The sequence below is a fragment of the Actinomycetota bacterium genome (assembly GCA_030684515.1).
Taxonomy (GTDB): Bacteria; Actinomycetota; Actinomycetes; order S36-B12; family S36-B12; genus UBA11398.
This window is the reverse complement of record JAUXVJ010000009.1, coordinates 626,712-684,382: the sequence shown is the minus strand read 5'-3', so window position 1 is coordinate 684,382 and position 57,671 is coordinate 626,712. Positions and strand designations below refer to the sequence as shown.

Here is a 57,671-nt window from a genome sequence, read left to right as displayed (position 1 = left end):
AAGGCTCCAAGAGCGTCCGAGCCAACAAGTCCGCTCACGGTGGCATCAAAAGTCGGATTGGCGGCGCCAGATGTCTTGCTCTTGTTGTTTGCGGTCACCGTTACCGCCTTCGGATTGACGGTGAAGCTCTGATCCACATTGGTCGCCGCCGAGTAGGTCGTGCCACCAGTGGTGCCACCAGCCTGCGAAGCACGAATCGTGCAAGAGCCCGCAGCAACAATCGTCACCGTGGAACCCGACACTGTGCACACGCCCGTGGTCAACGACGTAAACGACACCGCAAGGCCCGAGGTCGCAGTTGCCGACACGGTCACCGCCGCATCACCGAAAATCTTCGCCCCAGGACCAGTGAAGGAAATCGTCTGAGCCGAAGCCCCAGACGATGCTGTGGTGAAACTCAGGATCGATCCATAGAGGATCCCCTCAGTGTCCGTCCCTGCGTTGGTGACCCCGAGCACGCGGAAGTAGTACGTGGTTGAGTTGGACAAACCAGTCAGCGCTGTCAAGACACTGTTGCTGGAGCCCGTGACTCCCGTGGCCGAAAGGCTTGTCAGTGTCGTTCCTGATGCCAGCGTGCTGGAAGTCCCGTACTCGAACTGCCACTTGGTCGAGGTTGTCCCAACCGTAAGGGAACCATTCAACGTTGCACCTGTGGAAGTGACCGACGAAGCCGCGTTCGTTGTCGCGGTCACTGCCGAGCCTGAAGTCGCGACATTGGAAGTGGTGAACGAGCCGCCGAGCGCCGCAAGAGTTGCCACGTCCTCATTGGCCCCCTGAGCATTGAGGTCCGCCACGATATCCGCGACGGATTCGCCTGCTGCGATCTCAGAGTCGTAAAACTGCTGGGCGGTCATCCGGCCGCAGTAGCTGGCATTTGCTCCGCCGGGGAAGAAGGCCTTACCAGCCGTAGTCCAATTCAGAGCCATGTTGTTGGCGCCATTGAAGGCGTCGCCAGCCGTGTCCCCGCCCGGGATGATGTCACCCCATTTCTTGGCATTTGACGGGTACGAGTAGGAGGGATCAAAGACCGCCGAATGGAATCCGGAATCGGACGAGGCCACCACGTGACTTTGATGGCCGCTATTCCTGATGGCAGCGCTTTGCGAGACAGTAATTAAGCGATAGGGATTGGTTGTGCTGTGCGTCCGGTGGCAGATCGTGACCTTGCCAGTGGCAGCCTGGGCTGCCGGAGGCGCCACCACAGGCATCAGCGCTGCAAGTATGACTGCGCCGAGCAGTCCAGCTCCAAAGCGCGGCCCGATCGAGGTCTTCTTCACGTGTTGGTCTCGCTTCCACAGGAACGCATGTTCACCCCGGTGAATATATGCCACCCAAGTGCCGTTGTCGTCACCACATGCTCTGCTGCCCGCGCGCCTCACGACCGATCGCAGATCCAGGCTGATGAGGGTGACGTCATCGCTTGGCCCAGAAACGGCATGAAGCCCGGAACAGGTCAAATGGCAAGAGTAGATGCGCAGGCCATCTTCCTCGGCCCTGCGCATGTGCAGGTACTTCTGTCAGTCCGAATTAGCGACGAACCGTCACGGCATTGCTGCCGATGGCGATGTAGCCCCCACCAACCTGCGAGGCCGGCACGTAGGTGCGGTAGCGATTGACACCATTGCGCAAGTTCACGCCGAATGTCGCCGACGAGTCGGACCCGAGAGTCGTGGTCTTCAAGGTCACCCAATTGCCACCCCTGGTCTGGCGCTGCACAAGCGCGATCTTGCCTGCGTAACTGATGAGAGACGATGCACGCGTCTGGAACCTTGCAAATTTCGGAGTAGAACTTTGAAGACCCAACACCACCTGCGGTCGAACCTGCACTGAGACTTCCGCGCTCATCACCGGGGCCCCATTGCTCTGCACCTGGGCTCGGTAGGAGGTTTGGATCTGTGGTGATGCGACGATACTGAAATCGCCATCTGCCGTAGTGACAGTTGACGAGACCTTTGTGAAGGCGTTACTTCCATAGGCCTGCGCATAGATGTCCACGACTACGCCTGCAGAGTTGGAACTTCCCTGTCCATTCAAGGTCACTTCAGCCGGGTACGTCACCCTGGTTGGCGTGACAGTCATCCCGAGGCCTGAACCCACGACCAAGCTGTCGGAGTAGGTGTAGCTGCCGGCGCTCGTGAAAGTGCACGTATGGGTCTTCGTTGGCTGGATCACCAGTGGAGTGGCCGTGCATTTGTATCCGGTGGTCGGCTTGATCTCGACTTGATGCGCAATGGCATCCGCATTGGTGAAACGAATCGAATCGCCAACCTTCAGCGTTTGACTCATAGGAACGTAACCAGCGTTCGTGATCGTGGTGGTGAACGATGCTGCGCTGGCAGGGATCGCTGCGAGTGAGCCGAAGCCTGTCGCCAATAGAGCACAACTCATGGCGAGGACTGAAGTCTGCTTGCTGACGGTTGAAGGCTTGCTCATTAGAGAGTCATTTCTCGGGAGTCGTGCGATTCAGGCGAACGCCCAAATCACGTGCAAAAATGGATCTTCTGCAGCAGCCGCTACGTTCCTCGCATTAGTTCCAGAAGCCCATAGCTGACTGTTCGTACTCAGGTCGCAATGCAGTCGCATTCAGGAGCTGGGCCCCTGCCGCACCATTGATGCCCTTCACATTCGCAGGGCAATCCCCTTGAAATCACAGGCAATTCCCATGACATCCCAATTGACTGCACGCATTCAGAAGGCTCGAGCACTCAAGTGAAGGGCGGTATCACTGTGGCAACGATTGAAGTAGAACAGCACGCGAAGCTTCGGAAGCCCAAGAGCGTGATGTTGTTCGAACTCTCATGGACTCACGAATGCGCCCTGTTTGTTTTTGCCGGGGTAACCGCATTGATGGCATACCTTGCGGCCGCACTTGGCGCAATGACGCAGGCCACCGACCGAAGCCCGAGTGCGTTCGCCTGCTACTGGGCAGCCGGCATCTTCGCCTTCAGCTCGGCGATACTGGTGATGGTTGCGCTCATAGTCGCAAGCCGCAGCGCTCAAGCCGAACGAGTCGACGCCTTGAACGCCGCAAGCCTGAATACTCAGTGAAGCAAGAGACTGCTGCAAGGCAAGGAACTACTGCGTCCCCAAGGGACGAGTGCGATTGGATGCGGCAACTGCGACAGAGACAAAAGCCAGCAGCACGCCAAGTACCAGCCCCAGAGTGACTTCTGCGCCGGCAACGGGAGCGAAGATGTCCAGTGCCATCGAGCCGATCAGCTGCCCCGTGATGCTCAGCAGCGCAAACAGCAGCACGCCGACCAGTGGCACCGTCAGAGCACTGATCGTGATGAAGGCAATGCCGATGAAGCCACCCAGATATGCCCACCAAGGCGCCCCGAAGAAACTAGAAATCCCAGAATCCAAGGCCAGCCATCCGAATCCAAGCGCGGCGCCCAGCACGACCCAGCCGAAGACGAAGTTCAAGAAGGTCGCAGCCAAGGGCACGCCAACCGAAAATGACACCCGACCGTTGTATGCCGCTTGAACAGAGAAGGTCAGTCCGGCGATGAAGGCCATCACCACCGGAAGAATCGGGATCGAGCCATCCCCCAGCCGCTGACCGACCGCCAACCACACTGCCACGACAGCAATGAGTGCTGAGATGACTCGTCGCACAGTGATCGGCTGCACCCCTGCTGGGCCCATTCCCAGGCGGTCAACCACCAGCGAAGTCGAACTCTGACCAGCCACCACGGCGATGGTGAACACCGCAACGCCGATGAGAGGCACGGCCCCGGCCTGCACCGCTACGAAGAAGCCACCCAGGATGCCGCCCAGGATCTGCCACCAACGCAAGGTCCCGGAGCGAATCAACGACGGCACACGCAGCACACCAGCGCGCACCCGCGAAGAGAACAGCAATACCAAGCACATGATCAACAGGCCAGAGGTGAAGCTCCACGCAGCAGCGCCGAGGCTGTTGCCCATGTCCTGCGACAGTTCGCCATTCATCCGCGCCTGCAAAGAGGTCAGCGCCCCCACGATCACCGAAACAACAGCGGGGATCAAGATGGGAAAGCGCGGATGAATGAGCTGCATCAGTGGAAGAAGTGCCGAGTTCCAGTGAGATACAGGGTCACGCCAGCCGCAGCGCAGGCTGCAATGACTTCTTCATCGCGAATTGATCCGCCCGGCTGCACGATCGCCGAGACCCCAGCGGCGATCAACAGCTCAGGGCCATCAGCGAATGGGAAGAAGGCATCAGACGCAGCAACCGAGCCAGCAGCTCGATCCCCCGCGCGTGAAATAGCCAGGACGCAGGAATCGACCCGATTCACCTGACCCATGCCCACGCCAACGGCGGCTCCATCAGAGGCCAGCAGAATTGCATTGGACTTCACCGAGCGAACTGAACGCCAAGCGAACAGCAGATCGGCCAGCACAGCATCAGACGCCGGCGAGCCTGCAGCCAGAGTCCAAGTAGTTGGATCATCGCCAGGTGCATCAATGGCATCAGCCACCTGGAAAAGCGCCCCACCAGATATCGGCCGCAGTTCCAAAGAAGAGCCCGCAACCGGGGCCGGCACTGAAAGCACCCGAAGGTTCTTCTTCGCAGCAAAGAACTCAAGAGCCGAAGGCGTAAATGAAGGTGCCACGACCACCTCTGTGAAGACATCCCCCATTGCCTCGGCCATCTCCAGAGTCACCTCACCATTGGCCGCCACCACGCCGCCATATGCAGAGACTGGATCGGTCGCAAAGGCACGGGCATAGGCATCAGCAACAGAAGACCCAATCGCGATGCCGCAAGGATTTGCGTGCTTGATGATCGCAACGCACGGTGATGAATGATCAAAGGCCGCACGACGAGCCGCGTCAGCGTCGACGTAGTTGTTGTAGCTCATCTCCTTGCCCTGGTACTGCACCCCAGAGGCAAGGCCGGGAGCACCCGAAGCCGAGACGTAGACGGCGGCGGACTGATGCGGGTTCTCGCCGTAGCGCAGCACCGAGCCCAAGGTCCACGATGCCCCAGCCCAGACCGGGAAACCGGACTCTGAAGGCGTGACAACTGAACCGAGCCACGAGGCAACGGCAATGTCATAGGAGGCCGTGTGTGAGAAAGCTTCGCGAGCCAAAGCGGCACGCTCAGCCAAGGAAAAGCCCCCAGACGAAACGGCAGCAAGCACAGGCCCATACGAAGAAGGCGAAGTCACGATCGAAACGTTCGCGTAGTTCTTGGCCGATGCGCGAACCATCGTCGGACCGCCAATGTCGATCTGCTCAACACACTCATCAACTGAGGCACCCGAGGCAACTGTCTCAGTGAACGGATACAGATTCACGATCACCAGTTCAAACGGAGCGATGCCCAGCTCTGCCAACTGCGATACATGCGACTCCTTGCGAAGATCGGCCAGCAGACCGCCGTGCACATGTGGATGCAGAGTCTTGACGCGACCATCAAGGCACTCGGGGAAACCAGTGATCGAATCGACCGGTGTCACCGGCACGCCTGCTGCAGCGATGACCCCAGCGGTGGAACCCGTCGACACGATCTCGACTCCGGCCGCGTGCAAGCCACGCGCCAACTCCTCCAGACCGGTCTTGTCATAGACCGACACCAGCGCACGACGCACAGGGATGCCCCCGACGATCGTCGGCGAGGATGGAGAGGGTGAGGCAGCACTCATGATCAAGCTCCGTTCGGTTTGTTGTGCAAGTTGCCAGTGGCCAGAAATCGAAGGAGCACCTCAACCAGCAGCGAGCGCTCCTGAGTCTTGATGCGCTCGTGCAAGGAAGCAAGACCATCAGTAGGCAGTACCGACACCGCCCGCTGAGCGATGATCTCGCCGGTGTCCACTCCAGCATCAACGAAATGCACTGTGCAGCCGGTGACGGTGACGCCATAGGCCAGCGCGTCGCGCACCCCGTGGGCTCCGGGGAAGGAGGGCAGCAAGGCCGGGTGGGTGTTGATGATCTGCCCAGGGAATTGTGAAAGCACAGACGGACCGATCAGCCGCATGAAGCCCGCGGAAACGATCAGATCGGGTGACAAGGCGACAAGTTCAGCCTCAAGAGCGGCGTTCCACTCATCGCGTGTGGAGAAATCAGAAGGCGAAACACAAAAAGTCGGCACTCGAGAAGCACGCGCGCGAACCAAGGCGCCGCAATCGGGAACGTCGGAGCCCACAGCCGCAATGTTGGGGCCGACGAACGAGGAATCAAGAAGAGCCTGCAAGAGAGTTCCGGACCCAGATGCCAGCACCACAATCCGGGAATCCACGGCGAAACCTTAGTGGAAACGAAACAGACTCATTGCCTTCCCTTCGAGCGTGCAATAGGGCAGTGACGGGGCAACTGCCAGTTGGATAAACTCCCTCCGCCGGGCTTCGCTCTCTGCAATGGCCGCGCACAGGACTGGGGGGACTTCGATGGACGAGTACCTGATTGAGTACATCGAGGGCTCAATTTCGGCGGTCGAATCTGTCCGAGCGATGATTCCTTCCATCCAAAAAGCGGCCGATTGCATCGCGACGTGTTTGACAAGCGGTGGCACTGTGTACTTTGCAGGAAACGGCGGATCTGCGGCGGACGCGCAACATTTGGCTGCAGAACTCATGGGCCGATTCGATTTTGAGCGAGCGCCCCTCAAAGCCATCTGCCTCAATACCGACACGTCCTTGCTTACTGCGATTGCCAATGACTATGGCTACGACTCGGTCTTCAGCCGACAGATTCATGGACATGCTGCTCGCGGCGACGTTGCCGTGCTGATCTCAACCAGCGGTGAAAGCCCCAATATTGTGGCTGCTCTCAAGGCGGCGCATGAGATCGGCGTTCGAACAATTGGACTTACGGGTTCTCCTGAGTCGATGTTGGCGAAAGAATGCGATATCGCACTGGCCGTGGGCACGTTCGCAACTTCACATGTTCAAGAAGCTCACGGAGCTATTGGGCACGCAATGTGTGGATACGTTGAACAATCGCTCTTCCCTCAGAGTCAATGAGCCCAGCCCCACTTCTATATGAGTACGACTCCACAGCATTCTCCAGATGGCTCGTCCTTGATCGTGACGGCACCATCAATCAGGACAGCGGCTACACACACGCCCCTTCGGAACTGACGATCCTGCCAGGAGTGATCTCAACTCTTGCCGAGTTGAATGCTGGCGGCTGGGGATTACTCATCGCGTCAAATCAAGCCGGGCTTGCGCGGGGTCTGTTCACAGTTGCACAGATGGAAGACTTCAATCAGGCCCTAATAGACCAGTTGGCTGCGGTCGGAATCCTGATCTCGGGCATAGCCGTCTGCCCTCATCACCCCGACGGCTCTGTGCCCGAATGGTCTGGAATATGCCAATGCCGTAAGCCAGAGACGGGGTTGTTTGACACATTGGCCAAGTCATACGGGCTCGACCTCGAGCGCACTATGTTTGTGGGCAACAGTCAGATCGATCGTGAGGCTGCTGAGAGGGCGGGAATGCTGTTCATGTGGGGGCGAAATGCTCAGGACTGGGCCGAGATTCTTGAATCCTTTCGAGCCACCGCATGATCATTACGCGTACACCTCTCCGCGTGAGTTTTCTTGGCGGCGGCTCGGATTATCCGACGTACTTCAACGAGCAGCCAGGGGCGGTCCTGGGCACTGCAGTCAGTCTTTACGTATTTGTTGCGCTTATCCAGCAAAACCCACTGGTCGACAAGCAGTACAAGCTCACGTATCGACAAAGCGAAGCAGTCGACCACCCAAGCGAGCTGCAACACCCAGTTGTTCGGGCTGTTCTGCAGGACCAAGAGTGGACTGGGCCAGGTCTTCACATTGCCACGCTGGCCGATGTACCAGCAAACACTGGGCTCGGATCGAGTTCTTCATTCACTGTCGCCCTGCTTCACGCTTTAGCACTATTCCAAGGAAGAACAGTGACTGCTGAGACGCTGGCACGAGACGCTGTACGAATCGAGCGAGAAGTGCTCAATGAGGCCGGTGGCTGGCAGGATCAATTCCATGCTGCATACGGTGGCACAGCGCTATATGAATTCGAACAGTCAGGCGTAGTCCGCAGACCGTTGAGCACAACAGCTCTCACCGATGGACTAGACCGATCGATGGTCCTGGTGCCGACAGGCCAGCCGCGCAGTTCGCACGCGCATGCCACAAGCACGACCACTGCAATTCGCACTCGGCAAGGTGCAAGTGTCGCCAGCGAGATGGCCAACTTGGCTCGCGAAACCTATAACTCGCTCCGAGAATGCGATGACCCATCCTTCGCTATTCGAACCTTGGCGAAATCGATGGATTCCGCCTGGCATCTCAAGAAGGCGCTCATGGGTGAGGCAATCAATGAGGACGCCGACGAACTCATCTCTGCTGGCATACGGAACGGCGCGCTTGCTGGCCGCTTATGCGGTGCTGGAGGTTCGGGATTCGTCCTCTTCCTGACCGAGATCGATGATCGCGAGGCCTTCATCGAGCGCTCAGGACTCACTCAGGGCACGCTGATCAATGTCAGCGACGCGGGCTCCTGCCATGGCCCTATGGAGTGGATGTAGCCAACAGCTGCCGCGCTACAGATTCGTGTAGCGGCGGGTGAGGAGAGTCGGCAGACCCTTGACCAGTTCTGCCAGTCCGGCGTCCAGCCCGACCGAGAACACAAAGCCAGCGGATTCAATCTTCTCGTTCGAGACGGTGTAGTTGCGCTGGTCGGGATCCCGACCAGTGGCCGCCTCGGTGTAGGCGAAGCCAGGAACGTGTCGCTGAATAGCTTCACAGAGCTGTCGCTTGGAAAGATTGGCCTCTGTGAGACCCACGTTGAAGATCTGACCCTTCACCAAATCTGGGTTGGTGATCGCCCAATTGATCGCGCTTGACACGTCGCGCACATGCACGTAGTTGCGAATGAAATCTGCTTCAAACAGGACGACCGACCGATCAATCAATGCCCGATTGGTCAGATCGTTTACGAGCAAATCCAGACGCATGCGCGGTGACATGCCAAATACGGTCGCGAGCCGGAAACTTGTGAAGCCCGCAAGCTTGAAAAGCTCCTCTTCGACCTCGACCTTGTGCTTCGCATAGAGAGAGATCGGGTTGAGGTCTGACTCCTCAGTGCAGACCTCGCCAGCTGCAGTCGTGCCGTAAGCACTGTTCGTGGTCGGCATGATGATTTGTTGGTCATCCCGAATCAACTTGAACAAGGACAGGGGGGCGTGCAGATTGATGGATTCGGCGCCAACCTTGTCGCGCGCGCAAGCTGGCGCTCCCACGATCGCCGCAAGCGGCACGATGACGTCGGCAGCGGACACCGCTTCAGCCATGCGCTCTTGTTCGCGAATATCGAAGACGTCGACCTGCAGATTTGGATTGCGCATCGATAGCGCGAGGCTGTTCTCGTGATACATGAAGGAGTCGATCACATGGACTTCATGCCCAGCATCCAGCAGATCTGGGACCAGCACCGACCCGATATAGCCGCCGCCGCCGGTCACCAAGATTCGACTCATTTGCACTCCAATATTCGCGCTCAGTACTGACCCGTTACCCTAACGGGGCCAACGATGAAGGGTCTTGCGTGGAGTGTCGGGTTTGTGGTTCAGAGCAATTGGAACCAGTGGTTGATCTGGGCAAACAGCCCTGGGGCAACAACTTTCTGGGCGCGGATCAAGTCGGTAAGGAGCCGTTTTACCCGCTCGTGGTCGTCTTCTGTGTCGAGTGTCACACAGCGCAACTCGACTACACCGTGCCCAAGGAAACGATGTTCCTTGATCACACTTATGTGTCTGGAACCACAGCGTCACTTCGTGCCCACTTCCGAGCAACTGCCGAAAAGGTCAACGAGAAGTTCTCCTTCACGAATTCACCGCCATCGATCCTGGATATCGGGAGCAATGATGGGACTCAGCTTCAGGAATACCAAGCCCTCGGCTACCAAGTCGTAGGTGTCGAGTCGTCTCGCAACATCGCGGATATGGCAAACGCAGCTGGCGTTCCCACAGTCGCCAAATTCTTCAATGAAGAAACTGCCCGAGAGCTCGGTCAGCAGTTCGACGTGATCAATGCTTCGGGCGTCTTCTTCCATCTCGAAGAGCTTCACAGCGTGTGCGAAGGAATCCGAATCTCGCTGGCCCCCAATGGTGTCTTCGTCGTTCAATTCATCTACATCAAGCTCATGCAGGAGAACGTCGCCTTCGACCAGATCTATCACGAGCACTTGCTCTACTACTCGCTCGAATCGGTTCAGAACCTGCTGGGTCGTCACGGTCTTGAGATGTTTGACGCCGAAGTTTCCCCAATCCACGGAGGCTCCGTCATTGGCTTTGTCGGTCACGCCGGGGCCCGCGAGCAAACTCAACATTTGAGAGACCTCCGGGCCGCCGAGGACGCTGCAGGCACCAACAGCCTTGAGTGCTATCGACAGTTCGCTGAAGCCGCAGCCCAATCGAAGGCCAACACCCGCGCATGGTTCGCTGAGCGCATAGCCGAGGGCAAAGTGATCTTCGGACTGGGAGCTCCTGTCAAGGGCAACACCTTGATGAACTACTACGAGTTGGGTCCCGATGAGATCCAATGCCTGGTCGAGCGGAATCCCCTGCGCAAGGGACTCTTCAGCCCTGGAGCACATATCCCGATCAAACTCGAAGAGGAGTTGGACGGTCCGCCAGACGCCTATCTCGTGCTCGCCTGGAACTTCAAGAAGGAAATTCTCGAAAGACATGCAGCCGATGTCGCTGCGGGTGTCGAGTTCTATTTCCCCGTTGATCCGGCGGAGCACTGATGCACTACTTCGTCACGGGCGGCGGCGGATTCCTCGGCGGGCACCTTGTGCGGCGCCTCAAGGATGCCGGGCATGAAGTCACTGCTCCCTCAAGGGCCGAAGTCGATCTCCGCAATGCTGCAAGCCTGAACGCAGTCGAGGGACAGTTCGATCGCATCTTTCATCTGGCTGCTTGGACTCAAGCGGGCGATTGGTGCCTCACCCATCCCGGCGAGCAGTGGATCGTCAACCAGCAGATCAACACCAACGCAATCACCTGGTGGCACGAACGCCAACCGCAGGCAAAGTTCATCGCCATGGGTACCAGCTGCAGCTACGCCCCGGGCAGTGATCTCACCGAAGACAAGTACATGCTTGGCGAGCCCATCGACAGCCTCTACACCTACGCGCTCACCAAGCGCATGCTGCTACAGGGGCTTCGTGCAGTCAGCAGGCAATACGGCGGTGAGTTTCTCTGCCTGGTGCCCTCGACTCTCTACGGTCCCGGATATCACACCGACGGCCGACAGATGCACTTCATATTTGACCTGGTCCGAAAGATCCTCAGGGGCAAGACCTACGGCGAGACCGTCACTCTTTGGGGCAACGGCAGCCAACGACGTGAGCTCGTGCAGGTCGATGACTTCATCACCAATGGCTTCGCACTCTTGGACGCGGGTGCCACAGATGTCTACAACCTCGGCGAAGGCAACGACCACTCGATTGCTGATTTTGCGCAGATCATCTGCGACGTCGTCGGCTACGACTTCGAAAAGATCGAGTTCGACACAAGCAAGTACACAGGAGCTGCCGAGAAGAAGCTCGATATCGCTAAGGCACAAGCCAAGCTCGATACCTACGTCACCTCCGACCTGCACGCAGGAATCAGCGAACTCGTCGACTGGTTCAAGGCGAACTCGGCGTTCTGACATTCAGATGAGCAGCATGGGCAAGGCGGACCTGATATATGCCGGAGCCAGAACTCTTCGCCTAAGTTCCGATCCGCGGTGACTGCTCCTCAGTCAAGAGATATGCCTGAACAGCACATCGTTTTGCGCAAGGGCCTATCCAGCAGTAAGAACGCATCGAACATTTCGGGAGACTAAACCGCTCCGGATTTCGTCCAAATTCCTATATTCAGATGGGGTCATGGCCCGCTAATACCTGCCCGATGCTCATAAGCGTGCAGTGCGCTTGGTCGTTGAATCGCAGCCTGATCACGCTAAAGAGTTCGAGTCGATTACGAAGGTCGCGAGTCGGATAAGAATCAGCGCGGAGGTGTTGCACCGTCGGTGGCTCCAGGTCGAGATCGATTCAGGTGTTCGCCCCCAGGAGACCAGTGCCGAACATGCCGAGATCAAGTGCCTCAATAGTGAGAAGTTGAACTGCGCAGGGCAAATGAGACCTCGAAGGCGGCGTCAGCGTTTTCCGCTGCGGAGCTCTGCGGCTCTGGACGAGATGATCTGATTCATCGGCATGTTTCGTGGTCGCTTTGGGGTCGAGCTCATTTGCGTCACCTTCGATAGCACTCAGCGTGCGTTCCTGACTGCTCGTGGCTATCGCGCTCCCAATAGTCGGCCAGGGTGGTGTCAACGAGGACACCTTGATTCCAGCAAATCAAGTAGAACGTAGTTCCCGTGCCCTCTGAACACCGGGCTGCGACACTACATCACGCATCAAAGTGTTACGCCGAAGTGTCTCTGCTTCGCCCTGTCATCGGACGCAGCTGACCGCCACATAGGCTTGGCGCTGGGATCAGCTGCAGTTGATCGTCGATCGGCCGTAGAGACGTGCCGGCTCGTAAGTTCGCCCACAGCAGGAGGTTGGTGAAATGAGGGTACTGCTCGCAGGCGAGGGCCTCCTTTCGAGCGCGGGCGGCGGCCAGCATTTCTACAAGGTTGGAGCATGACTCATGCCTAAAGTAGTGATTTTCGGTGGATTTGGAATGCCAAACGTTGGCGACGAATTGATCCTTCAGTCCTTGGCAAACTACTACTCGCAAGAGTCCGAGGATTGGCAACTTACTGCGTTCGGCGGCGATACCTCCGCGATGAGTAGCTTCCTGTCTGGCTCTCATCGCATCCGAATGTGCAATTACCTTAACGAGCACTTCTGGACCTCGGTCCGATCGGAGGCGAGCGTTGTGGACTCCGGCGTTGAAAAATTACTGACTGCCCCGGAAAGTCACATGGAGCCCTATAAGCATGCCGTTCTCAACCGGGCCCTTAGAGAAGCCGACGTTTTTCACATAGCCGGTGGTGGCTATCTCCATGGAGGGATCCCGCATCTGGCTGCATCCCTTGGATACTGCTTCGAAGTGTTGCAAGCTTCGAATCCTTCCGCTGTAGTCATCGCCACTGGCCTAACTTGGTACGGAATGGAAGGGCATGATTTTGGCGCCCTTGCGCCTAAGACAACGGCTCGCCTACATGCCGCATTGGCAGGGTCGACTCTGGTTGATCTCAGAGACGATCTCGGGCTTAACAAGGTCGAGCGCCTTGGAATGGAGGCTCAGGTTACTTGCGATGACTTACTACTCTGGCGCCCGCCAGAGATGTGTAGTTCGCCGCTTGGGGAAAAGTATGCACTGCTTCAAGTAGGAGGCTCTTACTACGACATTCCGGGCCAGCGCGAGGTTGCTATCAGCTCCATCGCTCAGGCGGCCCGGCTACTTGAAAGTTCCGGGATCAGAGTCCTTCCAATCTCATTTTGTCCTGTAGACGGCGACTCACTAGCCGTGGGAGAGGTGCTCACAAAGGCAGGGATAGATGTGCCGGTGATCGAGGCGGTAGCTCTGGGAGCTGAAGTCTTATCCAGCCTCTTCGCCCACGCAATGTTGGGGATTGGAACGCGACTTCACTTTGCAGTCTTGTGTCATCTGGTAGGCACGCCAGTCTTCTCGATTAGAGTCAACGGCGCTTTCGAAAGACTGCGTTACCACTACGGCGTTGTAGGAGCCGACGGACTCGATAACGAGGGTGACTTGTCAGATCAACTCGCCGGCTTTGTGTCGAGCTGTATACACGAGCCGTTGGTGCGACAGCCCGCGCGGCAAAACCCGGAGGTGCAGCACGCTCTTGCCGTGAAGAGAGCTGGCCTTGAGCGGGCGCTACAGTATGCGTGACGCGTCACCGCATCTCGAACTATTGGCGAGTTTTCGCGAGCTGCACGAAGTCATGATGCATGTTGACACTTGGGTCTTAGCAGGAGGTGTTTGTGCCATCCAGTTCGAAGAGGCTGCGCGCCCGGGCCAGCAGTAGGGCGGAGTCCGAGCCGAGCCCAATCAGGCCGGCGATAGATGCTGCAACGCAAGAACTGCATGATCGCGAGGTCGTCGAACGCACGCTTCGCATGGTTCGTTCAGAGTACACCGTTATGCCGCGATTCGGCTTCCACCAGCCCATCGACTACGACAAGGACTCGAGGGCATTGGCCTTCGATCTTCCTGTTTGGGTGGATGGTGAGCCTCTGCCACTACCTCCCGTCGCTGAGCGGATGGGTTACTCGGCTGACGATGCGGAGTACTTGAGGTGGGGCGCGAGCGACAAGGCATTGGTTTGTGCGCAGATCGAAGAATACTTGGGGTTGCAACGCGATCTCTCGGTACTCGACTTCGGGTGCTCCTCGGGCCGGGTGCTGCGACACTTCCACCAGGAGTCAGTCGAGCTCGGATGGAAATTGTACGGGGTAGACATTCAAGCAAGAACAATACAATGGATACGGGAACATTTTCCCTCACATTTTGTGACGTACACAGGTACCACGCTTCCGATATTGCCCTTTCCGGACGCATCGCTCGATGTGGTGTACGGATTTAGCATCTTCACTCACATCAAGTACAACTGGGACATGTGGCTAATGGAATTGCGTCGGGTGTTAAAGCCTGGGGGGCTGCTTATCCAAACTTTTCACAGCGAGCATGCATGGGCGTTTTACTATGACCACCGAGATGAGGAGTGGGTCAAGGCCAGTCACTCTCAGCTCATGCTCGATTCTCCGGAAATGACCGACGACTACTTCTACTACGGAGATATCGGCGTCAGTCAGGTGTTCTGGAAAGCAGAGGTAGCGCGCGAATACTGGTCCCGATACTTTGAAGATGTGCGAACTCTGCCGCCGCCCGTCAACTCATTTCAAGATTGGCTAGTTTGTCGCAAGGCCTAGATCTGATAGTCGCTATATATCGAAACCGCAGTGGGCAACGGCGTGAGTGCCCACTGCGGTTTCGGCGCAAGAAAACCTCTTCTCGGCCATCAGTCGGTGAACCGCCCGAGCCTGTCTGATGTTCCCTATCTAGAACAGTATGGCGGCAGCGAAGACAAGTCCGGCGCGGTAGTTCCAGAAGATTTAGCCCAATCTGGTGGCGACATTGAGGCCGTGGCACGCGGTCATGTCGAATGCGAGGGGCGACCACTACACCGGCAAGGAATTCGATCTGGTAGGAGTGTCCCAGGATGACAGTGTAGGGATACCGGAGAAGTACAGGTCGTGTAGTTGCTCAGGAGAATGCAGCGCCTGAAGGTGGCAAATGAGACTATACGTCGGGCCCCGACCTAGTTCGCGCAGGCTTCGATTCCAAAATGGCATACCCGATGGTCCGTACTAAGCTGAGGGTCTCTCATGGCGGTTGGCCAGCGTAGTGTTCGGCTTATCAACCGGAGGCTTCTACGCATGAGCAGCCAACTCGCTCAGTGACTGGGACCTGGAAGACGTCTATGTCATCAACGCGTTTCTCGAGGGCTTCCGATGGCTCGGCATTTGGCTACGAACACTAAGTCGACGAGCTCGCCTAGGTCAGATCACTGCTGGGGAACGCCAGATGCGGTGACTGCATTCCCAGCAGAGAACTTCGTTTACCACGGTGCGCAAGGGTCGCCGCGGGTCAGGCAAGAGTCCTCGGGCTCCGGTGCGCGACGATCACGTGCGCCGCAATCTCACTGCTTGGGGCCAGGCAAGGTATGGCTGGACGCCAGCACCGCACACCTCAATAGCCAAAGCACAATCTATTGCAGCGTTAGTACGCTCCCAAGGACCGACTCTTCGAGATGGTTGGCCAAAAATAAATTGAGGTCGTAGGTCAGGGACTAAGCACGAGGCTACGCAAAACACTTGGATGGGAGACCACCAGCTGAAGCGTTCGACGAGGACCTACTGATACTCCAGCAAGCCGGTGTTGCATCCATCAACTGAATCAGGTCCATCTTGTGCCAGGATCTTCCGGGCGGCGCTCAAGGCAGTTCGACGGCAGGGATTTACGGTCGAGTACTATCCGCTGGTGCATATGCCGCTATGCAATCGTTCTGGTTACAACAACAAATAGCGCCAAGTAGAGCCGGGGAAACTACGCTACGCGATTATACAGTGAGCACACCTACAGTCGCCAATGACGAAAACGCGGAGTACGCAAACTCACTCCAGAAGAGATCGAACTAGACTTCACAGGTTACCTCGCACAGGAAGCCGCATGATCGACACAACTAGTGTCAGTCAACCTAGACCGCCTGGGAACAAGCGAACTAATTCCGGATACCCCATCCTGCACGGGGAGGCACGGTGAACGCACATCTTCACAAAACTAAGTCTGACTTCTCCCCGGAAATCGAATCAGGATGGCTACGCATGCGTAGTTCTTACCGAGCCTCAATGAATGCTTCTTCCGGCATGCAGGAAAGGCAATGTCTGGGCAGGTAAAACTAACTGCTTCTCCCTAAGAGACGGAACACTCGACGTTCTGACCGGCCAAATGTCTGAAAGTGCTCCCAAGCGCCTGTGAATAGCCCACTCTCGATTGCCTCCAAGACATCGGGGTAGGTCGCCATGTAGAAATCCTCGTCGAAATCTTGCTCTGAGACCGAGTACTCGGTCCACTCCATTCGATCCAGACGTTCTTGAATTCGGGACGACAACTTGACCTTGCCAAGTGCTACAACGGTGCTCGCGACTCTAAAACTACTTCGGCTTGACGATTCTCTCGCCTGCGCCGAGCCAACAAGAGTAGCCAGTTCAACTACAAAACTCGCCAGATCAAGGCTTCCATGGAATCCGTCCATAGCAGTTAGCCCCATACGTGCATTTAAAGCTGCCGCTGCCTCTTGGCTCAACACCAAGGGGACCCCAACGAGACTCGCATTGAGAATAACCTCCACCGTTTGGCTGCTCAGATCGAAGTGGAAGTTAGCAACTGGCGATGAATGCGTCTCTGGCGCGACAGCAACAACTCGAGCGGCCTCCAGAAGCATCCCGACCTGACGAATTCTTGCAGCATTAACTCGTACCAAGGATGGTGAGTAGATCGCATGAGAATTCAGTGTCAACGAATCCGTCTCGAGAAGTACGACAGTCAAATTGCCTTCTGCTGTCAAAGCATTGATCAATTCGGGATCCGTGCTTTCGAGGTTGCTCGTCACCAGGAGCAAGTCCAAACTGTCCCACAAATCAACTGTTCGTGCTAGACCCGAGTCTCCAAGGTCGACGCGAATGTCACCCTCCCGTGTCCCCAATCCTAGGACGACGGATGCTAAGACATCCGAAAGAGTCAGTGGCTTGGGTGAAGTCGTGGCATGTATCTCAGGAATTGCCCAATTCGAGGGAACAGAAGGCCAGATCCAATGATGTTGCTGCCATCTGTTGTCGTTCAAAATTTCGAAGGCTCGCGCCCCATGGCCGCCCATACCTTGCTGAGCTTCCGCGAGCGCGTTCCACACCCATTCCATCGCTCCGTTGATGAGTCGAGCTCCTTCGACACCTCGGGTCAGATTTGTCGTTTGAAGGTCATCGGCTCGCTGACACGCTTGCAACATGAACCAAACTGCGCTCTTCCAGTTCTCAACTGTGGAATTCGGTTCTTCCAACCAGTCAGTTGCGTAGGCCACGATTGACGTTGCCAGTTCCGCATCGGTGCATGTGAAATCGAGATATGTCTTTCGATAGCCAAGGCACATAAGCAGAAGGGCAGCCACGTCTTCGGAGTCCGCATCATCGAACAGGTAGCGCACACCCCCTGGTGAGCGATAGACGTACCATGCGCGAAGGTCTTCGAGTTCGACGGCAGGGCTCGCGGTAGTCCGCTCTGCGGGATAGTTTAGATACGTGCCGAGCATCTCTGGAATAGTTTCAACTGTAATGAAGGGCAAGATCCGATTCTTAAACTCGGTGTCGCCAGCACCGCTAAAACTATCATCGTACAGTCCGAAGCGCTCATGCACCGACTTGCGATAGAGAGCTCCCACGAAGCCGATGTAGCAACTATCGAGATAGTGCATCTCCTGCATCTCGAAAGTGCGTATGTACGGCATGACATCCTTCACAAATGAGCCTCGCTCATTTACCTCTGTGACTGTGACGTTGCCTTGGACCCAATCCACATTTGGGTTTTCGTCCAAATGCTTCGCCAGAATCGCGTATGCATCTGGACGGACGGTCTCATCGACACCGAGGAAGGAAACATACTCCCCGCGAGCTAGACCAATGCCTCGATTCCAAGCCCTCTGAATTGTCTCGCGGTCCGGGGTTGTGACGACCAAGGCGCTGAGATTCTTGCCCGCGCCTTCGGTCAATTCGCGCTTCAGCACCGCCGCCGAGTCGTCTGTCGAATTGCTATCGACGAACACGTATTCCGAGTTCGCGAGCACGTCAGGCGACTGACGGGCCAACTCACGAAGAAATGCCGCAACGAGTGGTGCAGCGTTGTACACAGAAACGATGACCGAGACCTTGGGGTTGCTATCGATCCGTGTGTCATGAACGGTTTGAAGTTGGGCGACTGGAGGGCTGAAGTCAATGCTTCGTCGAGCTTGAAGGTAATCAAAAATATCCTCTTGATTGCCCTCACTCAGGAGAGCGAGCACACGCGCCTCTTCGCGCATTCCACGGTTAATTAGAATCGACGTGACGTCTTGTAAGGTCTGAGCCGAGATTCCGCCGGTCAAGCGCATCACGCGGCACATATAGGTCGCGAACAGCAAGTCGTTTCCGCGGCCAAGTTCGAAGCGTGCCAGCAATCGAAATAGATTTGCACGATTAAATTCGAAAGACATCGTGTTCAATAGCCTCGAGTTCCCACCTATGAGTGACTCGATCGCCACGAATTCCGATCGCCTCGCAGAGGTGCTAATCGCATCCAGCGCTACTGCGGCTGAATGTTGACGTGACACAAAGTCATCGGTGAGCCGCGAGGATTCGTACCCCGGCAAGCATGCCTGAAAGCGCTCGAGAGACACCTGCTCCAGATTGTCAATGGCTTGATTGACCCAATGCTCAAATGATGCAAGAACGGCGAGCCAAATATCATCAATTGAGGAGCGCGCGGCCGCATCGAAGTCAAGCGGAACTGCATAGGCATCAACTAGTCCCGCTTGATGTCCGTCAGACTTCTCAATAGACGACAAATATTCCAAGAGGGCAGCCTTATGAAGGTCGTAGTTGACCGCAAGGTCCACTACGGCTTCGTATGAATTCATCATGTCTTCGGGATCAAATCTTATGAATGGAATCCCTGGGTAGTGCTCATCTAAGTAATCCACGACCCCGCATTCGATACTGACAATAGTCGGGCATCCGGCCAGCAGAGCTTCCAAGGCGACGAGATTGAACGTATCAACCCGCGAGGGAAGCATCACTACTTTGCGTTCAGTTGAATACCAGTCACGCATTTCACGTGAGGCCACTTCGTGCTTCGCAAGTGGCAAGCCTCGTCGATCGGCTAGTTTTCCAACCTCATTGTGTGAACTTACTCCATTGATGGAAACGTCCGGACCGATGACCTTGAATCCAGAGAAGAGATTTTGTGGGAGTCGCGAGCAGAACTCAACGAATATGTCGGGGCCTTTCCACTTCTCTTGGCGTCCAACGAAACACAGTTCTGGTGCACCATCCAGAGTAGGCACGACGGGTTGGCGTTCGCGCGAACCTGTCTTTTTCGCCTTTTCTTCCTCACTTGGTAAATAGATGGATACGCCCGGGTCGACCAGCACTCCACCAAGCCCAGTCGTCTTCGTCCAACTGTCGAGGTAGCGCTTGCTAATGGCGTAGCGCACATCAACACTGCGATAAAGCAGATCTTCGAACTGGCGAAGTGCGGTCAACTCGATTGAGTTGTTATCCCAGTTATCCGTTAAGCCCATGCTCAGAGTGCCGTGCATGGACAAAGCGAACTTTCCAACTTTCACGTCGAAGGAGCGCAGAATCGCTGGAAGAAGCGCTGAGAAGGGGAGATAGTCAGGGATATCGACAACGTCAAACTCCATGCCCGCCACAGACGCTGCCATGTCCATCAAGAATGCGATGTCATGCGCTTTGCCCTGAAGAATCGGCTTACCTTCGATAAGCAAGTTATCCAACGAGCCATCGACAACACTTTGCCTATTGGCACCAAAGAGGGGTACAAATCGCAGATTTCTCGGTAACGCCGAGCTACCGCGCCGTCTGGTTTCACCACCAGAGAGTGCGAAGAATTGAATGTCGGGGTTTTTGCGGACTTGGACTTCATAGAAGCGTTGGCCGCCCCCAGTGCTCGAGAACAGCGAATCTCCAGCGAGAAGTACCTTCACAACTCATCCCCCAAATGCATCTCGTCCCAACCATGGCCATTCCACCGTAGAGCCGCACGGCTAGTCACCGTCAACGACTCCAAAGCAACACCTACCTGGCGCTCATCTGAATGCGAGGCCTGACCAAAATCGTCTGCCTGCAACTCGAGTCTGATTGCATCAGTGGGCTTGGGCGTGGATTCTACTGGGAGGACGGTTCGTCCATGCCCACTCGCGGTTGGACGCGCAACGACGCTCGATAGCCCTGTGAGGGCATCGATAACTTCTAGTTTCGCGACGGCAGGAACCGCATTTCGGGTGGCCAAAGTCACAATCTCCACCGACGAAAGGCCTGAAACCATTCGAGGCAGATCAAAAATTGCGTTCGCCCGCTTGGTCCAGGCGAACTCAAATCCATCACCCGTCTCAGGTGGATGCAACACTGCTTGTGCGTCCGTGAATTCCGAAAGTACCTTTGCACCGAGGTGGATGCGAATCTCCACTCGCAAAGACGAAATCTCCACCAATTCAGCAGGCGTAAGGCCCAGCTGCAACGAGCGCCAAGCGCTGTCAGTTACAGACGCTCCGACCCGAAAAGTGAGCGTCGAGAGTCCACCGACACTCTCGCCCCGGGTGGGCAACAGCTTGGCGCCGTTTAGCTCAAGGGAAAGGGAATCGATTTCAAGCGTGCGGAGCAGAATTTGCACGACGCAGGTTGAGTAGCTGGGGATCCTGAATTCCCCTGCGGCGCTCACAAGGCTTTTCTCTCCACACAATTCTTTCTGAATCTCAGGCTCTAAGCGCCGCGCACAAGTTAACAAAGCCACCAACCTCGCGGCGCTGGAGAATTCTGAAATCTCGCTTCGATGCCGCTGCAAATTCTCGAGAACTTGCCGAGCGGACCCAAGTGATGCGACTGCGCAGTTCGCGAACTCGGACTCGGAAGAAGCAGATTCGCCGGACCCGAACTTCTGAATTGTGCGCGCCATCCAGGTGCCGCCTACGGCTACTACTGGCGTTCCCGCAACCATCGCCTCAACAAGAATCGCGGAACTTCTCCTTCGATAGGCAGTCGCTGAGTACGGTAGCAAGATGAGCGAAGAACGCTTGAGTTGGCGTAGGAAAGAACGCTCCGACAGCGGCCTCCTCTGTAGGTGAACGAGTGAAGAAGGAAAGGACTCGAGCTCCTTCACGGTGTCAACAATTTGCGGCTCTCCTCCTTCAACATTCAGATATACCTGTATCCAAAACTTCGCACTTGGCTCGGCAGCGTTGATCTGACGGACTATCTGCGGCAACAGGTGGAACCCCTTCTCGCGACGCGCATCCCCCATGTACGAGATGAGGGCGTTAGCCCCTGGAAGGTTGCGTTCTCTGATTGCGCGCTTCGACCTGCTACCAGCCCGGCTATCGACTGGTACGGGCAGAACGTCGACCGGTCGGGAGATCAATTCGGAATAGGCGGCGGCAAGCTCAGATGTATCGGCATAGAAATTCAAGTGCCCGCGGGCCAGCGCCACGGCAGTACTCGCTAATCCAGCACGCAAATGTTCCCACTTAGAACGAACTGTTTGAAATAGCGTAAAAGGGTCATAGCGAAGCATCAAGTGAATCTGGGGACCCGTTGCCGGAAAGGCTTCCGCGCATTGCATTAGGTCCTCAAGGCCCTCTTCAAGATCTCGCGGGAGTACTGACTGAATAAACAGGTGGTCTCCCGACGCGAGTTCTAGTTTTTCGATTGAAGTAGCCACGCTCTCAAGAAGTGACGCGTTTGGCTGCCGATCCAGTCGGCTAGTACGCGCCCGAATCCCTTCAATCGGAGTTTCACTGCGTGCAGCAGTATGGATAAGTCCCACGTCAAAGCCCAGCAATTTCGCCTCGCGAAGTACGAGGCCGTTGTATGTACCGCTATGCCCACGACTGCGTCTTCCATACGGATCGCAGACAACGAATCGACTCATTGGAGATCGTCCTGCCCGCGAGGAGAATGCCTCATTCGAGTGCGAAGGCGGAGGCATATGCGACCTTCATCGCTTCCATCGAGTACCTATTTTGAATCAGCGCAGCAGCTGCTTGCACTCGCGCTCGCACTCCGCGACCATCCCGTGTAGTTTGTAAGTGAACTGCTGCCGCTTCAATGTCGGGCTCGGCCCACCACATATCTCTATCCGGATAGAAGTACTCGCCGGTATTCACACGAACCAGTTCAAAATCGACGAGTAGCGAAGTCTCCGAACTACAGTAATCCATATTTCCTGAATACCCCGTTGCGATGACTGGAGTGCCAAGTGCCATCGCCTCAGCTATTGAGTACCCAAAGCCTTCCGACCTATGCAGACTCAAATAGCAACTGGAACTCGCAATGAGCCCTAGGGATTCGGACCTACTCAACTCGCCTTCCAGAAGCAACATCCTGGCATCTCCTTGCACTAGTTCTAAGAGTTCCCGCGAATGGGCACACCCTGCGCGTGCCAAGGATCGCAACTGTTCTGCATTGCGCACGTGAATTACAAGGCGAGTACTCGTATCATGACCCAAGGCAAGCAGAAATGCCTTCACCGCAGCAGCAGGGTTTTTTCTGGCCGCCGTTGAGTTAGCGTCCATCGTGAAAAGCACGACAAATGCATCTTGAGGGATCCCCCATCGGGTCCAGTCAACTTCCACTGCGCCTGTGACATCAACCAGATGGCCGACTGAACGCACAGGTTTATTTGTCACATTCGCAAAGAGATCCGCCACGTATGTTGAACCTGTCCAAATTTCATCTACCAAATCAGGGATCCGAGTCAACTTGTTTGGCAGATGCGACGTCTCCCACATAAAGAAGCCGATGGTCCTTCTTGCTGTCCACAAGTCACTTTGCCAAAGCCGCGCCCCAGGAACACTCTCAAGCGGGAGATGCAGGAGCGCGTCGTGCCCAGCTGAAACTTCGGCGCGTACCACACAAGTATCCAGGTCTCGTATCTGCGGGCGATGTGGATCGATGGTGCGCGTGCACGTGTGCAATCCCAATGAGCGAGCGATCGTGACCGACGCCGCGGCGTTGTTCCCTAGTCCTGACTTGTGCCCCACGAGTCCAGCCACAACAAGATTCTGAATTCTCCGCGTGGTCGCCGATTGATTGGATTTATCAACAGCATCGATTGCTGAGTTTTCGGCCCAAGATCTAGAGAATCCACCGAAGGAAAGCCACTCAGCGAAGTCCCTCTCAAATCGGCCGTCCACCTGCAGTGAATTCTCGGAAGACACTCGCCAATAGTCACGCCTAAATTCCTCTTGGAGGTGCGATAGAGAAGAGCCCGCGATGCTAGTCGCTTGTCTTCCATTGACTTGAGCGTGCACCCGCTCATCAACTGAAAATGTGGGTCGGTGCCCTACTCCTCGTCCAAGCTCTATGAGCGAAGCCAACCCAGCAGCAGTGGATTGCGCATCGTCGTCGGACTTCGCTTCTGCAGCAACGGCATAGAAGCGAGCCAACGTGGCGATATCGCTTGGGTTCAAAGGACGATAGTCAGCTGCACCGGAAAGAGAACCAACTGTGTCAATCTGACGACCGGACCTTGGCGTCACCTGTGTAGGCAGCGATAAAAACGGCTTCGCCACTTCGGCCGCAAGCTCCGTCAGTTCAATGGCGCCCACTAAATCTTGCGAGCACGTTTCAATCACTTCGAGAACGTCTCCCGGTCGCACCAAGTATCCGAAGGCGTCGACCATGTTCAATTCGAACGACGCATGACCTCGCAGTCCATCAAAGAGTTGCGCCCGATTCGCTTCGCGCAGAGGAACTTCCAGCCGCTCACCAGCCTGATTTGCCAAGAGTATGGACGACGCATGACAAGCCTGGTCAAGACGCCAGACTTGCCCGGAAAATCGAGCGGGCAAGGTGGACGTGAACACAACCAAGAGGTGCGTGCGCACTTCCTCTTCCGTCCTGGTTCGAGTAATGAACTCAAGAGGATGACGAGCGCAACGGATGGTTGCGTGGGCGTGGGGTGGAACGTCTTCCCAACACTCATCCGCGAACCAGAATCCGAATCCCGTCGGAACGTCAGGTCGCGTCATCATTTGTCGCGTTGAAAAGGTTTGAGTACCCCAGATAATCTCGATGTCCGGCGCTGACGGTTTGCACAAGCGACAACCGAACCAACCCGCAATAAGCCCACCATGCAACCGATCAATATTGCCGACCGAAGCGTGCAAATCCATATTTGGACGCCCCCGCAGCAATCTCAAGATTCATCCGCGAGTTGCGAATCCTTCAACGCTGCCAACATTCCATCGCCAAACCGTTCTGAGGGCTCAAGAACAGCGCCTTCCGCCCACTCATTCCATGCGTTGACGAAGAGCAAGCCCGAATTGCGGACTGCGGGCGCCGCAGCTGCACGGTACGCCCACTGTCGGAAGGTCACCGGATTGGATCCAACGAAGGCGTAACTGTCGCCCCCACGTCGTGCTGTGTTGTCCCATCCAGGAATGATCGTTGGATGGACAGGCTTGCCCGCGTTGCCGAGTCCCTCAATCGTGGAAAGACGTGCGGCGCTGTCGTACGAGATGAACTGGTCGTCACGATGATTGTCGGCCAGCGCCGGGAGTCTGGAAAAATGTTCGAGTCGGACGCCGCTGCCTGGGGGGAATGAGACCAGCCCATCGGAGGCTTCTAGCGCCACTGATTTGAGTGACCCAAAGTCCCGCGATGGCTGCACAACCAGGATGTGCAACCCAGACAAACCTTGCTCGATTGCTTGTGCGCGCAGCATACTTGCCGATTTCGCGAAGTCCGAAATGAGATCAACCCGGTAGATCAAGAGCAGTGGTTTTCCCTGCACTTGTATGTACCGCGTATCGCGCATGAATGGTGCCACAGACTCGATGAAACGCGATTCCCATCCAGACGTAAGGTCTTGAGGAATAAGAGTCTCGCCGTCGAGTCCATCCCATCGACGGGTCCATGGCTCATTTGCCCAGCACAGCGCCAATGGCAATTCGATCGATCGATCACCCAGCCAATTTTCGAGTGGCGTCTTCAGAACTTCGCGGCCGTTAAACCAGTAGTAATGGAATATGAATCCGTCCAAGGAATAGCGCTTTGCAAGTTCGGCCTGCGTTCGTAGAACTTCAGGGTCAGCCAAGTCATAGAACCCAGTGGTGTAGTTCGGGAGAATTGGCTGCCGATGACTTGGGAACAAGGGTTTGGCTTTGCGAACATTCACCCAATCCGTGAATCCCGCGCCCCAGAATTCATCATTTTCCGGAGTGCAATGAAACTGTGGAAGATAGAACGCCAAAGTCTTTGGCCGTGCGGGCGAACTTCTCCGAACGGTAGCCAGACGAGTCTTCACATCCATAGCTTCGACAATGTCCATCCCCGCGACTGAACTGAAAATCCCGATCAGACGCTCGAGCGCATGTGCCGTTGTGGCGTCATATTGGCCTCCTTCTGGTTCAAAGTCGGCCCCATCCAGACAAAGATCAGCCATCCGCTCCAGGAGCCACGGTCGACACCAGAACATCGAACCGGCGGGAAATTGCAGATCGTCAGGCTCAAACGCCATTTGCATTCGAAATGCGAGCGCTTCAACCAAGGGTCGATTGCTACCCCAATGTTCGACTCCTGCGACTTGACTTGTCGGAACCACGAGACCTACCGATCGGTCTTCGCGAAGAAGGTCCACCGTTCGCCTGATCTGCTCCGGACTTTCAAAAATTCCGTCGAGCAGCGCTAGACGCCACCCGTCCCCGTCGATTCGATGCTCACTTTTCTTTGTGTGAACTTTGGCAACGGCGTCGTAGCCAGAGAGGAGACCCTTGTTTGCCAGTTCAACAAGTGGCGCCCAATCGCGACCCTTGTTCTTACACACCTCAAGATGAGCATGCGGGTGACGGCGGAGAATATTTGGGATTACTGACTCTGCTTCGCCTTCGGTAATGGTGACGACGAGATCAAACTCCTCGGGCATCCGGGCAAGGCGATCATCAATGTCCGGCCAGAGTTCTGGGTAGTGGACGTGCGCTACGACCAAGACGGAAGGCGATCCAAGTGGCCTCTGGATGACACCATCTGCACACTTTGGCCGTCGTAGTTGCGAGACACCTACTCCCTGCTTAAGCGGGGAATATAGGGGAAAGGCGTCTGCGGGCGGCATAAACAATCCAGTTGTCCGAATTGAACTGTGGCCTCCACCGTCAGCATTGCGATTTGCAAGCTTCTTTAGTGCCCGCCGAGATTTCACTCGGGCGGTTCTCCCGCGGCTGGCAACGGCTCGCACAGGACTCGTGAGCCGCCAAGAGGTGCTTGCCAACACCTGACTCATTTGTCGGCGGTACTCCTCCACCGTTAATTCAAGATCAGTCACCCGCTGACGCAGGCGGCTGAGTTCGGCCTGCGTTTCTTCTGAACCTTCAGACTCCAGCCCAGTTTCATCCAGAGGGGGGCCATCGAGAGTGGTCATCGCACCTCCTAGCCCCCTAGTACGTGGTGATCCAGCGATCCGGCAACGTAACATGCGCGCATGACTGCTCTCACCCCAACAATGGGCAATTCTGGCACTGGGCCAGCGTGGAGCGAACAGCGCATTAGCAGCCTCCTGTCGGCTATGGGTGGATTCATCCAGGGAAAGCCCGAAGTTACCGATTTGGCCGTGACTTGCCTGCTGGCCGAAGGTCATCTGCTCCTCGAAGATGTGCCGGGAGTCGGAAAGACTTCGTTGGCTCGGGTCCTGTCTATTGCTGCAGGTGTGTCATGGCATCGAATTCAGTGCACGCCGGACGTACTCCCCTCAGATGTAACTGGCGTATCTATTTGGGACCCTGGGACAAAAGAATTCGAATTCCACCCAGGACCTGTATTCGCCTCCGTCGTGCTGGCCGATGAGATCAACCGCGCCACACCGCGCACACAGGCGGCCCTGCTCGAAGCGATGGAGGAGCACACAGTTTCTGTCGATGGCGTAACTCACGCACTGCCATCGCCCTTCTTCGTCATTGCGACACAGAATCCCATCGAAATGGCGGGAACCTATCCGTTACCCGAGGCCCAGCTGGACCGCTTTCTGATGCGCACGTCCATTGGTTACCCCGATCACTCCGCCGAAGTAGCCGTGTTGAGTAGGCACCACGCTGGTGATCGCGTCTCAGACGTCCTCCCCGTACTGAGCCACGCTGACCTTTCAGATTTGATCGCCTCAGCGGCCAGTGTTGAGGTCGACGGAGTTGTGTTGGACTACATCGTGCGGATTGTTTCTGCTACGCGAACGAAGTCCGGTGTCTTGCTTGGCGCTTCACCTCGCGGGTCTCTCGGCTTGCTGCGAGCGGCCCGTGCACGGGCGCTCGTGCGCGGGCGCTCATTTGTCGTGCCAGGTGATATCCAGGAGCTCGCCGAGCCGGTGCTCGCCCATCGCCTGGTCCTAGAAGCTGACGCCTTGGCTAACAAAGCCACCCAAGCAGGCGTGATCGCTCAGATCATCGAACAGGTACCCGCACCGCAGGGAAACTAGAGACGTGTGGGTCGAACTTGCTTCCGCGCTGATCGGTATTGCGGCTCTACTCGGCGTAGGCCTTTGGTTTGCGCGAGTTCCTGAATCGGCCATCTGGCACGATGTCGAAGTCCCTTCTCGCGTAACCCGCGGCCAATCGGCACGACTGCGCATCGAAGTCGCCGTGTATGGCCCAAGCACCTGGGTGAATGCCGTTGGAGAACGCCGCCAAAAGGTCAAACCGATACTCGAGTGGCCAATCGAAACTGCTAGGCGTGGAAAATTCCTTGTTGGACCATCACGCTTGGAATTTGCTGATCTGTTTGGTTTGCGTGTTCGTACGCTCGCGACGAGAGCCCTCACTCAGGTTGTCGTCGTCCCCCGCATCGTGGCGGTTCCGCAACTTGTACAGGTGACCCCCATCAGTTCTGGCGTTCTAGACGAACGCCCCGGATCGGAACAGTTTCATTCCCTACGTGAATATGTTCCGGGTGATCCAATGCGCTTGATCCACTGGAGGTCATCGGCTCGAGCGGGCAAACTGATGGTTCGTCGGCTAGTCGACACAACTGTGCCGACGCTGCTCGTTGTCCTCGATCTCGACAAGCGTTCGTATAACAAGACCGCATCGCAATTCAGTAGTTTCGATGCAGACGCGTTCGAGGCGGCAGTAGATCTGGCTGCATCCTGCGTTCTGGCACACTGCACTTCGGCGCAACGGGTGCTGTTAACCACGACACGCTCTGGTGAGCACGTCATCGAAGTCTCGCCCCGCGACCGCGATGCGGCACTTGATTGGCTTGCCATGATCGAACCCTCGGATACGACACTGCCAATGAGGATCCAAGAGCTGGCGAGTGCTCGTGGCCTTGGCCATATCGCACTGATCACCGGCGGCACGAGCGTGCTTGACAGCGCCAGCAGGGCCTGGGGTCAAGTTGCCGAAGTCACAACACTGCGGTCTTGACGCCTACCTGCTCTGAAATCTGTGCGTAACGCATTCGACTATCCTTGCCAGAGTGACGACGGATCAGGCGCGTGGAGCTGTCGGCGAGGTTCCGGCAGGAAGTCTGACTGCTGGCATCGCCGATATCAAAGCGGGCGTCAGCCGGTACCAAGTCTGGGGAACGTTGACTTGGCACAGCATTCGGTCTTCCTATCGACGCACCTATCTGGGGCCCTGGTGGATCACGCTCCAGACAGTCGTGTTTGTCGCCGGTCTTTCGATGCTTTTTGGGATCCTGCTTGATCAGGACATCCATACCTTCGTGCCCTACGTTGCTATCGGCTTTATCGTCTTCACATGGATGACAGGCATGATCCAAGGCGGAGCCAACGCCATCGTGAAAAACGCATCGGGCATCACTTCCACGCCTGGGCCGATGTCAACGTACGTATTAGAAGGTTTCGCCTCAACGACGATTCAGTTTGGTCATGATGCGATTGTCATTGTGGCAGTCCTCGTCTTGTTTCAAGTTCCGGTCGGCTGGTCAATTGTCCTTGTTCCTGTTGCGTTGGCTTTAATCTGCATCAATGGCATCGCCGTGGGGCTATGGCTCGGTCCAGTAGTGGCGCGCTACCGAGATGTTGGACAGATCGTGACCTCGATAGTTCGAGTGATGTTCTTCTTTACCCCAATCTTCTGGGTCGCCGATGATTTGACGTCCAAACAGCAAGCGGCGATCGCCGGATGGAATCCATTGGCCTATCTGCTGGAGTTCATGAGGGCACCATTGCTGGGCGAATGGCCCGGGCAGATTGCCGTGATCGGTACATTCGTGATCACGTTCGTGAACGTGATCGTTGGCGTGTGGCATTTCAGTCGTGTCCACAATCGGATTGCGTACTGGGTGTAGCGCGATGACCTACTCCATTGATCTGCAAGAGGTATGGGTTGAATACCAGCTTCGTCATGCCCATCACTACAACTTGAAGCGCACAGTCTCGAACTTGCTGACTCGTCGCGTTGAGCGTCCCGAGATCATCAGTGCTCTTCGCGGCGTCAATCTTCAAGTTGAGCCAGGTCAGCATTTGGGCATCGTCGGACCCAATGGGTCTGGCAAGTCAACGATGCTTTCCGTCATCACCGGGACCTTGACTCCAACTCAAGGCGAGGCCCGAGTGCAGGGGCGCGTGCTCGCGCTGCTTGGTGGGCCCAGCCAAGGTCTGGACCCTGAGCAATCGGGTGAAGAGAACGCCATTGCCATTGGTGTTCGCCTAGGTGAGTCGCCTTCGCGCATGGCTGAACTGCTGCCGTCGATCATTGACTTCTCCGGTCTCGGCGATCGAGCACGTCATCCCGTCTATACCTATTCAAGCGGCATGCAGGTGCGGTTGCGCTTCAGCGCTATCACGGCGTTGAAGGCCGACATCCTGGTAGTTGACGAGGGCATCGGGATGGCCGACGCGGAGTTCAATGAGCGAGCTACCGGGCGCCTTCAGGAGTTCTACGGATCAGCCGGAACGTTGATCCTCGCCTCGCACAGCCCCGACATCATCGCGCAGCACTGCGAAACCGCAGTGACACTCATTGCAGGTCAGATCACCGCCAGCCAAGCCTTGAAGAAGTAGCCGTGCGCCTGGTCGATGGGCGAAGTTGGGCCGTGCTGCCCACACTGGTCATCAACTGGGCGGTCTTCGCGCAGATCGTCAGTTTCCAGGGTCTCGTGCTCTGGGTTGCGGCGACTTCCCTGCTGTGCTGGTTCATGGTTTCTGCTGTGATGGCGATTCCGCGCCGTGTGCTGGCCTGGGTCATCGCCTTGGGCTTGCCTCCAATTCTTGCCGCAGCAGCGGAATTCTTTGGCGGCACAAACTCAGGGTCTATCGCTAGGGCCTCATTCGTCGCCTGCGGCTTGACCACCGCTGCGGCGCTGATTGCATCGACTCGATACGCGCGACTCGTGCTTGTGCCGATGACCCTTCTGCTGGTCTGTGCTCTTGCTCTGGGGGCGGCCGGCAACGCGATTGCGTGGGTTGGCGCATGGGTGGTCGCAGCCGGCTTCACCTTGGTGATCCTGGGTCCTTACGGCGAGCATGAGTTGATCACCAAGGAGCGGCTTCGCTTTCTCGTGCTCGTGCTGAGCTTTGCTGGTTTGGCTGCCGTCGCAGCGGCCGCTGTTGCTGACCTCGTCATCCGTCAACCGTGGGTCGTGCATCCACAAGGCCTCATCCCCAAAGATGAGCCAACACCGACTCCCAGCAGCAGCTCGTCTGCTCCCGCCCTAGCCGAAGAGTCCGGCGGGCTCGCAGATCTACTCGCTGCTCTTGGGTCGATTTCCATCAAGCTTGCGACTGCTCTTGCGGTCGTCGCTGTGATCTGGCTCGGCGTCAACGTCGTGATTCGATTCATTGTCGCGATCGGCTGGCGTCTTGGACTTCGCGAACTGGAGACTGGCACCACGCGTGAGCAGGTATTAGGAGCCTGGAGTTGGGCGCGCCTGCGGCTGGCTCAGCGCGATCAATCGCTACCTGTTCACCTCTCCCCCGACGTCGCAGTGCGCTGGGCTGCTGATGCCGGTCGTCCAGAGCTTGCAGAGCTTGCTGCCTTGGTTGCCCCCGTGGCCTTCGGGGCTTCAGCTCAACCCACTCCCGACGAGGCATACCGCGCATGGGTGCTCGCCGATGAAATCGAATTTCTAGCCCGAGGGAAGACTCTTCGCACACGATGGCGCCATGCGCGCCGATCGATCAGTAGCGTCCGGCTGGATCTGGCCCGTCAGGCGATGGATCTCAACCAGCGCGCCGCTGGCGTGCCTTCGTAGATCTGAATCAGGTTGTTTGGTCCAAGATCAGTCCACGCGTACCACCAGCTTCGTTGAATGCCTCCTGCACTTGCACTGTCGGTCATTGACTGCATTGCAGCCTGTTGATTCTTTGCGCTCAGACTCGCACCGTCTCTGAGATTCATCTCAGTGATCCACAGCGGCAGGTTCTTGATACCGGCTTTCTCTGCGGCTTGCCTTACTTGGGTAGCGATCGCGCTCACCCCGGCCGGGAGATTCTTGCGCGTTGGATACCAGTGGATGCTGATGGCTGTTGGGGTTGCGGTTGCTTCCTGCGGCTTCAATGCGTCGAGCATCGGCGCGATCTTGTTGAGAGTCTTGGTCGGGCTTGTTGCGAATGCTCCGATCACAATCTGTGCTTCGGGGTCAGCTTTGGCGATTTCTCTGCTGGCAATGCCTGTCAGCTCAGACCATTCCTCGTTGCTTCCACTCCAGTAGGTCAGGGAGTTCGGCTCGTTCCAGATCTCATAGCCGTGGATTCTTCCTTGGTAGCGCTGCGCGACTTTTTGTACGAACTCCGCCCAGTCGGCCCAGCGCTTGGGAGGGCTCGCTGAGCCCTTTCCGAGCCAAGGTGCGTCCGTTGCTTTCTGCTGCTTTGCCGCCCACATCGGTGTGCCACCGAGGGTCATCAGGATGTTCTTGACCCCTTTGGCCTCGGCCTTTTCGACGAAGGCATCAAGCCTGGTGAAATCCCATTGGTCATTTGCCGGCTCGATGTTGAGCCAAGCGGTTCGCGCATCCCAGATTCTCACTGAGGCGACGGGCACGGTTGGCCATTCACCTGGGTGGACGCGCTTTGTTCCGTCGCGTTCAATTCTCAGGCCGCCGATGGCCCAAGGGATGTTGAGATTTACACCGTTGTCTTTGACGGGAGTTGGTGCTGCGCTGGCAGCTTGGGGCAGTAGCAGCGCTATCCCAAGTGCTGCAAGCGCAACAGTTCCGGCTCGCATGTGATCGTCTGTCGCTGTCTAGACGACGATTTCCTTGTTGAACTGGCGATACATGTGGGCTGTGAACAGGGCCGTGAACGGCAGGGTGATCAGCGTCAGCACACCGAAGAACAAGGTGCCCGACAGGCTCACGATGACGTTCAGAACGGTCATGATGGCTGCCGGGCCGATGTTCATGCGAATGACCTCGAAGCTAGATCTGATTGCCTCGCCTACCTTGACTCCCTTGTCCAGCACGAAGAATGGGCCCAGTTGGAGAAAGAAGATGACGAAGAAGGCCGGAAGGATGCACAGCATCAAGCCAAGGACCGTCAGAGCGATGTAGGCCAGTACGAACAGGATGTACTTGCCCAGATACTGGGTGGTCAGCATGTCGGCGAAATTTGGCTCGTGCCCTTGGGTGGTGCGCAGGGCCGCACGATCCACGCCGATAGCGGCGAAAGCCGAGAGCAGCAGAAATGCAAAGGCCAAGATCACCAGGAGATACGAGCCAGCGCCCGCGTTGCTGAAGACTTGCTGACTCACCTGAGCCACGAACTGGGTCACCATCACCACAGCTGCCAGCGCCAGGAAAGGCACGGGATTGCGACGGAAGGTGTCAAAGGCCCACGACAGTCCTCTTCGAACGTCTGCCTTATCCATTGATCTGCTCACTCTCCTGGTCTGAAGTCGCTGATGCTTCCACATCTGTCGGGTTCTCCACGCCAGTGGCCTCTTGGGGTAGTTCGACTTCGACGATTTCCTCAACTGGATCTGCTGTCGGTGCTGTCGGTGCTGTCGGTGCTGTTGTGGGCTCTGCCGTTTGCTCGGCGTTGTAGTACTTGTCCTTGGGCACTTCCACTTCTGGTGGCGGCACCGTGCGCAGGGCAAGGGCGGTCGGCACTGCTCCGAGTGCGGTCAGTCCGAAGGCCAGCAGTCCGACGAATACTGGGTCTGGTCCGACACTGAGCAGTCGCACATCGCCCAGTGATCCGGTGCTGAGCGCGGTGAGCGCGCCAATGGTGATTCCTGTTGCGGCGCAGGCTGCGGTTGCGCTGGCCAGGCGCATGAGCGCTGGCAGTGGTCCCCCGCGCGCACAGGTGATGCCCACGCCGACTCCGATGAGCACGGCGATGATCGGCAGGCCCCAGGCAAGTGGTCCGAGCTTCTCGGGCAGGGCCGCAAGAAGCGGAAACGCGGGGAGTTCGGTCGGTGGCGGGGTGGGCATGAATGGGCTCAAGCCGATGCCAGGCCCGATGGCGATGCCCGGCCCCAGGAGATAGGAGGTTGACCACAGGACGAGCACGGGCAGATAGCCGATGCAGGCGATGACGATGAGCAGTCCGCCGAAGACTCCGGCATCAAGGAACTCCAGGATCTCTCTTGCCTGCCAGAAGTGCCAGATGAGCGAGATCAGAGCGAGCACTGCTCCCGCGCCGAGCAGGCCAAGTGCTCCGGCTGTTCCCGCTCTCGCGACCGTCTTGATGTCTTTCGGGATCTGTTTGAGCAGGGCCTTGCCTTGATCCGTCGTCCGCATGAGTGCTGTTGCGAACGTTCCTGCGGCGATGATGGCGCCGGTGAGTGCTGCCTGGCCGATCGGGGCTTGCAGTCCTTGGGTTGCGGTGAGAGCCGCGACGGTTGCCATGACTGCGGCATAGGTCAACGCTGCGACAGCCATGAGGATGCCCAATTCAAGCTTTGTGGAGTTCTTGGTAGCTCTGCCGAGCATCAGTGCGGCGCGGTAGAGGGCGAAGATCACCACGATCACCAAGCCCCAGGGCAGGATCGAGTACTTCACCGGGCCGTTGTTCAGTGGCACATTCTGAATGCCAAGCCAGGCTCCGCCGATGAGATTGGCCAGTTCACGTGGTCCATTGGCACCGTGGTCAGTGGTGAGCCATGCCGCCCAGATGGGGATGCCGATGAGCACCATGCTGATGGCGGCTCCAACGAGCGTGCCGATGGGCGCGATCAGCCAACGCGGATGGAGCCGGGAGGTCAGCGCTTTCAGGTCGTTCATCACTGGCGCGCTCACAAGTCCACCATTTCAGACTTTTGGGCGCAGATCGGGGACCTGCTGGCAGTGTTCGGCGACTCATATTTCCCATCGGGGCTCACGGCAGGCCAGGTCGGGTACTTCCCGATATGCTGCATAGAGTTGTCGTGTTTGTGTTTATTATGGCAGTACTCAACAAGTAGTATTACGATTCAGGAAGTTGTTGTGTTGTAGTTTTGTGAGCCCTACTTCAGCAACTTACAAAACGGCCGCATCAAGGAGGCGCGCATGAAACCCGGGCGACCTTCTCGGCAGGCGATCTATCGCCAACTTGAGGAAGCAATTGCAGATCTGCGTACCCGCCTGGGCGGCCTGCCTACGCCGGCAGAAGCCGAACTCATCTGGGATGAACTCTGGCATCAGGAAGCCCACCACTCGACAGCTCTGGAAGGCAACACGCTGATCCTCAACGAGGTCCGCACACTCCTTGACGAGGGCCGCCCGGTGGGTGAGAAAGAGTTGAAGGAGTACATGGAAGTCTTGGGTTACGCCGCCGCTGCCAAGTGGGTCTACGGACAGGCACTGGACCCTGGCGACTGGGTCACTGGCGACCTTCTCAACATCCAAGAGGTCCGCACCGTCCACTACGAGACCATGACACCTGTATGGGGTGTAGCGCCGCACCCGCATGCGACAGCAAATGAAAAGCCAGGTAACTGGCGCGAGCATGACATTGCGTCCTTTCCTGAAGGCATGACACCCCCGTCGTTCACAGAGATTGGCCACCGGATGAGCGACTGGGTAGCAGACGTCAATACTCTGCGCGATGCCAGCCAGGTGCCGTTTCCTGAACGCCTGGCCAAGCTCCACAACGACTTCGAGAAAATCCACCCCTACTTGGACGGAAACGGACGCACGGGCCGACTCGTGCTCAACTTGCTCCTCGTCCGTCTCGGCTATCCGCCGGCAATCGTGTTCAAGAACCAGCGCACCAAGTACCTGACGGCGATGCGCAAGGCAGACAAGGGCGACTACGGACCCTTAGGTGAACTGATTGCACGGGCCGTCACAAACAACCTCTACAAGTTCGTCGTCCCGGCATTAGCTGGTCCTGCACGGCTGGTGCCATTGGCAAGTCTGGTCGATGAAAAGGCAGGGCTCACAGCAACTGCACTGCGAGCTGCGGCAGAGCGGGGTCGCCTACGCGCGCAGAAATCCAGCAACGGAACGTGGCAGAGCTCAAAGACGTGGGTCGCGGACTACCAGAAGAGCAAGCACAAGCGGGTTCGGCACTACGGGTGAACGGAGGTCAGGAATGCGGGTAGACGTGCTCGAAGAGCTCATCGATTTGCCTGGCCGGCACAGCTTCAGAGTAGAGAAAGCCTTGGGCGCTCGGACAGCCCACTGATCTGAGGAAGTTGGCCTGGTCTTCGTGCTCAACACCTTCAGCGGTGACAGCGACACCGAATTCACGAGCCAGGGCCACGATGCCTGCCACGAGCCGTCGATCGACATCGTTGGTAATGACATTGGCGATGAAGCCCTTATCAAGCTTGACCACGTCAACTGGGTAGTTGCGCAGGTAGGCCAAGGACGCGAAGCCAGTGCCGAAATCGTCAATCGCAATTTGAATGCCTCGTTCGCGAATGCCCAGCACATTGGCTCGCACTGTTGGTGTTTCGCGTAGCAATGCAGTCTCAGTGATCTCAAGGCAGAGCAGATCCGGACACACCGCACTTGAAATCAGAGCCGCATCAATGGTCTCCAACAACGCTGTGCTCGACAACTGTATTGCAGAGACATTGATCCGAACTGTCAATGGACTTTCGGGATTAGTCTGTGCCCAGGTTGCCGCTTGATGCAAAGCCTGATCGATCACCCAGGCACCTATCCCGATGATGAGCCCAGTGTCCTCCGCGGTCTTGATGAACTCTTCAGCCAGCCGCATTTCATGATCAGGGTGATCCCAGCGGAGCAGGGCTTCAACGGCTACCAAAGAGCCTGTGCTCAGGTCGACTTCTGGTTGGTACCAGACCACGAGTTCATCGCGCTCCAAGGCCGTGCGCAATTGGTCTTCAGCAGTCACCCGTTCAATCACCGAGGCTTGCAGGTCAGCGTTGTAGAGCGCCATCCGATCGCGGCCCTCGGCCTTGGCTGCAAACATCGCTGTGTCGGCCTCGTCCAGCAACTCACTTGGTTCGACCTGGCCAACCGATATCGCCACGCCGACACTGACGGTGGTCTGCACGCGTGTGCCTAACACCTCTAGGGAGTCGTGAAAGGCATCGATGACGCGCATGGCTGCGCGCACCGGTTCGGTGGCATTGCTCAACTCACGAATGACGACCAGAAAGTCATCGACGCCATGCCTGGCGACCACATCACTGCCACGAACGGTCACTTGAATACGCGCGGCCGCCGCGCGAAGCAACTCATCGCTGTAGGAGCTTCCTAGGGAGTCGTAGACCTCGTTGAATCGATCCAGACCGATCATCAGCACTGCCGTGGGGCGACCCGAGCGCTGACTGGCACTGAGCGCGCGCCCCAACTCCGCTAACAAGGCATCGCGGTTCGCGAGTCCTGTCAACTGGTCGTGCATCGCTAAGTCGGTCAACTCAACCTCCGGAAACTTCACCCCGATCCCCGGCCAAGGTTACATCTTTTCACTCAAATGGGGGACGCGCTTGCAGACCAGTTCGGGACGCAGCCTCGAGATGGACACAATACATAATCCGAGCACTTGACTTACATAAAAGGTAATGTACATTACTTGTGATGGAAACTAAGGCGTCAGCCCTACTGCCGATGCTGCGCTCGCGAGTGCAGGGCGACATCCTCGCGACCCTGTTCTTGGATCCCGAGAATGCCTACAGTCTCACCGACCTGGCCCGTCGAGCCCATGCCAGCGTGCGGGCTGTGCACGCTGAGGCAAACCGACTCAGCGCGGCCCATTGGATCACCGAGGAGCGCGCAGGCAACAGCCGGATGCTGCGCGCCAACACTCACTCGATCATTGCCAGCTCGCTCACCGATCTGCTGGCCGTCACCTACGGCCCACTTCCGCTCTTGACTCAGGCGCTGTCTGGAGTAGCTGGGATTGAGCACGCTTTCATCTACGGCTCGTGGGCAGCGCGCTACGAGGGGCACCCGGGCGCGATCCCCAGGGACATCGACGTTCTCGTGGTCGGTGATGCCGACCTTGATGATCTGGACGAAGCAGTGGGCGATGCAGCGAGTCGACTCAACCGCGAGGTCAACATCCGCCGAGTTCGCCCTGACCGCTGGGCAGTCCCCGGCGATGATCCGTTTCTGAAATCGGTCCAATCCCGCCCACTGGTGGAACTGCAGCTGAGCGCGGCATCCACGTGAGCGTGGTGTGGGAGCAGGGCCGCGAAACGATTACCAAGATGCTCGCCAACACACGACTCGAGCAGGTGCCTGCGAGCCGTGAACACGCGGATCTGCTGATCGCCCAAGCTCGCCAGCACCTACTGAGTGCAAGTGTGATTGCTGAGACAGATCCCGAGGGTGCGTACGCGATGGTGTACGACGCAGCACGCAAGTCGCTGGGAGCTGTCCTGGAAAACCAGGGACTACGCACCACCAGTCTTCCCGGCCACCACCAAGCGATATACGAAGCCGTCTACGCACAGTTGGAACCTCCCATGGGTAGGCAACTGCTTCCCTTCAACAGGATGAGGCGGACGCGCAGTTCAGCGGAGTATCCGAGGCCCGATGACCCTGCTCTGACGACTCTGGACGTACTCGAGGACTGTGCGAGGTCTCAGGAGATCGTTGACATCTGTGCACAGGTGTTGGATCACATGCCCGTCTTCGCGCTTAGCTGAACATGCGAAAACCCCCGGTTCCCCGGGGGTTTTCACATGTCTTGCGTTCTTGCTTTCCTAGCCCTTGGTCATGATTTCGCGCATCAGACGAGCAGTCGCGCTTGGCATTACTAACGCTATGCGTTACTATTGGATCGTGATCCTGTCCTTCGCTGACAGTGACACCGAGGCACTTGCCGGTGGAATGCGAGTGCGGCGGTTTGTAGCGATCGAGAAGGTAGCTCGGCGGAAACTGCTTCAATTGGAGATCGCTGGTCAATTGGATGATCTCCGTATTCCGCCAGGAAATCGCTTGGAGCAGTTGAAAGGCAAAAGGCGTGGACAAATGAGCATTCGGATCAATGACCAGTGGCGGGTGTGCTTCGCATGGACCAGCGCTGGGCCTGCTGCAGTTGAGATTGTTGACTATCACTAGCGCGAAGGAAGCATCGTGACAACAAAGGCCAAGAAGCCAATTCGATCCAGATCGAGCCTGGCATCGAGCGCGAAGTTGCCTGCCCTTGATCCCGTGACTCCAGGCGAATTGCTCTGGGAAGAGTTTCTCCTCCCCCTAGGTATGTCCCGTTACCGCTTGGCCAAAGAGATCAATGTTCCTGCCCAGCGCATCGGCGACATCATCAGCGGCAAGCGTGCGATCTCTGCCGACACCGATCTGCGTCTCTGCAAGTTCTTTGGGCTGTCCAACGGCTACTGGCTTCGTGCACAAGTAGCGCACGACATAGAAGCGGCTTCAGTTCAACTGGCTGAGCAGTTACGCCAGATCAAGCCGTGGGATGGAAGCGCCGCCTGAATGAGGCGGATCGGCGAGTAGTGACGGACATGTGAAAACCCCCGGTTCCCCGGGGGTTTTCACATGTCTCGCGCTCTTGCTTTCCTAGCCCTTGGTCATGATTTCGCGCATCAGGCGAGCAGTCGCGCTCGGTGTCTTGCCGACCTTGACGCCAACAGCCTCGAGTGCTTCCTGCTTGGCTGCAGCAGTGCCTGCCGAGCCCGACACAATGGCGCCAGCGTGGCCCATGGTCTTGCCCTCAGGTGCGGTGAAGCCAGCGACATAGCCGACAACTGGCTTGGTGATGTGCAGACCGATGTAAGCAGCGGCACGCTCTTCAGCGTCGCCACCGATTTCACCGATCATCACGATCGCGTCAGTGTCGGGATCGTCCTGGAAGGCCTGCAGCGCATCGATGTGCGTGGTGCCGATGATCGGATCGCCACCGATGCCAACGCAGGTGCTGAAGCCGATATCGCGCAGTTCGTACATCATCTGGTAGGTCAGGGTGCCTGACTTGGAGACCAGTCCGATGCGACCCGGTTTGGTGATGTCGGCCGGGATGATGCCCGCGTTGGCAACACCTGGAGTGATCACACCTGGGCAGTTTGGCCCGATGATGCGGGTCTTGCCCGAGTTCTGCGAGAGCTGGAAGAACTTCGCGGTGTCGTGCACCGGGATGCCTTCAGTGATCAGGATCAGCAAAGGGATCTCAGCATTGACGGCTTCTTCAACAGCGCCGATGGCGAACTTCGGCGGCACGAATGCCACGCTGACATTTGCACCCGTTGCGGCCATTGCATCACCAACGGTGTTGAAGATCGGGATGCCGTCAAGATCCTGACCGGCCTTGCCTGGGGTCACGCCGGCCACCACGTTGGAGCCGGAGGCAACCATGCGGCGGGTGTGCTTGGTGCCCTCTGAGCCAGTCATGCCCTGGACGAGGATCTTGCTTTCATTGTTCAGCCAAATAGCCATGTTCGTATGCCTCTACTTTCCGGCCTTGCGTGCTGCTGCCAATTCGGCAGCGCGACGCGCAGCATCGTCCATGGTCTCGACCATTTCGATTAGTGGGTGATTCGCTTTGGTGAGGATCGCGCGACCTTCGATCGCGTTGTTGCCATCGATGCGAGCAACGATCGGCTTGGTCAGCGTTGCGCCCTTGGACTCGAGCATCTCCAATGCCTGCAGGATGCCGTTGGCAACGGCGTCGCACGAGGTGATGCCGCCGAAGACGTTGACGAAGACTGACTCGACCTCAGGGTCGTTCAGGATGATGTCCAGGCCATTGGCCATGACCTCAGCGCTGGCGCCACCGCCGATGTCCAGGAAGTTGGCCGGAAGAATCCCACCGAACTCCTCGCCGGCGTAGGCAACAACGTCGAGCGTACTCATCACAAGACCAGCGCCGTTGCCGATGATGCCGACCTCGCCCTGCAGCTTCACGTAGTTGAGTTCGAACTCAGCTGCGCGCAACTCGATCGCGTCGGTTGCCTCGCGGTCCACCAGGTCAGCGTGACCGACGTGACGGAAGGCTGCGTTGTCGTCGATGGTGACCTTGCCGTCCAGGGCCAGCACCTTGCCACCTGGGGTGAGCACGAGTGGGTTGACCTCAACGAGCGTGGCATCTTCCTTGACGAAGACGTCCCAGAGCTTCAGCAGGATCGCAACGACCTGGTCGGCGATCTTGTCGTCGAACTTCGCGGCGGCGACGATCTCGCGAGCCTTGGCCTCGGTGCAGCCCTCGAGTGCATCCACGCGGATCATGGCGAGTGCATCGGGGTTGTTGACGGCGACCTCTTCGATCTCCACGCCGCCCTCAACGCTGGCCATGGCCAGGAAGGTGCGGTTGGTGCGATCAAGCAGGAAGGAGACGTAGTACTCCTCGGCGATATCGCTGGCCTCGGCAACAAGGACGCGATGGACGGTATGGCCCTTGATGTCCATGCCAAGGATGGCCTGAGCCTTCTCGAAGGCATCATCAGGATTCTCAGCCAGCTTCACGCCGCCTGCCTTGCCCCGGCCACCGGTCTTGACCTGGGCCTTGACTACGACCTGGGTGCCGATCTTGCGGGCGATTTCATGGGCAGCATCGGCAGTGCTGGCTACTTCACCCTGGGTCGTGGGAACGTCATGGGATTCGAACAGCTGCTTTGCTTGGTACTCGTACAGGTCCACGCAGGACTCCTTTTGCGATGCGACGCGATGGCAGTGCGGAATTCGGCGAATGTCAGCCGAGCGGGCTGAGCCTACCCACGTTTAAAGGGGCTTTGCGCCCGGATACCTGTGATCTTGGACCCACTCAGCGCGGTGGTCGCCCAAGGCCAGCCGGACTACTCGGACCATTGCGGACAAAGGACTGCGGAATGGTCGTCTACGTCAACGGCGTCCAGAGCCGGTCAACTGGGACGACGTGAATTCCGGGCTTGTACGTGTAGTGCCGCTCCCCAAGGTAGAGCGCTGCCCCGCCCAGAAACTTGTCACCGAGCTTTGCCTGGAGTTTTTCCATTGGCTTCAGTTCGCCTCCGGGTACCCGGGTCGCCGCCTTCACCTCAAACGCCAGAACTTTTCCATCGTCTCGCTCAAGAACAAGATCCACTTCATCGCCATCGCGAGTGTTCCAGTGACCAGATGTGTGCACGCCTTCGATCCATGACACCTGCTTGAGGATCTCTCCAACTACGAAAGTTTCCACCAGGTGACCCAATTCAGTCAGCGCTGTGGCCTCCATCGTCGCCAACTTGTCAGGTGAAAGGCGCAGTAGGCGCGCTGCGATGGCCGAATCAACCATGTGGACTTTCGGCAATCTGGAGGTCCGTGCGCTGAGAGTCTTGCCCCAGGCAGGCAATCGATAAATGAGAAACACTTGTTCCAAGAGCGCGGCATAGTCATTGGCCGTTGTTACTGCCATACCCACGTCTTTGGCTGCTTTTTCTACGTTGAGTATCTGACCTGTTTGCCCAGCGAGCCGTCCGATCAGGACTGACAATTGCTGTGGCCGTCGAATATTGGAGATGTCCCGCACATCTCTTGCCAGAGTGAGATCCACGTAGTTGTCTACCCAACGATTTCTGGCAGCAGTGGACGACGCGGCCAACGCCAGTGGAAATCCACCCGCGCTTATTCGGGCGATGTACGACTCACGAGATTCAGACGACTCTCGCGTCTCGGCGATCGTCGCGTCTGGATCATCGACGAATTTCTCCAGCCATTCCTCATGTACTCCCGCGATTTCTCCTTGCGAGAGGGGAAGCACCCGGAGTCGAGAAAGTCTGCCCGTCAAGGCCTGCGCGTCAGGCAGGAGCGACTCATACTGAGCCGAACCTGTCAGCAGGAAGCGTCCGGCTTCATGGCTACGGTTCAACTCTGCCTTTATGGCATCCAGCACGATTGGTGCCTTCTGATACTCATCGATACAGACCAGCCCGCCACCTGCAATGAGAAGCGCGGGATCTGCACGGGCCACGTCCAAAGTTGCAGGATCATCCAGGTCAATCAATCTGCCTGCTCGCTCACGTGCAATTTGGCGCAAGAGGGTGGATTTTCCTACTGATCTGGGCCCTTCCAGGAGCACTACTGGATCGTCGTGCAGGTAGTCCAGCGCCTTGGCCATTATTCGGCGTTCATAGTGCGCTGCCTGCCTTTTGGCCATGGGGGAGGGTAGCACGAACCGGACTTTTGGAGGGGTGCGAACCGGACTTTTGGAGGGGTACGAACCGGACTTTTGGAGGGGCGTGAACTGGATGCCCCACGCGCTTGACCTAAGGTCTGTTCATGGCTGATGCAGCAGTGCTTGCCGAGGGACTGGTCAAGGAATTCGGCTCAGTCAAAGCCCTCAACGGCATCGATCTGACTGTTGAGCGCGGGCAGGTGGTGGGCCTGCTTGGACCAAACGGAGCCGGCAAGACCACAGTCGTGCGAATCCTGTCGACCCTGCTGATCCCAACCTCTGGTCGTGCTCAGATCGCTGGCTATGACGTGGTCAAGCAGCCCGAGCAGGTGCGCAAAGCGATCGGCCTGACTGGCCAGGCAGCCGCCGTCAACGAGTACCTGACCGGCCGAGAGAACTTGCTGATGTTCGGTGCGTTGTATCACCTGCCAAAGAAGTACGTGAAAGAGCGCACAGACCAACTGCTGGAGTCATTTGAACTCACAGAGGCAGCCAACCGACCCGCGAAAACCTACTCCGGCGGCATGCGAAGACGCCTGGATCTGGCGTCCAGCCTGATCGCCCAGCCCTCCATCTTGTTCCTGGACGAGCCGACCACTGGCCTCGATCCGCGCTCACGACTTGGCATGTGGGATGTCATCAACGAGCTCGTCGCCAATGGCACGACCGTGCTGCTCACCACCCAATACCTGGAAGAAGCCGATCAGCTTGCCCAGCAGATCGTGGTCATCGACCACGGTCTGGTCATCGCCAAGGGCAGCGCGGAAGAGCTGAAGGACCAGATCGGCGGCGATCGCATTGAGATCTCCATCGTTGATCCGGCGCGCGTCAATGATGCGTTGGCCGCAATTCGCGCGGTTGCCAGCGGCGAAGCACAAGTCGACGAGCTCAAGATCTCAGCACCCGTCACAGGTGGATCAACAGTTCTGGTTGAAGCCGTGCGCGCCCTTGACGCGCAGGGTGTTGAAGTCAGCGATCTCTTGCTGCGCCGCCCGACTCTGGATGACGTGTTCTTGTCCCTCACCGGCCATGTTGCCGAAGAAGAGAAGCCAGCCGAGAAACCCAAACGCGGGAGGTCACGTTCATGACAGCAGTTGTGCCGACTTCTGCTTTGCCCACGCGCAAGCGCCCACTGCTCGGCTGGAACATCACCGACGGTGCGGCCGTCTCGCGCTATGACCTCGTGCAGACCTTGCGCGTGCCAGAGCTCATGTTCTTCTCCATCGTGCAGCCGATCATGTTCGTGCTGCTGTTCGCCTACGTCTTTGGCGGGGCGATCCCGATCCCGGGCGCCGGCGAGGCTTCTGAGAACTCCGCGGAGATCTATCGCAACTACCTGATGCCTGGCATCTTCGGCCAGACCGTGGCTTTCGCTGCCGCAGCAAGCACTGTGGGCATGGCCGAGGCGATGTCGACCGGCTTGATCGATCGCTTCCGCTCACTGCCGATGGCCAACGGAGCGGTATTGATCGGACGCACCTTTGCCGATGCAGCGCGCCAGATTCTGGTACTCGCCGTGCTGAGCCTTACCGGCCTGTTGGTCGGCTGGCGCATCAACGGTGGATTCTGGAATGCCGTCTGGGCCTACTGCTTGCTGCTGCTGTTCGCCTACACCGTCTCGTGGATCGGTGCGAGCATCGGCTTGGTGATGCCAAACGTCGAGACGGCAAGCACTGCCGGACTGGTGTGGCTGTTCCCCGTCACCTTCATCTCCAACGCCTTTGTGCCACTCACCTCCCTGCCCACCTTCCTGCAGACAGTTGCGGCGTGGAACCCGGTGTCCACAGTGGTGCTGTCCGCCCGCGAACTGTTCGGAAATCCCACTGGAATCCAGCCGGATTACTGGCCGCTGCAACATCCAGAGCTCTACACGATCATCTCCTGCGTGGTGCTCATCGCGATCTTCGCGACCATCTCGATTCGCAAGTACTCCAAGACGACTTCTCGCTAAGTCGGGGGTCGGCGTCTACGCTGCCCTTGTGGATCGTTCAGAAACCCGGTCGCCACGCGACGCTTCGGCGATGCTGTTCTCTCCGAGCGACCTTGATGGAGTGGTGCTCACTCCAGTGGAACGCCGCACCTTCCGCCAGCAGACAGCCAAGCATGAAGCGCCCTGGATTGCTGCATCGGTCGCGATTCTCGCATTGGGGCTAGCCACGCTGAACTCCGTTCTGGGTACTGGCGCAGGGGAAGGTACGAGCTTCCAAGAAAACGTCCCGATCTTTGTCGCGGCGCTGCTGATGGCGATCGCCGCACCCTTGCTCGGACAGTCGTGGATGCCAGCCGCATGGGTGCCGTGGATCAGCGCCGGCTTAGCAACGGTGTTGGTTGGGGCGCTGCTGATGCAGCAGTACGCACACTTCTCGGACACCGGACTGCTGTATTCGCTTTTCGCAATCGCGGCATACGGGCCGATTGCCATGGATTTCCGGGCGGCCACAGCCGCTGCGGTACCAATGCTGATTGGCTGCGTCTGGGTGTCGTTGAGTCTTGATTCAACTGCAAGTATCGACTGGATTGTTGCCACGATTGCCGCGCTGCTCATCAGCGCGGTGCTGCTCGCACTCCGAATCCGCGGGGTCGACGCGCTGGCCAAGGCCCTGGCCATGCACGCTGCACTTGCCACTGAGGATCCACTCACGGGAATGCTCAATCGACGCGGACTGGATGCCCGAATCAGCCAGGCGTTTGGCTTAGCAGTTCGGGGCCAGGTGATGATCACGGCCATGTTCGTGGATATCGATGGCCTGAAGCAGGTGAACGATCGATACGGTCACCACCTTGGCGATGAAGTCATCAAGGCCACTGCCGCGGCGATCCAAAGTTCGGTACGTACGGGTGACTTCACCTGCCGTTGGGGCGGCGATGAGTTCCTCATCCTGGGCATCGGCAGCCGCTGGAATGTAGACGTCCTCACACAGCGGATCCGTGAGCATCTGGCCGAAATCACGATCCCCGCCAGCACGTGGCCAGGAACTGTGACTTTCGGCTGGGCAACGATTGATCCCGCAGTCGACAGTTTCGATGAGTTGGTGCGGCAAGCCGATGCTGACATGTACCTGCGCCGGGCCAGCCGCAAGGTCTAGCTGCTGACTTCTGCGCCTGGTTGCTCGGCGAGTGCTCGGCGATTCGATCGTCGCTGCGCGACAACCGAACCCAACAGACCCAGCACTCCAAGAGTGACGAAGGCAAGTGGGATCGCGAATCGCAGATCAAGATCGACATCGGTGTAGCGATAGATCAGCACTGAAATCGCCGTGCCAATGGTGATGAGCCCGAAGATGAGCGAGACGAAATCCGTCGGATGCTTACGCACGGGAGACCTCCATGGTTCCGATCGACATGGTTGCGACGACGTGGACAGTTGGCGCCGGTTGCACAGTCATAGCCGGGAATGTGGTGACCAGCTGGTTGTCCCTGCCCTGGATCACGGGAAAGCCGACAGCCTTGAGTTCACCCAGCCCGACGCTGGCATCCAGTTCAACGTTCATGTCGGCAGGCAGGATCACGCGAAGATCTCCGACGCCCAAATATGCATTGATGGGTACGACCGCTGTCGCATCAGCAGGTGCTCGCAGTTGCGTGAGATCCAAAGTCGCCTCACCCAAAGTCAGGCGATAGGGCACCGACACTTGCGCGATGGTGACCGGGCGCCAGGTTCGCTCACCCACACCATCACCAAGGGTCAGGTTGGTCGGCACCACCGAAGCGAGCAGCGTGACGACAGCAAGCGGAATCGCTATGGCAAGCAGCCACAAGGCTCGTCCGAAGAAGGTGCCAATAAGCAGACCCAGACCAAGCACCCCAAGCCCAACCGCCATGATCGCCACCGGCTGGATCGTGACCACGTCGGCAATCGAGAGCGCTGACAGCACTCCGACCACGATGATCGCCAGACTCAACGTCGCCGTACCTAGATACGAGCGTGGTCGCGGTGGTCGCGGCGCAGTCGGGGCGGGCAAAGGCGCCACGTATGTGGGGTAGTCGCCAGCGCCGCCATGCGCAAATCCGGTGGTGCTGGATTGCGTTTGGTCTTGGTGAGTCGGCTGGCGATTCATCAGCCAGATCACGATGCCACCGGACGCCAGTAGCAGCAGCCAGCCACCTGAGCTCCACCAGCCGCCCCAAGGGCCGGCAATGACCAGGCTCCCCAGCACGATGACCCCGATGATCACCGCGGGGATGATCAACAGCGGCGGAATCTTGGCGCGCTCATCGTCCGTGCGTTGACGATCAATGAACTGCTCGACCGGGCTCTGCGGCTCGCCTTCAAGCGGAATGAACAGCCAGCCGATGCCGTACAGCAGGATGCCGCTGCCGCCGAAGATGGCAAGCACCACCAGCACGACGCGCACGACCACTGGGTCAATGCCGAGCCATCGACCAAAGCCGGAGGCGACGCCACCGAGCACCTTGTCCTGTCGGCTGCGGCGCAAGGGGGCGCGCAGAGGTGCCTCGACGGGCGGCGGCGCAGTTGTGGTGGGACGACCTGACGGCTCGCCTTGGTTCTGATTCGTCTGTTCTGTCATGCACCCAGATTGCTGGCTTCGATCCCCTGTGCGCATCGGGGAGACACCCTGACTCGTCCCTGATCTTTCCCAGCCGCCAAGGGTGGCAGCGATTCGCTAAGTGGAGATGACCCACCAAATAATAACGAATTGGTAACAATCGGACATATCGGTACTTTCCGTACCCAAACACCCTCCATAGTGGGCTCCTCCGTCGCCGCAGAGTGCGGTTGATGCCACCACTGGAGGAATCAGTGCTTTCAAATCGAAATGCGCGTCGCTCGACAGTCATTGCTGTCGGGGCAAGCGCATCGTTGCTCGTCGCGCTTGCTGCTAACAGCGCCACAGCTGCCCCAACACCCGCGCCAAGCAAGGCGCCAACCAACGCCTCGTGCCCAGCCACCCCAGGTGTGACGCCAACCGGCATCACCATTGGATGGATCGGCTCCAAGACCGGACCAGCCGCCACCACCTTCATCGGTGCATCCGAGGGTGCGCAGTTGCGCATCGACCAGGAGAACGCCAAGGGCGGCGTCAACGGACGCAAGCTCACGCTGAAGATCTACGACGATCAGACCAACCCCAGCAGCCAGGTCTCTCAGGCGCAAAAGGCAATCGGCGAGAACGTCTTCGGCCTGACCTCCACCACCAGCACCGTGTCGATGTACCCCACGCTGAAGGCAGCGGGCATCCCGATCACTGGTTTCTCCAACCCAGCATTCGGCACCGACATCAACGCCTTCGGTGACGCTGGCGCGACCACCGGATTCAACCCGGCACTCGCTCCCACCTTGGTGTTGGAGAAGATGAAGCAGATGGGTGCGACCAAGATCGCCATCATCAACCACGCCAGCGCAAGCGCGGCTGCCGGCCAGAACGCTCTTGCCAACCTGGTCCCTGACATTGGTGGCATGACGATGGTGCTGCGCATCGCTGACTCACCGATGGGCGCACACGATGCGACCTCAGAGGCCTTGCGCATCAAGAACTCCGGTGCTGACGCAGTCAACTACTCCGGCTTCATCGATGGCGGCATCTCACTGGCCCAGGCCCTCAAGCAGCAGGGCGTCACGCTCAAGTCATTCGCTGTTGCCGGTCTCTCTGATCCGGCCTTCCTGAAGAACGCCAACGGCGCACTCGATGGCGCACTTGGTCAGACCTACGGAACCGCGCCAGTCGGTGTGAACGTCCGCTCGGTCAAGACCTTCGCGTCCGCGATGAAGGCTGCTGGCCTGAACCCCTACTCGCCAGCAGCCCCACTGGGCTACGTCGGTGCTGACCTGTTCATCAAGGGTCTGAAGGTCGCTGGCAAGTGCCCGACGCGTGAGTCGTTCATCAGCAACCTGCGCAAGGTCAACAGCTACGACGGTGCCGGCATGCTTCCTGGCAAGGTCTCGTTCGTCCCCAAGGGCATCACGCCCAACGGCAACCCGATCCTGTGCAACTGGTTCACCGTCGCCAAGGGCGCCGAGCTGATCCCAGACGCCAAGCCAACCTGTGGTGGCAAGTACATCGACACTGCAACAGGCAAGGTTGTGCTCAGCTAGTCGTGCTACCAGAATGTCGGCGGCGGGTGTCTTCGGACAGCCGCCGCTGTTCTCTTTCGTCTGACGCCTGATATATCGGTTTTCGTACGATATTTAGTAACGAAATAGCAACAATAGGACACTTCGCCCTTTTCTTATCGGAAGCCATTCCATAGTGCACGTCTCCGTCGCCGCACAGTGCGGTGATGCCACTACTGGAGGATTCAGTGCTTTCAAATCGAAATGCGCGCCGATCGACAGTCTTCGCTGTCGGTGCAAGCGCATCGTTGCTCTTGGGCTTCACTGCCAACAGCGCAACAGCTGCCCCAACACCCGCGCCAAGCGCCGCCAAGGCGAACTCTGCCTGTGCACCAGCCACTGGCGTCACCCCAACCGGCATCAGCGTCGGCTGGGTCGGCTCCAAGACCGGACCGGCTGCCACCACCTTCATCGGTGCATCCGAAGGTGCCCAGCTGCGCTTTGACCAGGAGAACGCCAAGGGCGGCGTCAACGGACGCAAGATCTCCTTCAAGGTCTACGACGATGCCACCAACCCCAGTTCCCAGGTCTCGGTTGCTCAGAAGGCCATTGGCGAGAACGTCTTCGGCCTGACCAGCGCGACCAGCACGGTGTCGATGTACCCCACGCTGAAGAGCGCCAACGTCCCGATTGTTGGTTTCACCAACGCGGCATTTGGCACCGACCTCAATGCCTTCGGCATCACTGGTGTGACGACCGGCTCAAATCCGACACTTGCGTCCACTGGCGTACTTGAAAAGATGAAGCAGATGGGTGCAACCAAGCTCGCGATCATCAACCATGCAAGTGCTGGCGCAACCGCGTCACAGAACGCACTCGCCAGCGTTGTGCCATACGTGCCTGGCATGAGCACAGTGCTGCGCATCGCAGACTCGCCAATGGGTGCGCATGACGCAACCTCAGAGGCACTGCGCATCAAGAACTCCGGCGCTGACGCAGTCAACTACTCCGGCTTCATCGATGGCGGCATCTCGCTGGCCCAGGCTCTCAAGCAGCAGGGCGTCACGTTGAAGTCCTTCGCAGTTGCCGGCCTGACTGACCCAGCAGTGCTCAAGACCTCCGGCGGCGCCCTTGAAGGCGCACTTGGTCAGACCTACGGCCCAGTGCCGATCGGCGTGAACGTGCGCGCGGTCAAGACCTTCGCCAACGCAATGAAGGCCGCTGGCCTGAACCCCTACGCACCGGCCGGTCCGGTGGGCTACCTCAGCGCAGATTTGTTCATCAAGGGCCTGAAGGTCGCCGGCAAGTGCCCGACTCGTGAGTCGTTCATCGCCAACCTGCGCAAGGTCAACAACTACGACGGAGCCGGGCTGATCCCAGCCAAGGTCTCCTTCGTTCCAGGCGGCCTGTTCCCCAATGGCAACCCGATCACCTGCGGCTGGTACACCATCGCAAAGGGCAATGACCTGGTGCCGGATGCCAAGGCAACCTGTGGTGGCAAGTACATCGACACCACAACCGGCAAGGTTGTGTTCGGCAGCTAGTCGCAACTCCACATGACATGTGGCGGGTGCCCTCGGGTGCCCGCCACTTGCATGTGCAGGAGTTGCTGATGCGCTTGCACTGCACGGCTATTTGTCCTGTTTGAGACGAAACTACATAACAAAAGAGCAACGATCACAGACAGCTTATATCTGGATCTCCGACGGCATTCCATAGTGATGCGTCCATCACCGCAGAGTGCGGTTGACGCCACCACTGGAGGATCTAGTGCTTTCAACTCGAAATGTGCGCGGAAAGGCAGCGATTGTTGTCGGTGCCAGCGCATCCTTGCTACTGGGCTTCACCGCCACCAGCTCGATCGCAGCACCCACACCGACCCCGACCAAGGCCACGAGCAATGCCTCATGTCCGGCTACTCCCGGTGTCACGCCAACTGGCATCTCCGTTGGTTGGATCGGCTCCAAGACTGGCGCAGCTGCCACCACCTTCATTGGTGCATCCGAAGGCGCTCAACTGCGCTTTGACCAAGAGAACGCCAAGGGCGGCGTCAACGGGCGCAAGATCAAGCTGAACATCTACGACGATGCCACCAACCCCAGCACCCAGGTCTCCGTTGCCCAGAAGGCAATTGGCGAGAACGTCTTCGGTCTGACCACTGCCACCAGCACAGTGTCGATGTACCCGACGCTGAAGGAAGCCAACATGCCGATCGCTGGATTCAACAACCCAGCCTTCGGTACTGACCTCAATGCCTTCGGCATCACTGGCGTCACCACGGGCTCCAATCCGGCCATCGCATCCACCGGCATCGTGGAGAAGATGAAGCAGATGGGCGGCACGAAATTGGCGATCATCAACCATGCAAGCGCTGGCGCGACTGCGGGCCAGAACGCTCTTGCCAACGTGGTTCCCTACGTTCCGGGCATCACCACAGTCCTGAGAATCGCTGACTCGCCGTTTGGCGCTCACGATGCCACCTCAGAGGCACTGCGCATCAAGGCCTCCGGCGCTGACGCAGTCAACTACTCCGGCTTCATCGATGGCGGGATCTCGATTGCCCAGGCTCTCAAGCAGCAGGGCGTCACGTTGAAGTCCTTCGTTGTGGCCGGTTTGACCGACCCAGCAGTGCTCAAGACCTCCGGCGGCGCACTTGAAGGTGCACTCGGTGCGACCTACGGCCCAGTGCCGATCGGCGTGAATGTGCGTGCCGTCAAGACCTTCGCCAACGCAATGAAGGCCGCTGGCCAGAACCCCTACGCACCAGCTGGTCCGGTGGGCTACCTCAGCGCAGACTTGTTCATCAAGGGCCTGAAGGTCGCCGGCAAGTGCCCGACTCGTGAGTCCTTCATCGCCAACCTGCGCAAGGTCAACAACTACGACGGAGCCGGCTTGCTTCCGGCCAAGGTCTCCTTCGTTCCAGGGGGCGTCATGCCCAATGGCAACCCGATCACCTGCGGTTGGTACACCATCGCCAAGGGCACTGAAATGGTTCCTGATGCCAAGGCAACCTGTGGTGGCAAGTACATCGACACCACAACCGGCAAGGTCATCTTCGGCGGCTAGTCATAACTGAACACGACAGTGGCGGGTGCCCTCGGGTGCCCGCCACTGCTCTGTCTGGACCAATGGATCTCCGACCCTGAGATGGGCTCAGGGTCGCTCCCTGATGCGCGCCTTGATGCAATCGCGGGATGATCGGCACATGAGCACGCGGCAGCTGTCCACCCGCGCGATGCGCGCCAGTTCTGGCCGTGTTGTAGCCGGCGTTGCTCGAGGCCTGGCTGACCATCTTGGCTTGAGCGTGCAGTGGATGCGCATTGGATTCATCGTGCTCACCTTGTTCGGCGGCGTCGGACTGGCCCTGTATGCCGCATTGTGGGCAGTGCTGCCACTTGCGCCTACTGATGAAGAGCCGAACGCCAATCGCGGCACCGACCTCACGCGCCTTCTTGCACTGGGGGCCGTACTCATTGGCATCGTGCTCTTTCTCGCAGCCGCCGGAGTTGGCTTCGCGATGGGTGCCCTGCTGCCGATAGCCATCGCCATCATCGGCGCGGCCATCATCTGGCAGCAATCAGACGATGATCAACGCGCTGAATGGTCAGCGACGGCAGTCCGTGCAGCACGCACCACCGCCGGACCTTCCTCACGCGCGCGGATGCTTCGTCTCAGCGTGGGAACCGTGCTCGTGGTCCTGGGTCTTGTTGGCGTACTGATCAGTCGTACGAGTCTTAGTCAAGCCGGCCAGGCACTGGGCACAGCGGTGTTGCTCATTGCCGGCATTTCAATCGTCCTGTTTCCATGGATCCATCGGCTTTGGAGGAACCAGGACCAGCAGCGTCGAGCGCTGATTCGCTCAGAGGAGCGGGCGGACATTGCGGCTCATGTGCACGACTCGGTGCTGCAGACCCTCACCCTCATTCAGCGCAGCGCAGCGGATCCGCGCGAGGTCAATCGACTGGCCCGAGCCGAGGAGCGCGCATTGCGCGCATGGCTCTACGCACCAACGGGTGACCCCACAAGAACCTTCAAAGCGAGACTGCAACGCGATGCCTCAGAAGTAGAAGAGACCTACTCCGCAACACTCGAAGTCGTCGTCGTGGGCGACGCTCCCATCGACCCTGCACTGACAGCCCTGCTCGCCGCTGCGCGCGAGGCGATGATCAACGCAGCTCAGCACGGCGGGGGTTCAGCTTCGGTATTCGCCGAATTCTCCGACGACCATGTCGAGTTGTACGTTCGCGATCGAGGCCCAGGCTTCGATGTGTCGGCAGTCTCTGCTGACCGCCACGGGCTTCGTGAATCGATTCTGGGACGTGTTGAACGCGCGGGCGGCAGCGCGAAGGTGACCAGCGAACTAGGAGCCGGTACTGAGATCCTGCTGCGTATGCCACTGAGCCGAACTGACGTCTCATGACGGGCAATGCCTTGCGCATCGTGCTTGTCGATGATCACGCCATGGTCCGCGCGGGGGTGCGCACCGAGATCGGCGCAAACTTCGACATCGTCGGCGAAGCTGCCGATGCACCTGATGCCATTGCTGTCATCCTGCGAACCAAGCCCGATGTTGTATTGCTCGACGTGCACCTGCCGGGAGGTGGTGGTCGTGCGGTGCTGGATGCCTGCGCCGATCAAGTGCCAGCCACCCGTTTTCTCGCGCTTTCGGTAAGCGAGGCCGCCGACGATGTTGTGGATGTTGTGCGCGGGGGCGCTCGTGGCTATGTCACCAAAGCGATCAGTGGTGCCGAGCTGATATCCGCCGTGCAGCGCATTGCCGAGGGCGACGCCGTGTTCTCGCCCCGCCTCGCTGGCTTTGTCCTCGATGCTTTTGCCGGCGGGCAGGCAGAAAGCGATGAAGAACTTGACCGACTCACACCGCGTGAAGCCGAGGTGATGCGCTTGATAGCCCGCGGCTACACCTATCGCGAAGTAGCGCGTGAACTGGTGCTGTCGATCAAGACTGTGGAAACACATGTGTCGGCCGTGCTGCGCAAGTTGCAGTTGTCTGATCGACACGAACTCACACGTTGGGCTTCAGCTCGTCACTTGATCTAACTCCACTGCAGGTCCCGCCCTTCCCAATGTGCGGCGTAGCTCTCGGTACGCCGGAGATGCTGCACCACATGCGGCACGAGCACTGCAGTGTTCATTCCAGTCTTCGCTCGCACAGTCGGATAGCGAGTCCCCGACAGTTGGCGAGCCCGACATTGGTCAGCAAAGGCCGGGTTCTGTCCAAGCTCGGCTTGAGTGCGTGCGCTGGTCACTCGCACGAGATCAATCAGACGAACGGTGTCGTGCAGTTCCAGGTGCCAGATGAAACAGAGCTGGCCCGGCGGACTGCGTGAAGGTGACGCGGGCGGCCGGATCACCAAGACCGAGGCGATTCGACGGCGCTGCCCACGCAACTCGAGAGCGAGGCGTGGATCGTCGTGCTCACTGCTAGCCTCGCCCAACAATTGCGGCCACAGCGTGGCAATCACATCGGGGGTTCCATGAACATCCGCTCTGGACTTGTCCTCAGCTCCATCGCCTTGCTGCTTGTAGCGGCGTGCAGCAGTTCAACCGCCGCTTTCATGCCGAACGTCCAGGGTCAGCGACTTGATCTGGCCTACAGCGATCTGGCAGCAGCGGGCGTGGACAAGGAAGCGATCGAGATCGTCGGTGGTGGGACCTTTGGTGTCATAGATGAGTCGAACTGGACGGTGTGCCAACAGGCTCCATCAGCCGGCGAGGCACTGGCGAGCGTGCGTCTCGTCGTGGACCGTTCATGCGCAGTCACGGCACCTGCCGAGCCATCCCCACTGCCAAGTGATCCTGCGTTGCTTTCGCCAACACCGAGTACCCAAGAACCCAGTCTTGCTGAACCTGCACCTGAGACGGAGTTGAGCGACACGTTCGCCATGCCCAATGTGGTCGGGATGGTGCTTCAGGATGCTCAAGATCTCCTGCAGTCCAAGGGCAGTTACCTCATGGATCAAGTCGACGCCACCGGCTTAGGGCGCATGCAACTGCTGGATTCCAACTGGAAGGTGTGCTCCCAGCAGCCGGTGCCTGGCACCCCCGTCTCCATAGCCGATTTCGTGACGCTCAGCGCAGTGAAGCTCTCTGAATCCTGTTGAGCGCTGCGCGTCTCTAGAGCTTCTCCACCGGTGCGTAGCGCAGCAACAGCCTCTTGACTCCTGCTGAGCCGAAGTCGATGGTGGCATCGGCCTTGTCGCCAGAACCGGCGGTGCTGACCACCGTGCCCAGCCCGAACTTGCTGTGGGTGACGCGATCACCAGCGGACAAGTTGATGGCCGGCCCCGGATTGACCACTCGATCACCCAGCCGAAGGGCACTGCTGTTGCGCGAGACCGATGGCACGAATGCCTGGCGCGCTGGCTCCTCGCGACGCCAATCAAGTGCCCCCTCGGGGATTTCGTCAAAGAATCGCGAAGGCGGGTTGTATGCCGGTGCTCCCCAGGCCGAGCGCATCATCGATCGGCTGAGGTACAGCCGCTCGCGCGCGCGGGTGATGCCGACGTAGGCAAGGCGTCGTTCCTCTTCCAGCTCCTTGGGATCACTGAGCGATCGCATATGCGGGAAGACCCCATCTTCAAGGCCAGTCAGAAACACGACCGGGAACTCAAGACCCTTGGCGGTGTGCAGTGTCATCAATGTGACGACCCCGCCTTCGTTGTCGGGGATCTGATCGGCATCGGCCACCAGCGCGATCCGCTCAAGCAGATCAATGAGCGTGCCCTCAGGGCTGTCGTCACTGAACTCCTGGGCCACCGACTCAAGCTCGGCGAGGTTTTCCAGGCGGCCTTCATCCTGCGGATCACTTGATGCCGAAAGCTCAGCAACGTAACCGGACTGCTCGAGCACTGCTTGCAGCACCGTTGCCGGGTCAGCGCCGGACTCGATGAGCGTGCGCAAGTCGTTCATCATGGTGACGAAGGGCGCGATCATGGTCAGCGAACGAGTGGCCATGCCCGGTGCCTCTTGAGCGCGCTCAAGGGCCGCCCAGAAGGAGATGCGCTCACGCTGGGCAAAGGCCTCGACCATGGCTTCAGCGCGATCGCCGATACCGCGCTTGGGGACATTCAAGATGCGGCGCAGCGAGACATCGTCTTCGGGATTGGCAAGAGCTCGCAAGTACGCAATGGCATCGCGGACTTCACGACGCTCGTAGAAGCGCACACCACCAACAACCTTGTACGGCATGCCAACGCGAATGAAGACATCTTCAATTGAACGCGACTGCGCGTTGGTGCGGTAGAACACCGCAACATCACTTGGCTTGATGCCCGCGTTGTCGCTGAGGGTGTCGATCTCAGTGGAGATGAATCTGGCTTCGTCGTGCTCGTCGTCAGCGACATAGGCAACGATCTGCTCGCCTTGGCCAGAGTCAGTCCACAGATTCTTTGCTCGCCGTCGCTCATTGCGCGCGATGACCGCATTGGCGGCAGTGAGAATCGTTTGCGTGGAGCGGTAGTTCTGCTCAAGCAGGATCGTGCGCGCATTCGGGTAGTCGCGCTCAAACTCCTCGATATTGCGGATGGTCGCACCACGGAAGGCATAGATCGACTGATCGGCGTCACCGACGACACACAGCTCCCCGGCCTTCAACTGCTCGGTGTCGTGACCAACGAGTTCTTTGACAAGTTGATACTGCGCGTGGTTGGTGTCCTGATATTCGTCAACCATGATGTGGCGGAATCGGCGGCGATAGTGCTCAGCAACATCTGGGAACAACTGCAGTACTGCCACAGTGCTGCCAATGAGATCGTCGAAATCGAAGGCATTTGCCCGTCGCAGTCGCTCTTGATAACCGCGATAGGCCCCCGCCAAGGCCTCTTCAGTCGGATTTGCCGCGCGCGAGGCGAAGGTCTCCTCGTCGATCAACTCATTCTTCAGGTTGGAGACCTGGGCGAGAAAACTGCGCGGGGTGAAGCGCTTGGGATCAAGGTCGAGGTCGCGAATCACCATGCTCATCAGGCGCAGAGAATCGGCCTGATCGTAAATGGTGAAGCTGCTGGCGATGCCCAAGCGCTTGGACTCGCTGCGCAGAATCCGAACGCACGCACTGTGGAAGGTGGAGACCCACATCGCGCGAGCACTGGCGCCTACAAGTTCAGCCACTCGCTCTTTCATCTCACCAGCAGCTTTGTTGGTGAAGGTGATGGCCAGGATCTCGCCCGGGCGCGCATCGCCGCTGGCAAGCAGATGGGCGATGCGTCGGGTGAGCACTCGGGTCTTGCCTGAGCCGGCGCCGGCCACGATCAGCAATGGTGAGCCACGATGCTCAACCGCTGCCCTCTGGGCCTCGTTGAGGTCCGCGAGCAGGAGTTCAGCTGGGGTCACCGAAGCATCGTAGAGGTCTGCTCAGAGCGGCCTATTTGACGAAGCCGACCAGGCTCGTGACGAACTTGGAAGCCACCGTTGAGCTCACCTGTACGCGGCCATCTGGACCTACCGGAGCCAAGATGATCGCTGCATATTTCTTGTTCGCCATCACCGGCGCTGAGCGGGTGCCTGGTGGCGCACCATTGGATGCATAGATGGCCAGGGTGCCGTCCTGTGTTGCCTTCTTGGTCTGCACGCGCAGCAGGACTGCCTTGAGCTTCTTCATGCCGGGCAGGCCAAACTGCTTGGACATCTTGTAACTCAGCGGAGCTGCGGGATCGATTTTGCCCGAGAAGATGACCTTGGGTGACAAGGCAATGACCGTCGGCGGACTCTCACTGGTGCCGTATCCGAGGACTTCAACGCGCAACTGCACCACCGAACTCGGTGATGAGCTCATGACGACCGAACTGCCGCTGACCGGGACGATCATCACTGACTTCTTCATGGCCGACTTCGGGAACTTCAACTGGGCCGAATCAGCGCCGGCGCTTCGTCCTATGCGAACAAAGCCCTTCTTGGAGGCATCCTTGGCCGTCACGAAGACCACGGCGCTCCGCGCTTCGGCCGGCAGCCCAGC

49 protein-coding genes (2 of these 49 cut by a window edge) are annotated in these 57,671 nt (G+C 58.3%); 27 read left to right on the top strand and 22 right to left on the bottom strand.

Annotated features, from left to right (window positions below):
- Window positions 1-1,277 carry the beginning of an MBG domain-containing protein gene (locus Q8M73_05250; GenBank protein ID MDP2287954.1) on the bottom strand. 2,362 nt of this gene lie to the left of the window's left edge, so only the first 1,277 of its 3,639 coding nucleotides appear in the window; the start codon lies at window positions 1,275-1,277; its stop codon lies off the left edge, out of view.
- A 250-nt stretch (window positions 1,278-1,527) separates the two neighbouring features.
- On the bottom strand, window positions 1,528-2,433 hold the full coding sequence (locus Q8M73_05245) for a hypothetical protein (GenBank protein MDP2287953.1): 906 nt from the start codon (window positions 2,431-2,433) through the stop codon (window positions 1,528-1,530).
- Between the two features lie 276 nt (window positions 2,434-2,709).
- Here Q8M73_05245 and Q8M73_05240 point away from each other — a divergent pair, with 276 nt between their 5' ends.
- The gene (locus tag Q8M73_05240) at window positions 2,710-3,048 is read left to right on the top strand and encodes a hypothetical protein (protein ID MDP2287952.1); all 339 of its coding nucleotides are present in this window, start codon (window positions 2,710-2,712) and stop codon (window positions 3,046-3,048) included.
- A 27-nt stretch (window positions 3,049-3,075) separates the two neighbouring features.
- Here Q8M73_05240 and Q8M73_05235 read toward each other — a convergent pair whose 3' ends face one another.
- From Q8M73_05235 to purN, 3 genes are read right to left on the bottom strand one after another with little or no spacing between them, the layout of a single operon-like run.
- The gene (locus tag Q8M73_05235) at window positions 3,076-4,041 is read right to left on the bottom strand and encodes a DMT family transporter (protein ID MDP2287951.1); all 966 of its coding nucleotides are present in this window, start codon (window positions 4,039-4,041) and stop codon (window positions 3,076-3,078) included.
- A complete protein-coding gene (purH, locus tag Q8M73_05230) occupies window positions 4,041-5,633 on the bottom strand; it encodes a bifunctional phosphoribosylaminoimidazolecarboxamide formyltransferase/IMP cyclohydrolase (protein ID MDP2287950.1) in 1,593 nt (530 codons plus the stop codon). The genes Q8M73_05235 and purH overlap by 1 nt, the downstream gene beginning before the upstream one ends.
- A 2-nt stretch (window positions 5,634-5,635) precedes the next feature.
- Window positions 5,636-6,226 carry a phosphoribosylglycinamide formyltransferase gene (gene purN / locus Q8M73_05225; protein ID MDP2287949.1) on the bottom strand — a complete coding sequence of 197 codons (591 nt, stop codon included), beginning with the start codon at window positions 6,224-6,226 and terminating at the stop codon, window positions 5,636-5,638.
- A gap of 148 nt (window positions 6,227-6,374) precedes the next feature.
- Here purN and Q8M73_05220 point away from each other — a divergent pair, with 148 nt between their 5' ends.
- The 3 genes from Q8M73_05220 to Q8M73_05210 are packed head-to-tail and all read left to right on the top strand — an operon-like array spanning window position 6,375 to window position 8,493.
- Window positions 6,375-6,950, top strand: coding sequence for an SIS domain-containing protein (locus tag Q8M73_05220; GenBank protein MDP2287948.1), 576 nt, complete (start codon window positions 6,375-6,377; stop codon window positions 6,948-6,950).
- Window positions 6,947-7,495 carry an HAD family hydrolase gene (locus Q8M73_05215; GenBank protein ID MDP2287947.1) on the top strand — a complete coding sequence of 183 codons (549 nt, stop codon included), beginning with the start codon at window positions 6,947-6,949 and terminating at the stop codon, window positions 7,493-7,495. The genes Q8M73_05220 and Q8M73_05215 overlap by 4 nt, the downstream gene beginning before the upstream one ends.
- 23 nt (window positions 7,496-7,518) lie before the next feature.
- Entirely contained in the window at window positions 7,519-8,493 is a 975-nt protein-coding gene (locus Q8M73_05210) for a galactokinase (protein MDP2287946.1), read from the top strand.
- Between the two features lie 15 nt (window positions 8,494-8,508).
- Here Q8M73_05210 and Q8M73_05205 read toward each other — a convergent pair whose 3' ends face one another.
- Window positions 8,509-9,444 (bottom strand): NAD-dependent epimerase/dehydratase, encoded by a 936-nt coding sequence (locus tag Q8M73_05205; GenBank protein MDP2287945.1) that lies wholly within the window; start codon window positions 9,442-9,444, stop codon window positions 8,509-8,511.
- Between the two features lie 68 nt (window positions 9,445-9,512).
- On the opposite strand from Q8M73_05205, the gene Q8M73_05200 reads away from it, so the two are divergent.
- From Q8M73_05200 to Q8M73_05185, 4 genes are all read left to right on the top strand, one after another.
- Window positions 9,513-10,715: a class I SAM-dependent methyltransferase gene (locus Q8M73_05200; GenBank protein ID MDP2287944.1), complete on the top strand. Its 1,203-nt coding sequence runs from the start codon at window positions 9,513-9,515 to the stop codon at window positions 10,713-10,715.
- Complete coding sequence (locus Q8M73_05195; GenBank protein ID MDP2287943.1) at window positions 10,715-11,623, top strand: NAD-dependent epimerase/dehydratase family protein; 909 nt, start codon at window positions 10,715-10,717, stop codon at window positions 11,621-11,623. The genes Q8M73_05200 and Q8M73_05195 overlap by 1 nt, the downstream gene beginning before the upstream one ends.
- Before the next feature lie 983 nt (window positions 11,624-12,606).
- On the top strand, window positions 12,607-13,818 hold the full coding sequence (locus tag Q8M73_05190) for a polysaccharide pyruvyl transferase family protein (GenBank protein ID MDP2287942.1): 1,212 nt from the start codon (window positions 12,607-12,609) through the stop codon (window positions 13,816-13,818).
- Window positions 13,819-13,910: 92 nt separating this feature from the next.
- Window positions 13,911-14,858 (top strand): class I SAM-dependent methyltransferase, encoded by a 948-nt coding sequence (locus Q8M73_05185; GenBank protein MDP2287941.1) that lies wholly within the window; start codon window positions 13,911-13,913, stop codon window positions 14,856-14,858.
- A gap of 1,529 nt (window positions 14,859-16,387) precedes the next feature.
- Here the strand turns inward: Q8M73_05185 and Q8M73_05180 are convergent.
- From Q8M73_05180 to Q8M73_05165, 4 genes are all read right to left on the bottom strand, one after another.
- A complete protein-coding gene (locus Q8M73_05180) occupies window positions 16,388-20,242 on the bottom strand; it encodes a glycosyltransferase (GenBank protein ID MDP2287940.1) in 3,855 nt (1,284 codons plus the stop codon).
- Window positions 20,239-21,825 carry a hypothetical protein gene (locus tag Q8M73_05175; GenBank protein ID MDP2287939.1) on the bottom strand — a complete coding sequence of 529 codons (1,587 nt, stop codon included), beginning with the start codon at window positions 21,823-21,825 and terminating at the stop codon, window positions 20,239-20,241. Before Q8M73_05175 ends, Q8M73_05180 begins: the two co-directional genes overlap by 4 nt.
- A 388-nt stretch (window positions 21,826-22,213) precedes the next feature.
- Entirely contained in the window at window positions 22,214-24,427 is a 2,214-nt protein-coding gene (locus Q8M73_05170) for a glycosyltransferase (protein MDP2287938.1), read from the bottom strand.
- A 23-nt stretch (window positions 24,428-24,450) separates the two neighbouring features.
- Complete coding sequence (locus Q8M73_05165) at window positions 24,451-26,241, bottom strand: glycoside hydrolase family 99-like domain-containing protein (GenBank protein ID MDP2287937.1); 1,791 nt, start codon at window positions 26,239-26,241, stop codon at window positions 24,451-24,453.
- Between the two features lie 489 nt (window positions 26,242-26,730).
- On the opposite strand from Q8M73_05165, the gene Q8M73_05160 reads away from it, so the two are divergent.
- Genes Q8M73_05160 through Q8M73_05140 form a run of 5 tightly spaced genes read left to right on the top strand, consistent with a single transcriptional unit; the run spans window position 26,731 to window position 31,454 of the window.
- Window positions 26,731-27,714 carry a MoxR family ATPase gene (locus Q8M73_05160; protein ID MDP2287936.1) on the top strand — a complete coding sequence of 328 codons (984 nt, stop codon included), beginning with the start codon at window positions 26,731-26,733 and terminating at the stop codon, window positions 27,712-27,714.
- Between the two features lie 4 nt (window positions 27,715-27,718).
- The gene (locus tag Q8M73_05155; protein ID MDP2287935.1) at window positions 27,719-28,660 is read left to right on the top strand and encodes a DUF58 domain-containing protein; all 942 of its coding nucleotides are present in this window, start codon (window positions 27,719-27,721) and stop codon (window positions 28,658-28,660) included.
- Window positions 28,661-28,712: 52 nt separating this feature from the next.
- Window positions 28,713-29,549, top strand: a complete 837-nt coding sequence (locus Q8M73_05150; protein ID MDP2287934.1) for an ABC transporter permease — start codon at window positions 28,713-28,715, stop codon at window positions 29,547-29,549.
- 4 nt (window positions 29,550-29,553) lie between these two features.
- Window positions 29,554-30,264: an ATP-binding cassette domain-containing protein gene (locus Q8M73_05145; protein ID MDP2287933.1), complete on the top strand. Its 711-nt coding sequence runs from the start codon at window positions 29,554-29,556 to the stop codon at window positions 30,262-30,264.
- Between the two features lie 2 nt (window positions 30,265-30,266).
- Window positions 30,267-31,454 carry a hypothetical protein gene (locus Q8M73_05140; protein ID MDP2287932.1) on the top strand — a complete coding sequence of 396 codons (1,188 nt, stop codon included), beginning with the start codon at window positions 30,267-30,269 and terminating at the stop codon, window positions 31,452-31,454.
- Here the strand turns inward: Q8M73_05140 and Q8M73_05135 are convergent.
- From Q8M73_05135 to Q8M73_05125, 3 genes are read right to left on the bottom strand one after another with little or no spacing between them, the layout of a single operon-like run.
- Window positions 31,409-32,425, bottom strand: a complete 1,017-nt coding sequence (locus tag Q8M73_05135) for a cellulase family glycosylhydrolase (protein MDP2287931.1) — start codon at window positions 32,423-32,425, stop codon at window positions 31,409-31,411. The genes Q8M73_05140 and Q8M73_05135 overlap by 46 nt on opposite strands.
- 18 nt (window positions 32,426-32,443) lie before the next feature.
- On the bottom strand, window positions 32,444-33,067 hold the full coding sequence (locus Q8M73_05130; protein ID MDP2287930.1) for a hypothetical protein: 624 nt from the start codon (window positions 33,065-33,067) through the stop codon (window positions 32,444-32,446).
- Window positions 33,060-34,439 (bottom strand): DUF6350 family protein, encoded by a 1,380-nt coding sequence (locus Q8M73_05125; protein ID MDP2287929.1) that lies wholly within the window; start codon window positions 34,437-34,439, stop codon window positions 33,060-33,062. Before Q8M73_05125 ends, Q8M73_05130 begins: the two co-directional genes overlap by 8 nt.
- Before the next feature lie 249 nt (window positions 34,440-34,688).
- Here Q8M73_05125 and Q8M73_05120 point away from each other — a divergent pair, with 249 nt between their 5' ends.
- Complete coding sequence (locus tag Q8M73_05120) at window positions 34,689-35,702, top strand: Fic family protein (protein ID MDP2287928.1); 1,014 nt, start codon at window positions 34,689-34,691, stop codon at window positions 35,700-35,702.
- 7 nt (window positions 35,703-35,709) lie between these two features.
- Here the strand turns inward: Q8M73_05120 and Q8M73_05115 are convergent, their stop codons facing one another.
- Window positions 35,710-37,035 carry a bifunctional diguanylate cyclase/phosphodiesterase gene (locus Q8M73_05115; protein MDP2287927.1) on the bottom strand — a complete coding sequence of 442 codons (1,326 nt, stop codon included), beginning with the start codon at window positions 37,033-37,035 and terminating at the stop codon, window positions 35,710-35,712.
- A gap of 140 nt (window positions 37,036-37,175) precedes the next feature.
- On the opposite strand from Q8M73_05115, the gene Q8M73_05110 reads away from it, so the two are divergent.
- The 4 genes from Q8M73_05110 (at window position 37,176) to Q8M73_05095 (ending at window position 39,038) form a co-directional block, all read left to right on the top strand.
- Window positions 37,176-37,769 carry an ArsR family transcriptional regulator gene (locus Q8M73_05110; GenBank protein ID MDP2287926.1) on the top strand — a complete coding sequence of 198 codons (594 nt, stop codon included), beginning with the start codon at window positions 37,176-37,178 and terminating at the stop codon, window positions 37,767-37,769.
- Window positions 37,766-38,248 carry a hypothetical protein gene (locus Q8M73_05105; protein ID MDP2287925.1) on the top strand — a complete coding sequence of 161 codons (483 nt, stop codon included), beginning with the start codon at window positions 37,766-37,768 and terminating at the stop codon, window positions 38,246-38,248. The genes Q8M73_05110 and Q8M73_05105 overlap by 4 nt, the downstream gene beginning before the upstream one ends.
- Before the next feature lie 136 nt (window positions 38,249-38,384).
- Window positions 38,385-38,663: a type II toxin-antitoxin system RelE/ParE family toxin gene (locus Q8M73_05100; protein ID MDP2287924.1), complete on the top strand. Its 279-nt coding sequence runs from the start codon at window positions 38,385-38,387 to the stop codon at window positions 38,661-38,663.
- A gap of 75 nt (window positions 38,664-38,738) precedes the next feature.
- Window positions 38,739-39,038, top strand: coding sequence for a HigA family addiction module antitoxin (locus tag Q8M73_05095; GenBank protein MDP2287923.1), 300 nt, complete (start codon window positions 38,739-38,741; stop codon window positions 39,036-39,038).
- 84 nt (window positions 39,039-39,122) lie between these two features.
- Here the strand turns inward: Q8M73_05095 and sucD are convergent, their stop codons facing one another.
- The 3 genes from sucD to Q8M73_05080 all read right to left on the bottom strand — a co-directional run bounded on the left by sucD (window position 39,123) and on the right by Q8M73_05080 (window position 42,669).
- Window positions 39,123-39,995, bottom strand: a complete 873-nt coding sequence (gene sucD / locus Q8M73_05090; protein MDP2287922.1) for a succinate--CoA ligase subunit alpha — start codon at window positions 39,993-39,995, stop codon at window positions 39,123-39,125.
- A gap of 12 nt (window positions 39,996-40,007) precedes the next feature.
- On the bottom strand, window positions 40,008-41,195 hold the full coding sequence (gene sucC / locus Q8M73_05085; GenBank protein ID MDP2287921.1) for an ADP-forming succinate--CoA ligase subunit beta: 1,188 nt from the start codon (window positions 41,193-41,195) through the stop codon (window positions 40,008-40,010).
- A 196-nt stretch (window positions 41,196-41,391) separates the two neighbouring features.
- Window positions 41,392-42,669 carry an ATP-binding protein gene (locus tag Q8M73_05080; GenBank protein MDP2287920.1) on the bottom strand — a complete coding sequence of 426 codons (1,278 nt, stop codon included), beginning with the start codon at window positions 42,667-42,669 and terminating at the stop codon, window positions 41,392-41,394.
- Between the two features lie 122 nt (window positions 42,670-42,791).
- Between Q8M73_05080 and Q8M73_05075 the strand changes: the two genes are divergently transcribed.
- From Q8M73_05075 to Q8M73_05065, 3 genes are read left to right on the top strand one after another with little or no spacing between them, the layout of a single operon-like run.
- Window positions 42,792-43,775 carry an ATP-binding cassette domain-containing protein gene (locus Q8M73_05075; GenBank protein MDP2287919.1) on the top strand — a complete coding sequence of 328 codons (984 nt, stop codon included), beginning with the start codon at window positions 42,792-42,794 and terminating at the stop codon, window positions 43,773-43,775.
- Entirely contained in the window at window positions 43,772-44,638 is an 867-nt protein-coding gene (locus Q8M73_05070) for an ABC transporter permease (protein MDP2287918.1), read from the top strand. The genes Q8M73_05075 and Q8M73_05070 overlap by 4 nt, the downstream gene beginning before the upstream one ends.
- 28 nt (window positions 44,639-44,666) lie before the next feature.
- On the top strand, window positions 44,667-45,773 hold the full coding sequence (locus Q8M73_05065; protein ID MDP2287917.1) for a GGDEF domain-containing protein: 1,107 nt from the start codon (window positions 44,667-44,669) through the stop codon (window positions 45,771-45,773).
- Here the strand turns inward: Q8M73_05065 and Q8M73_05060 are convergent.
- Window positions 45,770-46,003, bottom strand: a complete 234-nt coding sequence (locus Q8M73_05060; GenBank protein ID MDP2287916.1) for a hypothetical protein — start codon at window positions 46,001-46,003, stop codon at window positions 45,770-45,772. The genes Q8M73_05065 and Q8M73_05060 overlap by 4 nt on opposite strands.
- Entirely contained in the window at window positions 45,996-47,216 is a 1,221-nt protein-coding gene (locus Q8M73_05055) for a PspC domain-containing protein (GenBank protein ID MDP2287915.1), read from the bottom strand. The genes Q8M73_05060 and Q8M73_05055 overlap by 8 nt, the downstream gene beginning before the upstream one ends.
- A 212-nt stretch (window positions 47,217-47,428) precedes the next feature.
- Between Q8M73_05055 and Q8M73_05050 the strand changes: the two genes are divergently transcribed.
- The 5 genes from Q8M73_05050 to Q8M73_05030 all read left to right on the top strand — a co-directional run bounded on the left by Q8M73_05050 (window position 47,429) and on the right by Q8M73_05030 (window position 53,758).
- On the top strand, window positions 47,429-48,742 hold the full coding sequence (locus tag Q8M73_05050; protein MDP2287914.1) for an ABC transporter substrate-binding protein: 1,314 nt from the start codon (window positions 47,429-47,431) through the stop codon (window positions 48,740-48,742).
- Between the two features lie 185 nt (window positions 48,743-48,927).
- A complete protein-coding gene (locus tag Q8M73_05045) occupies window positions 48,928-50,244 on the top strand; it encodes an ABC transporter substrate-binding protein (GenBank protein MDP2287913.1) in 1,317 nt (438 codons plus the stop codon).
- A gap of 226 nt (window positions 50,245-50,470) precedes the next feature.
- Window positions 50,471-51,766: an ABC transporter substrate-binding protein gene (locus Q8M73_05040; GenBank protein MDP2287912.1), complete on the top strand. Its 1,296-nt coding sequence runs from the start codon at window positions 50,471-50,473 to the stop codon at window positions 51,764-51,766.
- Between the two features lie 139 nt (window positions 51,767-51,905).
- Window positions 51,906-53,120, top strand: coding sequence for a PspC domain-containing protein (locus tag Q8M73_05035; GenBank protein MDP2287911.1), 1,215 nt, complete (start codon window positions 51,906-51,908; stop codon window positions 53,118-53,120).
- The gene (locus Q8M73_05030; protein MDP2287910.1) at window positions 53,117-53,758 is read left to right on the top strand and encodes a response regulator transcription factor; all 642 of its coding nucleotides are present in this window, start codon (window positions 53,117-53,119) and stop codon (window positions 53,756-53,758) included. The genes Q8M73_05035 and Q8M73_05030 overlap by 4 nt, the downstream gene beginning before the upstream one ends.
- On the opposite strand, the gene Q8M73_05025 is transcribed toward Q8M73_05030, so the two are convergent.
- Entirely contained in the window at window positions 53,755-54,183 is a 429-nt protein-coding gene (locus Q8M73_05025; GenBank protein ID MDP2287909.1) for a hypothetical protein, read from the bottom strand. The genes Q8M73_05030 and Q8M73_05025 overlap by 4 nt on opposite strands.
- A gap of 12 nt (window positions 54,184-54,195) precedes the next feature.
- On the opposite strand from Q8M73_05025, the gene Q8M73_05020 reads away from it, so the two are divergent.
- Entirely contained in the window at window positions 54,196-54,822 is a 627-nt protein-coding gene (locus Q8M73_05020) for a PASTA domain-containing protein (GenBank protein MDP2287908.1), read from the top strand.
- A 13-nt stretch (window positions 54,823-54,835) separates the two neighbouring features.
- On the opposite strand, the gene pcrA is transcribed toward Q8M73_05020, so the two are convergent.
- Entirely contained in the window at window positions 54,836-57,049 is a 2,214-nt protein-coding gene (gene pcrA / locus Q8M73_05015) for a DNA helicase PcrA (protein ID MDP2287907.1), read from the bottom strand.
- A 31-nt stretch (window positions 57,050-57,080) separates the two neighbouring features.
- A protein-coding gene (locus Q8M73_05010) for a hypothetical protein (GenBank protein MDP2287906.1) crosses the window boundary here: on the bottom strand, window positions 57,081-57,671 show its final stretch. Its footprint extends 1,389 nt past the window's final position; only the last 591 of its 1,980 coding nucleotides appear in the window; the start codon falls outside the window, past its right edge; it ends in the stop codon at window positions 57,081-57,083.

Bases quoted from the DNA above. Each gene is read 5' to 3' on its own strand.
- Q8M73_05245 (MDP2287953.1), bottom strand. From the start codon at position 2,433: ATGAGCAAGCCTTCAACCGTCAGCAAGCAGACTTCAGTCCTCGCCATG.
- Q8M73_05235 (MDP2287951.1), bottom strand. From the start codon at position 4,041: ATGCAGCTCATTCATCCGCGCTTTCCCATCTTGATCCCCGCTGTTGTT.
- purH (MDP2287950.1), bottom strand. From the start codon at position 5,633: ATGAGTGCTGCCTCACCCTCTCCATCCTCGCCGACGATCGTCGGGGGC.
- Q8M73_05220 (MDP2287948.1), top strand. From the start codon at position 6,375: ATGGACGAGTACCTGATTGAGTACATCGAGGGCTCAATTTCGGCGGTC.
- Q8M73_05215 (MDP2287947.1), top strand. From the start codon at position 6,947: ATGAGCCCAGCCCCACTTCTATATGAGTACGACTCCACAGCATTCTCC.
- Q8M73_05205 (MDP2287945.1), bottom strand. From the start codon at position 9,444: ATGAGTCGAATCTTGGTGACCGGCGGCGGCGGCTATATCGGGTCGGTG.
- Q8M73_05195 (MDP2287943.1), top strand. From the start codon at position 10,715: ATGCACTACTTCGTCACGGGCGGCGGCGGATTCCTCGGCGGGCACCTT.
- Q8M73_05190 (MDP2287942.1), top strand. From the start codon at position 12,607: ATGCCTAAAGTAGTGATTTTCGGTGGATTTGGAATGCCAAACGTTGGC.
- Q8M73_05175 (MDP2287939.1), bottom strand. From the start codon at position 21,825: ATGCTTCGCTATGACCCTTTTACGCTATTTCAAACAGTTCGTTCTAAG.
- Q8M73_05170 (MDP2287938.1), bottom strand. From the start codon at position 24,427: ATGGATTTGCACGCTTCGGTCGGCAATATTGATCGGTTGCATGGTGGG.
- Q8M73_05160 (MDP2287936.1), top strand. From the start codon at position 26,731: ATGACTGCTCTCACCCCAACAATGGGCAATTCTGGCACTGGGCCAGCG.
- Q8M73_05145 (MDP2287933.1), top strand. From the start codon at position 29,554: ATGACCTACTCCATTGATCTGCAAGAGGTATGGGTTGAATACCAGCTT.
- Q8M73_05135 (MDP2287931.1), bottom strand. From the start codon at position 32,425: ATGCGAGCCGGAACTGTTGCGCTTGCAGCACTTGGGATAGCGCTGCTA.
- Q8M73_05130 (MDP2287930.1), bottom strand. From the start codon at position 33,067: ATGGATAAGGCAGACGTTCGAAGAGGACTGTCGTGGGCCTTTGACACC.
- Q8M73_05120 (MDP2287928.1), top strand. From the start codon at position 34,689: ATGAAACCCGGGCGACCTTCTCGGCAGGCGATCTATCGCCAACTTGAG.
- Q8M73_05110 (MDP2287926.1), top strand. From the start codon at position 37,176: ATGGAAACTAAGGCGTCAGCCCTACTGCCGATGCTGCGCTCGCGAGTG.
- sucD (MDP2287922.1), bottom strand. From the start codon at position 39,995: ATGGCTATTTGGCTGAACAATGAAAGCAAGATCCTCGTCCAGGGCATG.
- Q8M73_05080 (MDP2287920.1), bottom strand. From the start codon at position 42,669: ATGGCCAAAAGGCAGGCAGCGCACTATGAACGCCGAATAATGGCCAAG.
- Q8M73_05075 (MDP2287919.1), top strand. From the start codon at position 42,792: ATGGCTGATGCAGCAGTGCTTGCCGAGGGACTGGTCAAGGAATTCGGC.
- Q8M73_05070 (MDP2287918.1), top strand. From the start codon at position 43,772: ATGACAGCAGTTGTGCCGACTTCTGCTTTGCCCACGCGCAAGCGCCCA.
- Q8M73_05055 (MDP2287915.1), bottom strand. From the start codon at position 47,216: ATGACAGAACAGACGAATCAGAACCAAGGCGAGCCGTCAGGTCGTCCC.
- Q8M73_05050 (MDP2287914.1), top strand. From the start codon at position 47,429: ATGCCACCACTGGAGGAATCAGTGCTTTCAAATCGAAATGCGCGTCGC.
- Q8M73_05045 (MDP2287913.1), top strand. From the start codon at position 48,928: ATGCCACTACTGGAGGATTCAGTGCTTTCAAATCGAAATGCGCGCCGA.
- Q8M73_05035 (MDP2287911.1), top strand. From the start codon at position 51,906: ATGAGCACGCGGCAGCTGTCCACCCGCGCGATGCGCGCCAGTTCTGGC.
- Q8M73_05030 (MDP2287910.1), top strand. From the start codon at position 53,117: ATGACGGGCAATGCCTTGCGCATCGTGCTTGTCGATGATCACGCCATG.
- Q8M73_05020 (MDP2287908.1), top strand. From the start codon at position 54,196: ATGAACATCCGCTCTGGACTTGTCCTCAGCTCCATCGCCTTGCTGCTT.